This is a genomic window from Paenibacillus sp. FSL K6-2441, assembly GCF_037964765.1.
Taxonomy (GTDB): domain Bacteria; phylum Bacillota; class Bacilli; order Paenibacillales; family Paenibacillaceae; genus Fontibacillus; species Fontibacillus phoenicis.
Genome location: NZ_CP150174.1, coordinates 3,990,001 through 4,045,195, shown reverse-complemented (window position 1 = coordinate 4,045,195; position 55,195 = coordinate 3,990,001). Strand labels below are relative to the sequence as shown.

The following is a 55,195-nucleotide window of genomic DNA, read 5'->3' as shown; positions in this document are numbered from 1 at the left end:
GGATATCGCGTGTTGAATAAAATTCCCCGTTTGCCCAATGTCATTATTCACAATCTGGTCGAACGGTTTGGCCGCTTACCAAATGTGATGATGGCCAGCATCGAGGAGCTGGATGAAGTCGACGGGATCGGCGAGGTGCGGGCACGCTCCATCAAAGAGGGGCTCAAACGCTTGCAGGAACAGGTGTTCATTGACAGACAAATCTAAATCACCTATCATCAATGAATGGTTCAGGAATATCTACTCGAGGTGAAGAGATGATTACAAAATCCCTTCCGAACCTTTTTACATTAGGTAATTTGGTTCTCGGAATGCTGGCGATTTTGCTGGCAATGGAAGGCCGATTTAGCTTGGCCGCCATTATGGTAATTGTCGCTATGCTGCTCGATGGTTTAGACGGACGGGTCGCCCGTGCGCTGAACGCTCAAAGCGAGTTCGGCAAAGAGCTCGATTCTTTATCGGATCTGATATCATTTGGTTTGGCTCCAGCACTGATTATGTACATGATTTCTTTTCACAGCCTTCCTTCCGGCGTCGCTTGGGCAGTCACGATCATCTTCCCGATGTGCGGGGCGTTGCGGCTGGCCCGGTTTAACGTTCAGAAGGGGGCTCCGGGCTATTTCATCGGGTTGCCGATTCCGGCTGCAGGCGGGGTTCTGGCAACACTGTCGCTGTTTTACCGGGAAATTTCGGCACCATACTTTGTGGTATCCATGATTCTGTTATCGTATTTGATGATTAGCACGGTAAGATATCCGAATTTCAAAAAGATCGGCTTACCAAAGAGAACCATCGTGTATACGCCGCTGGTTGTAATTTTTGCGGTGGTGATCGCCGTCGTATTTCCGGATCAGACAGCCAAGTTGATTTTTATCCCATTGGTCATTTACGCGGCATACGGTCTTCGGCAGAACATCAACCGGCTGCTTCGCCGCAAACATCAGGACGATGAAGACAATGATGCTCAAGAAGCGTATCGTCCCAAACGATGAGAATAACCAAACAACCCCACCAATAAGAAAAAAGGCATGGATCTCCCGCGGGCGGAAAGGATCGATGCCTTTTTGATTTCCTCTTACGATGCATTTTCCCCATTACCTAAGTACAAGATACGCTTACGATAAGTTAAAAAAACCCAGCGTGGCGCATTTTTGCGATTCGCGCTCCACGATCTCTTCCATGTTAATATCCAGCAAATTGCAAAGGGCGGACATATAGAAAAGGTTGCGTCCAAGCTCATTAGTAATGACATCCCGGCAATTTTCGCACAGCTCACCATGGACGTGCTTGGCGATTGTTTCTTTGGCTTGCTGCAAATTCATGCCTGGCTCGAAGTCTTGTTTGGTGGCGTGCAGCTCGATGCAACCACATTCGGTTACGGATTTGGTCACGGAACGGACGGCAGCGGCGTTGGTTTGTCCCATCTTCGACAAGACATCCAACAGGCTGCGGTGACGGAGCAACAGTTCAGAAACTTGGTCTTGAAAAGACTGTAGGCTTGGTGCGCTCATTTTCCATCCACCTCAATATTATGAATTGAATTCATTATATTCCACCTTTTCCTTCAAGATCAACCTGAAATCCCATCGTTATGGGGTGCATTTGGATTTTCGTTGGTACTTTTTTGGAAAAAAGTGAGGGTCCAGGATTAGGTGCTCTGAAATTGGTTCATACTGGCTAAAGAAGATACTTATTCAGGAGGTGAAGAGAGACGTGCTGAAAAAATACTCGATGATTCTAGCTGGTTTATGCGGGGCCTGGTTCGGTTATACGACCGGCGGCTTGTCCGGTGTGTTACCGGGGGCTGCGAGCGACTGGTTTCGCGAAATGAACCCGATCGCAGCTAATTTGATCTGGGCTGCGGCTGGTGCGCTACTGTTCTTGTTCCTGTTCTCTATGGCTGCAGACGTCGTTTCTTCCAAAGTAAAAACATGGATTGCCGCTTTAACGCGGATCCCGATGAATGAAATGGCTGCCGGTGCGGCCGGTTTGACTGCGGGACTTCTTCTTTCCTTAATGGTCTACCCCCTGCTGTCCTGGCTCGGCACGCTGGAGAGCATGGCGCAATTCGCGGTATCGGCGCTGTTTGGCTACATTGGGCTCTACGTTGGGCTGGCGAAGAAGGAAGAGCTGTCCTCGCTTTGGAAGTCCGGTAAATGGGGGGCTCCCGCTCCGGAAGAGGAGCGCTGGGCAGAGGAACACAAAATTTTGGATACGAGCGTGATTATCGACGGACGAATTGCCGACATCTGTAAAACCGGCTTTATCGAAGGAACGATTGTCATTCCGGAGTTCGTACTGGAGGAGCTTCAGCATATCGCCGATTCCTCGGACTTGCTCAAGCGAAACCGCGGGCGGCGGGGGCTGGATATCCTGAACAAAATCCAGAAAGAGCTGGATGTTAAGGTTATGATTTATGAAGGGGATTTCGAGGAAATCTCCGAGGTGGACAGCAAGCTCGTCAAACTGGCCAAGGTCCTGCAGGGGAAGGTCGTGACGAACGATTTTAACTTGAACAAGGTGTGCGAGCTGCAGGGCGTATCTGTGCTGAACATCAACGATTTGGCCAATGCGGTCAAACCGGTCGTGCTGCCTGGTGAAGAAATTATGGTTCAGGTGATCAAGGACGGCAAGGAGCATGGACAAGGGGTCGCTTACTTGGATGACGGGACGATGATCGTCGTCGAAGGCGGACGCGACTACATTGGCACCATTACGGAGGTGCTGGTGACCAGTGTGCTGCAGACCTCGGCGGGACGAATGATTTTTGCCAAACCAAAACTGTTGGAAAAAGCCCAGTAATTCGGTATGATGGAATTAACTGCGCTGCACTAGCTGCGGTGCGGTTGAATTCAGTTAAAGGTGAGGCAGATCATGATAGGGTTGCAAGCAAGCGGCGATACGGGAGTCATCGTGGTGGCGGCAGGCCGCGGCACACGGATGGGGACGGTGGAAAGCAAGCAGTATCTTCTGCTGGACGGGAAACCGATCTTTATTCATACGCTGGAGGTGTTTCGGCGTCATCCGTTGATCTCGCAAATCGTGCTTGTCACCGGGAAGCAGGATGTGGACCGGTGCCGGTCATGGATTGCCGAATATGGCATAGGCGAACAAATACAAATTATTCCGGGCGGGGCTGAGCGTCAAGACTCGGTGCGCCAAGGCTTGCTGCATCTCAGCACGCCTTGGGTACTGGTGCATGACGGCGTCCGCCCTTTTGTCACGAGTGAGCAGATAACGGCTTGCTGCGAAGCCGTAAGAACGCATGGCGCGGCCGTCCTTGCCGTACCGGTGAAGGATACGATCAAGCAGGCGGACGCGCAGGGCTTTGTCGCAGCGACCCCGGACCGGCGCAGCCTGTGGGCGATACAGACACCGCAGGCTTTTCGGCGTACCGACCTGCTGGCGGCCCATGATCGGGCCGTGGAGGAAGGCTTCGTCGGCACCGATGACGCGATGCTGGTCGAACGGCTGGGCATCCCCGTCAAGCTGGTGGAAGGGGCCTATGACAATATTAAAATCACGACGCCCGAGGACCTGGATTACGCGGAGTTTATCCGGAGGAAGAGGCAGGGGTAAAGTTCATCGCGGAGCGACTGAGTGAATTCAAGATTCAATGTCGAGTTCACCTCCTCGAGCTGCTTCGTGATTAAAAGATGACTGGGAGAGGGTAGAGGATGTTTAGAGTAGGACAAGGCTTTGACGTGCATCAGCTCGTGGAGGGCAGGCCGTGTATTATCGGTGGGGTGCATATCCCATATGAGAAAGGCTTGCTGGGGCACTCGGACGCCGACGTGTTGTTGCATGCGATCAGCGACGCCATTTTGGGGGCGCTGGGGTTAGGTGATATCGGCCGCCATTTCCCGGATACCGATCCGGCGTTTAAAGATGCGGATAGCGTGGTATTGTTGCAGCGAGTATGGGATATGGCTATTGAGAAAGGGTACCGCATCGGCAACCTGGACGCAACGATTATTGCACAAAAACCGAAGATGGCCCCGCACATCCCGCAAATGGTGGAGGTTATTGCCCGCACCCTGGGCGCCGAGCCGGAGCTCATTAACGTAAAGGCTACGACCACCGAGCAGCTCGGGTTTGCTGGACGCGGTGAAGGCATTGCGGCGCAATGCGTTGTCTGTCTGGTTCAGAATGTGTTATCATCATAAACTTGTGAGGTAGTATTTTCGCTAAAGGATAGAGCCTTGACGGCAACGTCTTAAAACTAGGGAGGGGATTGGAATGGCTGAAGTACGCGTGCGCTATGCGCCGAGTCCAACGGGTCATTTACATATCGGGAACGCCAGAACGGCGTTATTTAATTATTTGTTTGCCAGACATCACGGGGGGAAATTCATCATCCGCATCGAAGATACGGACGTGAAGCGCAACGTGGCCGGCGGTGAGGAGAACCAGCTGACCTACCTCAAGTGGTTGGGCATGGATTGGGACGAAAGCGTAGATGTCGGCGGGAATTACGGACCGTACCGGCAAACGGAGCGTCTGGATTTGTATCGCCCGCTGGTGCAGGATTTGCTGGACCGGGGGCTTGCTTATCGTTGCTACTGTACGGAAGAAGAGCTCGAGAAGGAACGCGAGGAGCAGATGGCTCGCGGCGAGACTCCGCGATACTCCGGGAAATGCCGTCACCTGACGCCGGAGCAACTGGCTGCATACGACGCGGAAGGCCGCCAATACAGCATCCGATTCCGTGTACCGGAAGGCCGTACGTTTACGTTCGACGATTTGGTGAAAGGGCCGATTTCGTTTGAATCCGACGTCAGCGGGGATTTTGTCATTGTGAAAAAAGACGGCATCCCAACCTACAACTTCGCCGTAGTGCTGGACGATCATCTGATGAACATCACGCACGTGCTGCGCGGAGAGGACCACGTGTCCAATACGCCTCGTCAGTTAATGATCTATGATGCGTTTGGTTGGGAACCGCCGGTATTTGGGCACATGACGCTGATCGTCGGGGAGAACCACAAAAAGCTAAGCAAACGCGACGAATCGGTCATTCAATTTATCGAGCAGTACGATCAGCTCGGTTATTTGCCGGAAGCGATGTTTAACTTTATCGCCCTGCTTGGCTGGTCGCCGGAAGGGGAAGAGGAGATTTTCAGCAAGGATGAGCTGATTTCGATCTTCGATGCGAACCGTTTATCGCGCAGCCCGGCGGTGTTTGATACGAACAAGCTGGCGCACCTGAACAATCATTACATCAAGAACGCCGATCCGAAGCGGATCGCTTCGCTGGCTATCCCGCATCTGCAACGGGCTGGACGGCTACCGGCCGAGCTGTCGCCGGAGCAGCAAGCATGGGCCGAGGCGCTTGTTGCGTTGTATCAAGAGCAAATGACGGCTGCTTCAGATATCGTGGAGCTGTCGGAGTTGTTCTTCCGCAGCGAGCTGTCGGTGGACGAAGAAGCAGCTGCCGTGCTGGCCGAGCCGCAAGTGCCAAGCGTGCTGTCGACGTTCTTGGCTAAGGTTGAAGGCCTTGCCGACTTCAGCGTGGAGAACATCGGCGCCGCCATCAAAGAGGTGCAGAAAGAGACCGGCAGCAAAGGGAAAGGCCTGTTCATGCCGATCCGCGTGGCGTTGACCGGCCAAATGCATGGCCGTGACTTGAACCAGACGATTTTCCTGCTGGGCCGGGACAAGGTCGTTGATCGGTTGAAGGCGCGGATCGCCGCTTTGTAGGGCGCCGGGCGGCTAGGTCAAAGCTGACTTGGGAGAAGAGTTCACACGGTGCATATCGATATTGCGCTAACGCTTGCCACAGCACTTATTTAGGCGAAACGAACGAGTTTTCTGTTCTAACGCTTGTCAGTGTGCTTATTGTGGCAAATTATGCTCATTTCCTTGCTGAAATCAAGGAATAAGGTTTCTGGCAAGCGTTAGCGCTGAATGTGCCCCTTTTTTGCTCGATTAGCGTCTGTGATCAGCGTTAGAGAGGGAGAAATTTTTTCGGCTGCCATTGTCAGTAGGACGTCCATTAGGTAATATTAATGCAGATAGACCTTACAACTAGAGGAATGGCGGCAGACCGCCGCCTTGAGAGCCAAACGGCATAGATCGGGAGAAGTACGCGATCAGCCGTATCGACCAGAGAGGATAACCGGGACCCTTCAGAGCGGACCACGCAAAGAAGATACCAGGCTGGAAGTTATCCGGATACGTGCTGGCGGAAATGCACCCGGGAGCCGCGAATGCGAACACGCCTTGAATGAGGCGAAGGTAGCTTTCGCCGTTTTGTCCGCGTTAAGGACCTTAAGAGGGAGGAGTCGGCTTAAGACAAAGGCTTGATTGAACCTGTGATGGGCATCAACCGGCCCCTGAGGCTAACTCATCCAAAGCAGAGTGGAACCGCGTCGTCAGGCGTCTCTGCAGCGTAAGCTGCAGGGGCGTTTTTTTTTAGATATCAGCGTACTATGTCAAGTAGAATTTTTAGGTTTCTGGGTAACCCAAACACACCTAACCACCCAGATTTTCAAAAAAGTTAGCAACTGACAGAGAAGCGATGCTTGAAACCGGCCTTTCTCGGACTTGAAAGGAAATAGCCTCGTTTTTTCAATCCTGCGATGCAATCTGGCTGAGTGCAGAGTATACGCTAACGTACAATTCGCATTCACAGGGCGAGGTGGATAAAGCTGACATACGAGATCCAAGGTCTCCAAGAAAGTGATCCGATCTTCCCTCAGTCCCAGAAAGACCGGTTCCAAGATCTTGCTTAGTTAGGCCACCGCTAGTGTCGGCATAACGCAATTGAAGTTCAACTTCTTATTGACCTCATCAAGGATGTGATAATCAGAGCACTGCGATTGAAACGGTAAACGGTCTCGCAGCATGGCGAAAGCGACTTTGAGCATCTTATTACCCATTGCAACAAAGATGGCTCGTTCATGTTTTCCTTTTTCCTTCAGACGATCATAGAAAGGCTTAAGGTCCTTATTATGCATGCAGAGACTCTTACCTGCTAGATATACCGCATAACGAAGGTGATCGTTTCCCTGTTTGGAAATCTTGCGGTAGGAGCCTTTGCCGCCACCTGTTTGCTTAACAATGGGGTTTGTGCCAGCTTTCTTAATTAACTGGTTTGCGTTCGAGTACTGAGATACATCGCCGATTTCAGCATAAAGCTCAGCCGCGGTAGTCACTCCTAAGCCCGGGACGGTAAGAAGCAGTCGTCCGTCTGTCTGAAGGAGAAGGTTCTCGATCTCTTGTTCCAAAACATTAATTTTGGCATCAAATGTTCGTAAGTCACGTAGCTTCATTTTCAGTAACATAAGCTCAGGCCGAAGTTCCTGTAAGTTTCTCGATAACGCTTGTTCAGCGACGTGCAAGAGCTTCTGGATGGTGGTGTTTCGCAATTTGAGATTATGCTGAATCGAGAGCTTCCGTAGCCCGGTCTCCCCTAGTTTCAGGACAGCAGCGGGGTGTGGATAATGCTCCATGAAGAAGAGCGAGGCTTTCCCCCAGAAGTCACTGAATACTTTGATTTTTCGAGCTCTACCGGCTGAATAATCTGCATATCCTTGGTACTCGCGCCAGATGAGGTCCATAAGTGCTCGAATCTCTGTACGCAAGGAAGCACGCTTCCGTGTCTCAGAGCGCCGTGCTCGAGTCAAGACATGGAGCTGACGCTGCACGCCATTCAAAAGCTGGTTTTCAGTGGCTTTGTTGCTTTTGATGGCATGGGCGATGGCCACAAGATCAAGATCATCTGTTTTGCACCAATTCAGTGCGCCGGCGCGTTCCTCGAAGGTGGTATACGGATTCAAGATCTGAACGTGGTACCCTCGTTTCGCCATCTCGCGGACGATGTCTTCATAGTAATGGCCTGTTGCCTCAATACCCAGGAACAAGCGAACAGCCTCTGTGGCTGTAACCGCTTGATTAATCTTCTTGCAAAGCAGCTCCATACCAGAATTATTCGCTGAGAAAAAGAAGGGTTTTTCAATGATGTCGCCGAAATAATTGCATATTAAGGCTTTTTGGTGGAGCTTGGCCGCATCGATTGCAACGATGAGGACTTGCTCCAGGTTAACGCCCCTTAGCTGTTGACTGAACTTAGTTCCCTTACGGCCTTGAATGTGCGAGGATTTCCCCATGCGACTTTAACCTCCTGTGGTTGGTAGGTAAGATTGAAGCTTCCCTGTCAGGTGCTTCTTTCTTCGATAGTCGCTGGGGATTTCCTCTTTATATTTTGATTATATTACACGCCAGAAAGTATAAACTTCGGGGGATTGGCATCCTGATATCGCAAGAAAAACTTCCGCTAAACGCGGTCTGTCTACTTTGAATGTACGTCGATAGACGTTTTTCTTATTAGGTATCTGTTTGCGATAGGAAAAGAAGGTGGGGAAGACTATGTTCAAGAGAATCCGATCCGATATCCAGGCGGTGTTCGACAACGACCCGGCGGCACGCAGCTGGTTCGAAGTGATCTTTACCTATTCCGGTCTGCATGCGATTTGGAGCCACCGGATTGCGCACTTTTTCTATCGTCACCGCTGGTATACGACGGCACGCATCATTTCGCAGGTCAGTCGCTTTTTTACCGGCATTGAAATCCATCCTGGAGCGCGAATTGGCAATCGGCTGTTCATTGACCATGGCATGGGCGTCGTCATTGGGGAAACTTGCGAAATCGGGGACGATGTGGTTATCTATCAGGGAGTCACGCTGGGCGGCAGCGGGAAGGAAAAAGGCAAACGGCATCCAACCGTCGGCAACAATGTTGTGATCGGTTCCGGGGCGAAGGTGCTTGGTTCGTTTAAGATCGGAGATCAGGCGAACATTGGAGCGAACTCGGTTGTCCTGAAGGAGGTACCTGCCGGCAGCACCGTGGTTGGCATCCCGGGGAAAGTGGTTCGCCAGGACGGAAAACGTCTGGACCGGCTCAGCCATCAACTGCCGGACCCGGTGGTCGACGCGATGCGCGAAATGCAGCGTGAGATTGAGCAATTGCGCAGCGAAGTTCGAGAGCTCAAGCAACAGCTGCGCGAGAAGCAGCCGACGGAGATGTGAACGGGTGCTGGCGGTCGAGCTTCCCGCATCTAGCGGACTCTAGAGACGTTAATGTACTGGAATACGGGCTGTCTCAAACCTAACGGACAGAGATGACGTTATTTGCCCAAGATTGCTCGCTCTGTATGGGATTTTGGCGGAATAAGGCCGCTGGAGTCCGTTAAACCGGGAAATCCCCGGGAAATGAGACAATAAGGTCTCTGAGGTCCGTTAGCGATGGGGACCGATTCGACGCCGAGCCCACCCTTTGAGATACATCGTGATGGGAAGCCGATTGGAAAACTACCACAAGAAATCAACCTTACAGGGAAGGAAAGTGTAGTATGGGATTGCAGATCTATAACACCCTCACCCGGGCGAAGGAAGAGTTCGTCAGCCTGACGCCGGGGAAAGTGAAGATGTATGTTTGCGGACCTACCGTATACGGTTATATTCATATTGGAAATGCGCGGCCGATGATCTTTTTTGATGTGGTGCGCAGCTACCTGGAGAATCAGCGATACGACGTGAACTACGTCGTGAACTTTACGGATGTAGATGACAAGCTGATTCGCAAAGCAGAAGAGATGAACCTCACCGTGCCGGAAGTCGCCGAGATGTTCATTAAAGCCTATTACGAGGATCTGGACGGGCTGGGGATTCCGCGCGCCACAGCAAATCCGCGGGTTACGGAGAACATGGATGTGATCATCAACTTTATCCGCGACCTGGAGCAAAAAGGATTTGCCTATGAAAGCGGCGGGGACGTATTTTTCCGTACGCACAAATTCCCGGAATACGGCAAGCTGTCCGGTCAAAATATCGGCGAGCTGCAGTTCGGCATCCGCATCGACGTGGACGAACGCAAGGAACATCCGGAGGATTTCGTGCTCTGGAAAGCGGCCAAGCCCGGCGAAATCCATTGGAGCAGCCCATGGGGCGAAGGCCGTCCCGGCTGGCATATCGAATGCTCGGCGATGTCCCGGCAGCTGCTAGGGGACACGCTGGATATTCACGGCGGGGGCCAGGACCTGCAGTTCCCTCACCATGAATGCGAAGTCGCGCAGTCGGAAGCCGCCACTGGCAAGCCGTTGGCCAGATACTGGATGCATAACGGATATATCAATATCGACGGGGAAAAAATGTCCAAATCCCTGGGCAACGGCGTACTTGTCAAGGACTTGCGCGCACAATATAAACGGGAAGCGATCCGTTACTTCATGCTGTCGACCCACTATCGCAATCCGCTGAATTTCTCGGAAGAGACGATGCAGCAAGCTGAGCGCAGCGTGGAACGGATCAGCAACGCCGCGAACAACCTTCGTCATCGGCTGAATACGGCACCGCAGGGCGGCGAAACGAAGGTTACGCCGGAGTGGGCAGAGAAGCTGGAAACGATCCGCAATTTGTTCCATGCCAAAATGCAGGACGACTTCAACACCCCGGACGCGATTACGGCGGTGTTTGAGTGGGTGAGCGAGGTGAATGCGCTGCTGCAGCAGCCGGTGACGGTACGCGGCGATCTGGAAGCGGCGCTGCAGTTGTTCGAGGAGATGAACGGCGTGCTGCGCATCGCTTTGCCGCCGGAGACCGAACTGCCCGGGGAAGAGATCGAGGCGCTGATCGCGGAGCGGGCCGAAGCGCGGAAGGCCAAAAACTGGGCGCGCGCGGACGAAATCCGCGACCTGTTGGATGCCCGCGGCATCGTGCTCGAAGATACGCCGCAGGGCATGAGATGGCGGCGCAAATGAGCGGGCCGCATGAGCCAAGGGCCGGCGCAGGCGACCGGCATGGCCTAGGCACAGACGTCTGGCCGGGCCAAGACGCCGCCGCAGCGGCGCGGCCAGACCTAGCGGCTGAGGCGCCCAGCGCCGCCGCGCAATCCGCGGCTCCCGAGCCGCCGCGCGCCCCAGAGGGCGGTCCTGCGGCCCCCGAGCTCGGCGCACCCGCCGCGCTCTGGTTCCCGGATCCGCCCGCCAAGCCGGCTCGGCTGCTGCCGCCGCTCGCCCTCGCCTACATCGGCGACGCCGTCTACGAGGTCGCCGTCCGCCAGCACGTGATGGCCCGCCCGAACTTGCGGCCCCATCACCTGCATGGCCAATCGACGAAGTACGTCTCGGCCAAGGCCCAGGCGCGGCTGCTGGAGCGAATCGAGCCGCTGCTCACAGAAGAAGAGAAAGACGTTGTCCGCCAAGGGCGCAACGCCAAATCCGGCACGGTGCCGAAGAACGCCAACGTGCAGGATTACCGCCTTGCCACCGCTTTTGAGAGCTTGGTCGGTTATCTGTATTACACCGGAGCGCATGACCGCCTCCGCGAGTTGATCGCCCACGGGTTTGCCGATTTGGAGGACAATCGGGACCGTGACTAACAACGCGTTACCATTGCATAGGAGGATTCCGATGGAGGAACAAGAATGGATTGGCGGCAAGCATTCGCTGCTTGAAGCGCTGCATGCTGGCCGCACAATCAATAAAATATGGGTAGCCGAAGGCGCCCAGAAGCATCTCACCCAGCCGATCGTGGCTGAAGCGAAAAAACACGGCATTGTCGTGCAATTTGTGGACAAGCGCAAGCTGGACCAAATGGCGCCGGGCTTGCAGCATCAGGGCGTGGTCGCTCAAGTTGCCCCTTACGCCTACGCGGAAGTGGACGATTTGCTAGCCCGTGCGCAGGAACGCGGGGAACCGCCTTTCTTGCTGATTCTGGACGAGATCGAAGACCCGCATAATCTGGGCTCGATTCTCCGGACGGCAGAGTGTACCGGGGTGCATGGAGTGATCATTCCTAAACGCCGCTCGGCGGCGGTGACTGCCACCGTATCGAAAACCTCGGCCGGAGCGGTGGAGTACGTTCCCGTGGCACGAGTAACGAATTTGGTTCAGACCATGGAGCAATTGAAGGAAGCAGGCGTATGGATCGTTGGTACAGACGTAGGCGCAAAAGAAGAGATGTACCGCAGCGGCAACGTGCTGACTGGGCCGGTGGCGATCGTCATCGGCAATGAGAACAAAGGTATGGGACGCCTCGTTCGGGAAACGTGCGACGTCCTGGTCAAGCTCCCGATGAACGGACGGCTCAATTCCCTGAACGCCTCGGTTGCCGCCGGGGTCATTATGTACGAAGTGCTGCGCAGACGACGCGCTGAAGGATAAAGGCATGCGCGATGTGCGCGATGTGCTATTGGTTGACGGATACAATATGATCGGCGGCTGGCCCGAGCTGGCGGAACTGTCCAAGCGGGATCTGCAAGCCGCAAGGGACAGGCTGCTTGAGCGGCTCGCCGATTATCAAGCTTTTTCCGGGAGAAAGGTGATCGTCGTCTTTGATGCTTATCGGGTTCCGGGGCTGGGAAAGTCCTATACCCAAAACAAGGTGGAGCTGGTATTCACCAAGGAGAAGGAAACGGCGGACGAATGCATTGAACGGCTGGTCGGCGAGCTGAGCCACCGTCGCCGGCAAATCTATGTTGCCACGAGCGATATGGTGGAGCAGCATGTGATTTTTGGACAGGGCGCACTGCGGATTTCGGCCAGGGAACTCTTGATCCAGGTGGAGCAAAGCGAGAAGGAAATCCAGGCCAAAATCGCTGAGCGCAGCGCCAATTCCAGCCGCAATACGCTGGATGCCAAGCTAAGTCCGGAGCTGAGACAGTTGTTTGAACGATGGCGTAGGGAATGAAAGGGCATTCTCGAGTTCTACTACCATATACCCTTGACAAAGTTCGACTTTACATCTTTTGGTACTTTTGCGGTTGACGCTAGTATGCACCTTCATATATACTGTTCGTATTACTTGAATGAGTGACGGGGAACCGTGCGTTGCGGCCGGAGGGATTTGTGGTGAGTGTCAAACTCGATACATGGGTAAGGTTTGACTATGAGATCCAAAGTGACGAAGACATTGTCGAGGCGGTTCGGGAAGGCGACAGTGAAGCGTTGGAATACTTGATCAACAAGTATCGGAGCTTCGTGCGTGCTAAGGCTAGGTCTTATTTTCTCATCGGTGCCGACCGCGAAGATATCATACAGGAAGGCATGATCGGACTCTACAAATCGATCCGGGACTTTCGGGGGGATAAGCTTGCTTCGTTCAAAGCGTTCGCGGAGCTGTGCATTACGCGCCAGATCATTACCGCGATCAAGACGGCAACGAGGCAGAAGCATATTCCGCTGAATTCGTACGTTTCCTTGGACAAGCCGATCTACGATGAGGAATCGGACCGAACGTTGCTCGACGTCATTTGCGGCTCTCAGGTGAGCGATCCGGAAGAATTGATCATCAACCAGGAAGAGTTTACCGGCCTGGAGGACAAGATGTCCGAGATCCTCAGCGATTTGGAGCGCAAAGTGCTTATGCTGTATTTGGACGGAAAGTCCTATCAGGAGATCGCGGTGGATTTGAATCGCCACGTCAAATCGATCGACAACGCCCTGCAGCGCGTCAAGCGCAAGCTGGAGCGTTATCTGGAAGTTCGCGACGGCGGTATCTGAACTTATTCTTTTCATCATAACGCTACATACCATTCAATAAGCAGACCCAAGGGTGACCTGGTTGCAGGGAACCCTTTTTTTACCACGACGACACGGTTCTTTACTTCCCCCACCGGAGGCGAAGCCGCACGGATTCGCTTGATACATATGCTTTTTCTCCTTCACTTTGCTGAAGGGTTGTCCCCATCGATTTCTCTCCCCAGGGTTTATCTTCCAAAATCGTGAGCTATACTGTAAATAATCGTAGAGCATTAGCAGGATGCCTCGTTGACACGGGTTGTGCCATATGATAAAGTGTTTTAGGTAGGCCTAATTTTGTGTTTCCCTTTTTTAGGTGGCGAACATTCGATTTTAGGTCAATATAGAGACAGCTCATTAAAGAATGTCTTCGGGAGGTGCACATCATGCGGGTAATAATTACGTTGGCTTGTACGAATTGCAAACAAAGAAACTACACGACAACGAAAAACAAGCGTAACCACCCCGACCGCATGGAGATGAAGAAATATTGCAAGTTCTGCAACGAGCAAGTTCCTCATCGCGAAACCAGATAGTCCTTGGAGGTGTAGTCGCGCATGAAACGTAGTTTCAAGTCGTTGTTTTCTTTTTTCTCTGAGAGCTGGGCTGAGCTTAAAAAGGTTCGCTGGCCTAATCGTAAAGAGCTGACTAATTATACGCTGATTGTGCTCGGTACAATTACCGTTGTCGCGATTTATTTTTGGGTTCTGGACATCGGCATTTCTGCTGTGATCGAAGCGATAATTTAAGAAGGGTCCCTAGGTGGCTTGATATGGAAAAAAGATGGTACGTCGTTCATACCTATTCCGGGTATGAGAACAAAGTCAAAGCCAATTTGGAAAAACGCGTCGAGTCCATGGGCATGGAAGACAAGATATTCCGCGTTCTTGTTCCAATGGAAGAAGAAGTGGTGAACAAAGACGGTAAGAAGAAGACTGTCATGCGTAAAGTTTACCCCGGTTACGTCTTGGTGGAAATGATCCAAACCGACGATTCTTGGTATGTTGTTCGCAACACGCCGGGAGTCACCGGGTTCGTCGGCTCTACGGGTTCCGGTTCCAAGCCAACGCCGTTGCTCCCTGAAGAAGTGGATCAGATTCTGGCGCATATGGGCATGGAGGAACCAAAGCCGGTCATCGAATTTGAGCTCAAGGAAAATGTGCGCATCAAAGTTGGTCCATTTGCCAATTTTGTAGGCTCAATTGAGGAAATTCTGACCGACAAGAGCAAGGTTAAGGTTCACGTCAACATGTTTGGACGAGAAACCCCGCTTGAGCTGGATTACTCTCAGGTGGAGAAGATATAATTTTGCAGCTTCTAAAGGTTTCTTAGGGTTTCAAAGTGGGAGGGGCCGCAAGGCTTCCGTTTACCACTATTAGGGCAAGGAGGTGTTTTACATGGCGAAAAAAGTTATCAAAGTGGTAAAACTGCAAATTCCTGCGGGGAAAGCGAACCCTGCACCTCCGGTAGGTCCGGCGCTGGGTCAAGCAGGTGTCAACATCATGGCATTCTGTAAGGAATTCAACGCGCGTACTGCCGATCAAGCAGGTTTGATCATTCCGGTTGAAATTTCGGTGTTTGAAGACCGCTCTTTTACATTCATCACCAAAACTCCACCGGCGGCCGTTCTGCTTCGTGTTGCAGCGAAGATCGAGAAAGGTTCTGGCGAACCGAACAAGAAGAAAGTGGCTACCGTGAAACGCGACACCGTTCGTCAAATCGCGGAGCAAAAAATGCCTGATCTTAACGCAGCATCCGTTGAAGCGGCTATGCGTATGGTTGAAGGTACTGCCCGCAGCATGGGCATCGCGATCCAAGACTAATCTTGGTCGAATGGATGAAATTTCTTAATCTGAATTCACGTGATTAAATTTCATCCTCGGATGGAGTTTTATAGATGAGCGAAGCTTGTTTATATGACCCATCAACAGTGGGAGGAATTTCCGCTAATACCACATAGGAGGACGAATTCATGGCTAAACACGGTAAGAAATACCTGGAAGCCGCTAAGCTGATTGACAGCGAAGCGACGTATGAGCCTTTGGAAGCCGTTGAACTGGTGAAGAAGGCAGCGACTGCAAAATTCGACGAAACCGTTGAAGCTGCAGTTCGTTTGGGCGTAGACCCTCGTAAACAAGACCAAGCCGTTCGTGGTGTCGTTGTTCTGCCGCATGGCACGGGCAAAACCCAACGCGTATTGGTATTCGCCAAAGGCGACAAAGCGAAGGAAGCAGAAGCAGCCGGAGCAGATTTCGTCGGCGATCAAGACATGATCAACAAAATCCAACAAGGCTGGTTCGAGTTCGATGTCTGCGTAGCTACACCGGACATGATGAGCGAAGTTGGTAAACTCGGCCGTCTGCTCGGTGGTAAAGGCCTTATGCCTAACCCGAAAGCAGGCACAGTTACGTTTGACGTAGCGAAAGCCGTTCAAGAAATCAAAGCCGGTAAAATCGAGTACCGTCTGGACAAAGCGGGTCAAATTCATGCGCCAATCGGTAAAGTATCCTTTACTGCCGAACAATTGAATGAGAACCTCAAGGCTCTCATCGACGCATTGAACCGGGCTAAACCGGCCGCTGCGAAGGGCGTTTACTTGAAGAATATCGCGATTTCTTCGACCATGGGCCCAAGCGCTCGCGTAAATACAGCTGCTTACAGATAATACCTTTCGTTCTTGACGGAACGGGGATTGACACCACGGTGTCGCCTTGGTATACTGAAACAGTTGTTTTGAAGTGAGACTTAAATATGAATATGCTTACCGTAGACAGTAGGTGCCGTGAGGCTTAATTTCCTACCGAGGTGTTGTGATAGAACGTCGCTGTACACAGCTGGGCTGTGTGCGGATGATCCATCAAAGCCTTCGTGATTCTGCGGAGGCTTTTTTCAATGCCTTGCGGAAGTAGCAAGAGGCTCATGAATCTAATAGGAGGTGTGCAGTTTGGCAAACGCAAAAGTCATTCAAGCAAAACAAGAAGCCGTTGAAGCTGTAACGTCCAAATTGCGCGAAAGCGCAACGACCGTCGTTGCGGATTATCGCGGATTGAATGTTGCTCAAGTTACCGAACTCCGCAAACAGCTTCGTGAAGCTGGCGTGGAATTCCAAGTGCTGAAGAACACGCTCATTCGCCGCGCTACGGCTGCTGCAGAATTGACCGAGCTGGACGAAGTGTTGACCGGTCCTACGGCCATCGCGTTCAGTAAGGAAGATGCAGTAGCTCCAGCGAAAATCTTGAGCGAATTCGCCAAGAAGAACGATGCTCTGAAAGTTAAAGGTGGCGTGGTTGAAGGCCGTGTTGTTGGCGTCGACCAAATCAAAGCGCTCGCGGATCTTCCTTCCCGCGAAGGTCTGCTTTCGATGCTCCTCAGCGTACTTCAAGCACCTGTTCGCAACTTCGCACTGGCTGTCAAAGCCGTTGCCGAGAAAGAAGAAGCAAGCGCGTAAGTTAGCCTTGCGGATGCAAGTTATCTGATTCGCAACAAACAAACTATTATATAATGGAGGTTCTACCATGAGTAAAGAAGCAATCTTGGAAGCAATCAAAGGTATGACCGTTCTTGAACTGAACGATCTCGTTAAAGCAATCGAAGAAGAATTCGGCGTAACTGCAGCAGCTCCGGTTGTTGTAGCTGGCGGCGGTGCAGCTGGCGGCGGCGCAGCTGAAGAACAATCCGAATTCGACGTAATCCTGACTAACGCTGGTGCTTCCAAAATCAACGTTATCAAAGTGGTTCGCGAAATCACTGGCCTCGGCTTGAAAGAAGCCAAAGACCTGGTTGACAACGCTCCAAAACCGCTGAAAGAAAAAGTAGGCAAAGAAGAAGCAGACAGCATCAAAGCAAAACTGGAAGAAGCAGGCGCAACTGTAGAACTGAAGTAGTAGCTTGTTTCTCGATCACAAACCCCTTGAATTTGATTCAAGGGGTTTGTTGCCTTTCTCCCCTTACATGAATATGTGGAAATGGATATAATAGGGGACGAGTACAGATAGATGACTAGATGCTAATGGAGGGAAACAAGAAAACATGGCGGATCACTACTACGCAAGCCAACCGAATGCGGCGCATGATCGGAAAACCTGGGATACAGTGTTGCGGGGGCAAAGCTACCGCTTCGTCAGCGATGCCGGCGTTTTTGCTAAGGGAGGCGTTGACTTCGGCAGTCGTACCTTAATTGAAGCCATGGATATTCCAGAGGATGCGGAGGTACTGGATGTAGGCTGCGGATATGGACCGATCGGACTGGCAGCGGCGAGGCTGGCGACCAAGGGTCATGTGACGATGATCGATGTGAACTCCCGGGCTGTTGAATTAGCGAAAGAGAATGCTGCTGCGAACGGTGTGAACAACGTCACCGTGTTGGAAAGCGATTTGTTCTCGGCGATAGAGAATCGGAAGTTCGACGTGGTGTTGACCAATCCGCCGATTCGGGCTGGTAAAGCTACGGTGCATGCCATTTTTGAAGGTGCCTATGAACGGTTGCGTTCTGGAGGATCGTTATGGGTGGTTATTCAGAAGAAACAAGGGGCGCCGTCGGCGAAGGAGAAGTTGGAGTCGCTGTTTTCCCGAGTGGTGGAAGTGACCAAGGACAAGGGGTACCGCATTTATCGGGCGGTTAAAGACGAAGGTTGACTTGACAAATCCGATATGTTATTATTATAAAATGTCAGCATTAGGATGCCCTCTGTGGCTTTAGTTTGCTGAAATGTCAATAGTTTTACGGGAACAATGCATAAAAATGTGTCGTTCTACGTATAATATGCACATTTTGGATAAACTAATGATTATGAGGACATCAGAGCAGAAACAGACACGGATAAATGATGCTCTTTTTTCGAAAGCATTCGATAAGGGCTTTTCTTTATTTGTGGATGAATCCGTATGGGTCTATTATAAGGGCACAAACACGGGTTCGCAATGTATTTTTAAGTGAGTAGACATGAGGGGTGAGTTTAAGTTGGCAGGACATCTTGTTCAATATGGTCGACGCACTCGGCGTAGTTATGCGCGAATTAACGAGATACTCGAAGTACCGAACCTGATCGAAATCCAACAGAAATCCTATGAGTGGTTCTTGGAAGAAGGTCTTCGGGAAATGTTCCAAGATATCTCGCCAATTCAGGATTTCACCGGAAATCTGGTGTTGGAGTTTATCGATTACAGCCTGGGCGAACCGAAGTATACGGTGGATGACGCGAAAGAACGCGACGTTACCTATGCGGCGCCGCTTCGGGTAAAAGTCCGGCTCATTAATAAGGAAACCGGCGAAGTCAAAGAGCAGGAAGTGTTCATGGGAGATTTCCCGCTGATGACCGAAACCGGTACGTTTATTATTAACGGTGCGGAACGGGTTATTGTCAGCCAGTTGGTTCGCTCTCCTAGCGTCTATTTCAGTACGAAAGTGGATAAGAACGGTAAGAAAATGTACACCGCAACCGTTATCCCTAACCGCGGCGCTTGGCTCGAGTTGGAGACGGATGCGAAAGATATTATCTACGTGCGGATCGACCGCACCCGCAAAATTCCGGTAACCGTGTTGCTGCGTGCGCTTGGCTTCGGAACCGATGCGGAAATTTTGGATTTGCTCGGCAACGACGAGTATATCCGCAATACGCTGGATAAAGACAATACGGATTCGACAGAGAAAGCCTTGATCGAGATCTATGAACGTTTGCGTCCGGGTGAACCGCCGACGCTTGAGAATGCGAAGAGCTTGCTGGTAGCGCGCTTCTTCGATCCAAAACGTTACGATCTGGCGAATGTCGGTCGTTATAAAATCAATAAAAAGCTGCACATCAAGAATCGCTTATTCAACCAACGTCTTGCTGAGACGCTGATTGATACGACGACGGGTGAAATTATCGCCGAAGCCGGTCAAATGGTTGACCGCCGCTTGCTGGATGAAATTTTACCGTACCTTGAGAACGGCGTTGGCTTCAAGAACTACCATGTTGCCGGCGGCGTCCTTGACGTAGATGATGTGCCGCTGCAAACTATCGACGTATTCTCCCCGATTGAAGACGGTAAAGTGGTTAAGGTGATTGCCAACCGTAATATCGATAAATCGGTGAAACATATTACACCTGCTGATATTATTTCTTCGATCAGCTATTTTATCAATTTGCTGCACGGCATCGGCAGCACGGACGATATTGACCATTTGGGTAACCGTCGTCTGCGCTCCGTGGGTGAGCTTCTGCAGAACCAGTTCCGCATCGGCTTGTCCCGGATGGAACGTGTCGTGCGCGAAAGAATGTCGATTCAGGATGCGAACGTGATTACGCCGCAGGCGCTCATAAATATCCGTCCTGTCATCGCATCGATCAAAGAGTTCTTCGGCAGCTCGCAGCTGTCTCAGTTTATGGACCAAACGAACCCGCTCGCTGAACTGACGCACAAACGCCGTTTGTCTGCGCTCGGTCCAGGCGGTTTGACTCGGGAACGTGCCGGCATGGAAGTGCGTGACGTTCACCCGTCCCACTATGGCCGGATGTGTCCGATCGAAACGCCGGAAGGTCCGAACATCGGTTTGATCAACTCCCTGTCTACTTATGCGCGAATCAATGAGTATGGCTTCATCGAAGCGCCGTATCGATGGGTTGATCCGAAGACGGGAACCGTTACGGATCAAGTGACCTACCTGACGGCCGACGAAGAAGACAACTATGTCATTGCGCAAGCGAACGCGAAGCTGACGCCAGACAACAAGTTCGAAGACGAGTTCGTCATCGTTCGTTACAACAAGCAATCGGATAACATCTTGACGATGCCAAGCAGCCGCGTAGACTACATGGATATTTCGCCGAAACAGGTTGTATCCGTCGCTACAGCGCTGATTCCATTCTTGGAGAACGACGACTCTAACCGTGCGCTCATGGGTTCGAACATGCAGCGTCAAGCGGTGCCGTTGCTTGTTCCTAAAGCTCCGCTTGTTGGTACGGGGATGGAACACAAGGCTGCGAAAGACTCCGGCGTCTGCATCGTGTCGAAATATGACGGGATCATCGAACGGTCGGAAGCGAACCAAATTTGGCTTCGCCGTATCGAAGTCGTAGACGGGAAAGAAGTCAAAGGCGACCTTGTGAAATATAAGTTGCACAAATTTATGCGTTCTAACCAAGGAACCTGTATTAACCAACGTCCGATCGTCAAACGGGGCGACATTGTTAAGAAGGGTGACATCCTGGCGGACGGTCCATCGACGGAACTGGGCGAATTGGCACTGGGCCGCAACGTGGTCGTTGCCTTTATGACTTGGGAAGGTTACAACTACGAGGATGCGATCCTGCTGAGCGAGAAGCTGGTGAAGGAAGACGTATATACTTCGATCCATATCGAGGAATACGAATCCGAAGCCCGCGACACGAAGCTGGGACCGGAAGAAATTACTCGCGACATCCCGAACGTCGGCGAAGAAGCGCTGCGTAATCTGGATGAACGCGGTATTATCCGCGTTGGTGCGGAAATTGCTGCCGGCGACATCCTGGTTGGTAAAGTAACGCCTAAGGGCGTAACGGAACTGACGGCAGAAGAGCGCTTGCTGCACGCCATCTTTGGTGAGAAAGCTCGCGAAGTTCGTGATACTTCCCTGCGTGTACCTCACGGTACCGACGGGATTGTTGTTGACGTGAAGGTGTTTACCCGCGAGAACGGCGACGAATTGCCGCCAGGCGTTAATCAGCTCGTTCGGGTGTACATTGCGCAGAAACGGAAAATCTCCGAAGGCGACAAGATGGCCGGACGCCATGGTAACAAAGGGGTCGTGGCTCGGATTTTGCCGGAAGAAGATATGCCATTTATGCCAGACGGAACGCCGGTACAGGTTGTCCTGAATCCGCTGGGCGTACCTTCGCGGATGAACATCGGGCAGGTGCTGGAGATTCACTTGGGTATGGCCGCCCTGCAGATGGGGATTCACGTGGCAACGCCAGTATTCGACGGCGCCAATGAAGAAGACGTATTCGATACGATGGAAGAAGCCGGCATGCAGCGGAACGGTAAAACGATCCTGTACGATGGCCGCACAGGTGAACCGTTTGAACGTGAAGTTACCGTTGGTGTCATGCACATGATCAAGCTGGCGCACATGGTTGACGATAAGATCCATGCTCGCTCGACAGGTCCTTACTCGCTCGTTACGCAGCAGCCGCTGGGTGGTAAAGCTCAGTTCGGTGGTCAGCGTTTCGGGGAGATGGAAGTATGGGCGCTCGAAGCTTACGGTGCTGCTTATACGCTGCAAGAGATTCTTACCGTCAAATCGGATGACGTGGTGGGTCGGGTGAAAACCTACGAATCCATCGTTAAAGGGGAAAACGTGCCTGAACCGGGCGTGCCTGAATCGTTTAAGGTCTTGATCAAAGAGCTGCAAAGCTTGGGTATGGACGTCAAGATCTTGACCGAAAACGAAGAAGAGATCGAGATGAAAGAAATCGACGACGAGGACGATGCGTCGGGCGACAAGCTCAGTCTCAATCTGGAAGGCGCAGAAGTCGGCGTAGAATAGAGCGTTATACAGTCAAATCAGGACTTGGTTAAGGAGGGATGCTCCTTGTTGGACGTCAACAACTTCGAGTTTATGAAAATTGGGCTTGCTTCCCCAGATAAAATTCGTTCTTGGTCCCGCGGAGAAGTAAAGAAACCGGAAACGATCAACTACCGCACGTTGAAGCCAGAGAAGGAAGGGCTGTTCTGCGAAAAGATTTTTGGCCCGACCAAAGACTGGGAATGTCATTGCGGTAAATATAAACGCGTTCGCTACAAAGGCGTTGTCTGCGATCGCTGCGGCGTTGAGGTCACTCGCGCGAAAGTACGCCGCGAACGGATGGGGCATATCGAGTTGGCTGCTCCGGTATCCCACATTTGGTATTTCAAAGGGATTCCGAGCCGGATGGGTCTTGCGCTCGACATGTCGCCGCGTTCCCTGGAAGAGATTATTTATTTTGCATCTTATGTCGTAACCGATCCAGGCGAAACGCCGCTGGAGAAAAAGCAGCTTTTGTCCGAGAAAGAATATCGCAGCTACCGTGAGAAATACGGATACGGATTCCAAGCCGGTATGGGTGCGGAAGCCGTGAAGAAGCTGCTTCAGGATCTCGATATCGACAAAGAGCTGGAATTCCTGAAAGAAGAATTGCGCACGGCTCAAGGTCAACGCCGCAACCGTGCAATCAAACGTTTGGAAGTCATCGAAGCGTTCAAAAGCTCCGGCAACCAGCCGGAGTGGATGATCCTCGACGTGCTTCCGGTTATTCCGCCGGAATTGCGTCCGATGGTTCAACTCGATGGCGGCCGTTTCGCGACGTCCGACTTGAACGATCTGTACCGCCGCGTCATCAACCGGAACAACCGGTTGAAACGTCTGCTTGACCTTGGCGCGCCGGACATCATCGTACAGAACGAGAAACGGATGCTTCAGGAAGCCGTTGACGCCTTGATCGACAACGGTCGCCGCGGTCGTCCCGTAACAGGTCCGGGTAACCGTCCGCTGAAATCTTTGAGCCACATGCTCAAAGGGAAACAAGGTCGTTTCCGGCAGAACCTGCTCGGTAAACGGGTTGACTACTCCGGTCGTTCCGTTATCGTCGTAGGTCCATATTTGAAAATGTACCAATGCGGTTTGCCAAAAGAAATGGCGCTGGAACTGTTCAAGCCTTTCGTTATGAAAGAACTGGTTAACAAAGGTCTGGCCCATAACATTAAGAGTGCAAAACGCAAAGTAGAACGTGTAAGCCCAGAAGTTTGGGATGTTCTTGAGGAAGTTATTAAAGAGCATCCGGTTCTGTTGAACCGTGCTCCTACGCTTCACCGTCTCGGGATTCAGGCGTTCGAACCAATTCTTGTGGAAGGTCGCGCTATCCGTCTGCATCCACTCGTATGTACGGCGTACAACGCTGACTTCGACGGTGACCAGATGGCCGTGCACGTACCGTTGTCCGCGGAAGCTCAGGCGGAAGCCCGCATCCTGATGCTGGCGTCCGGTAACATCCTGAACCCGAAAGACGGTAAACCGGTCGTTACGCCTTCGCAGGATATGGTCCTCGGCTCCTACTATCTGACCATGGATAACAAGGAAGCCAAAGGTACCGGTATGATCCTGTCTTCGGTTAATGAAGCCGTATCGGCTTATCAACGCGGCACCGCTTCGTTGCATGCACGGGTAGCCATTCCGGCGAAAGCGCTGGGCAAAACCAGCTTTACGGAAGCACAGCAAAACGCTTTGCTGATTACGACCGTTGGTAAAATTATTTTCAACGAGATTTTCCCGGCCAGCTTCCCATATATTAATGAACCAACACGTGCGAACCTGTTCCAAGGCACTCCGGATCATTACTTTATTTATGAGAAGGGCGCCAATGTTGTGGAACGGATCATGGCTGCACCGCAACCAGGCGGTGTGGGCAAAGAATACCTCGGCGAAATCATCGGCCGCTGCTTCGAAATCTACCAAACGACGGAAACCTCCGTTATTCTGGACAGAATCAAGCAAACCGGCTTTACTTACTCCACGCGTGCCGGCGTAAGTATTGCGGTGGCGGACGTTATTGTTCCGAAGGAAAAGCAAGAAATCCTTCGGGAATCCGAGGAGAAGGTACGGGTTGTTACCAACCAATACCGCCGCGGTCTGATCACCAACGAAGAGCGTTACGACCGCGTTATCGATATCTGGTCCAAGTGTAAGGATCAAATTACCGACATCCTGATGAAGTCGATGGATCGCTACAATTCCATCATGATGATGGTCGACTCTAAAGCGCGGGGTAACAAATCGCAGATCACCCAGCTGGGCGGTATGCGCGGCCTGATGGCGAACCCGGCGGGCCGGATCATCGAATTGCCGATCAAATCGAACTTCCGCGAAGGCCTCACGGTCTTGGAATACTTTATTTCGACGCACGGTGCCCGGAAAGGTCTGGCGGATACCGCGTTGCGGACTGCGGACTCCGGTTACTTGACCCGTCGTCTCGTCGACGTGGCCCAAGACGTCATCGTACGCGAAGAGGATTGCGGTACGGATAAAGGCTTTACCGTTGGCGTTATCCAAGACGGTAAAGAAGTGATCGAAAATCTGTACGACCGGATTGAAGGCCGTTACTCGTTCGAAACGGTGCGCCATCCGGAAACCGGCGAGATCATCATTCACCGGAACGAGCTGATCGATTCCGACAAAGCGCATGAAATCGTCAACGCAGGAATTACGAAGCTGCAAATCCGCTCCGTGCTCAGCTGCCGCGCCCGTCATGGCGTGTGCAAGAAGTGCTACGGACGCAACCTGGCTACGGGTAAACACGTGGAGATTGGGGAAGCTGTCGGTATCATCGCAGCTCAATCGATCGGTGAACCAGGGACCCAGCTCACCATGCGTACGTTCCATACCGGGGGCGTTGCGGGTGACGATATTACCCAAGGTCTTCCGCGGATTCAGGAGCTCTTCGAAGCTCGGAATCCGAAAGGTCAAGCAACGATCAGTGAGATTGACGGCGTAATCAAAGAAATCCGCGAAGCGAAGGACCGTCGCGAAATCGAGGTTCAAGGCGAAGCGGAAACGAAAGTATACTCCGTCACTTACGGTTCTCGTCTGCGCGTTAGCGAAGGCGACGAGATCGAGGCCGGCGATGAACTGACGGATGGTTCCATCGACCCGAAAGAAATTTTGCGCATCAAAGGGATTCGCGGTGTACAGAACTACATTCTGCAGGAAGTACAACGCGTATACCGGAACCAAGGCGTAGAAATCAACGACAAGCACGTTGAGGTCATGATTCGCCAGATGCTGCGCAAGATTCGGATCGTGGATGCCGGCGATACACCACTTCTGCCAGGATCATTCGTTGACCTGCATGAGTATGAAACGGCCAACAAAGAAGCGATTCTGTCTGGCAAAGAGCCGGCAGTGGCTAAACCAGTCCTGCTCGGGATTACGAAAGCGTCGCTGGAAACCGACTCCTTCTTGTCCGCGGCTTCCTTCCAGGAAACTACGCGGGTGCTTACCGACGCTGCCATCAAAGGCAAAGTCGACAAGCTGCTCGGCTTGAAAGAGAATGTCATTATCGGTAAGTTGATTCCGGCCGGTACCGGCATGAGTCGCTACCGCAACATTCAATTCGAAGAGCCGGAACAAGATGAAGTTACGGAAGAAAGCTTGGAACCTGTTTCGGTCGAATAACGACGAAGGTAAAGATAAGCCGGCGCGCCCCTGAAGCGAGTTTGATCCGGGGTGCGCCGGGTTTATTTTTCTATGAAAATTCCGCTGAATATTTCGCTTGACACCAACTATAGCGGAGTGATACTATATCATAGTGCGTGAGTACGGATAACCCTGTGCTTTGGAGGACGTTATGATGTCTAATGATAAAGGACTACGGGACGCACCGATTAAAGTCGGCACCAAGCAGACTATGCGAATGGTTGAACTTGGACGGGCCGAGGAAGTTTATGTTGCTGAGAATGCAGATCCACGCCTTACGTCAAGGATCGTCGCCTTATGCAACCAACATGCCGTGAAAGTCACCTTTGTAGATACAATGGCGAATCTCGGCAAGGCTTGTGGGATTGAAGTAGGAGCGGCGATGGCTGTGATCGTAAAGTCATAGTTGATCGAAAATGTTTTTGCTAATGAGGGGAACTCTTTGGCAAAAACATTTCCTTTGTTCTTTTATGAGCCGCCTGGGTCTGTGGGCTTAAACAAGTGGTTTGTAAATGGAATTTTGAACTCTGAGGAAGGGGGTGGCAACAACATGCCAACAATTAACCAATTAGTACGTAAAGGACGCCAAGATAAGGTGTACAAATCCAAATCGCCAGCGTTGCAAAGAGGGTTTAACGCTCTGAAACGTGAAGCTACGGATTTGAGCTCTCCGCAAAAACGCGGCGTCTGCACTCGTGTAGGTACGATGACTCCGAAGAAACCGAACTCCGCGCTTCGTAAATATGCCCGTGTTCGCTTGACGAACCGTGTAGAGGTGACGGCTTACATTCCGGGTATCGGACACAACCTGCAAGAGCACAGCGTTGTACTGATTCGCGGCGGCCGGGTCAAAGACCTTCCGGGTGTCCGTTATCATATCGTGCGCGGTGCCTTGGATACGGCTGGGGTTAACAACCGTATGCAAGCTCGTTCCAAATACGGCGCGAAACGTCCGAAAGCGAAGAAATAAGATCGCTTGGAATTTTAAATGGGAGTTCAAAAATCGGGTTTTCAGCACCGAGGAGGTTGGATGAAGCTAGGGACTGAGTAGCGGAGCGTAGACAGTTCTACGTGAGCAACGGAAGGTCCGGCTGAATTCAAGATTCGAAGTCGAACCAGCATCATGATGTGCATGGTGATCAAAAGACGGTTTTTGAACAACTACTACTAGGATTGAATTTTTACTGAAAGGGGGATAACAAACTATGCCACGCAAAGGTCCAGTTGCTAAGAGAGATGTGTTGCCAGATCCAGTGTATAACAGCAAATTGGTTACTCGCTTGATCAACCGCATCATGCTCGACGGTAAACGCGGCGTTGCTCAAAGCATCCTTTACAATGCGTTCGACATCATCCGTGAACGTACGGGGAATGACCCGATGGAAGTATTTGAAGCAGCGATCAAAAATATTATGCCTGTACTGGAAGTTAAAGCTCGTCGTGTCGGCGGTGCAAACTACCAAGTTCCGATCGAGGTTAAACCAGAGAGACGTACATCCTTGGGATTACGTTGGCTCGTAAACTATTCCCGCACTCGCGGTGAGAAGACAATGGAAGAACGTTTGGCTGCCGAGATCATCGACGCATCCAACAACACAGGCGCTTCCGTTAAGAAACGTGAAGATACGCATAAAATGGCGGAAGCGAACAAAGCGTTCGCGCACTACCGTTGGTAGGATAACGCCCGTATTTCAAAATTTATATTTTGAAGGGAGACAGATTCATGGCAAGAGAGTTCTCCTTGAAAAATACACGTAATATCGGGATCATGGCGCATATTGACGCCGGTAAGACAACCACGACGGAACGGATCTTGTTCTACACAGGTCGTACGCACAAAATCGGGGAAGTTCACGAAGGTGCGGCAACGATGGACTGGATGGAACAAGAACAAGAGCGCGGAATCACGATTACATCCGCTGCGACGACCGCTCAATGGAAAGGTCACCGCGTAAATATCATCGATACCCCGGGACACGTCGACTTCACTGTTGAAGTCGAACGTTCCCTGCGTGTATTGGACGGGGCTGTAGGCGTGTTTAGTGCGAAGGAAGGCGTTGAGCCGCAGTCTGAAACCGTATGGAGACAGGCTGACCGCTATGGTGTCCCTCGGATCGCCTACGTCAACAAAATGGATATCATCGGTGCAGACTTCCTGAACGTCGTTAAGGATATGCGCGATCGTCTGCAAGCGAATGCAGTTGCTATCCAACTGCCAATCGGTGCAGAAAATGATTTTGTCGGGATCATCGACATTGTCGCTCAAAAAGCGTATATGTACAGAGACGATCTGGGACAACAAATCGATGAAGTAGAAATCCCTGCTGAATACGCTGCACAAGTTGAAGAGCTTCGTGCGGAATTGGTAGAGAAAGTTGCTGAACTGGACGAAGAATTGACGATGAAATACCTCGAAGGCGAGGAAATCACCGTTGAAGAACTTAAAGCAGCGCTTCGTAAGGGCGTATGTGAAGTTAAAATCTTCCCAGTTATCTGCGGTTCTTCCTACCGTAATAAAGGGGTTCAGCTGATGCTGGATGCCGTCATCGATTACTTGCCATCCCCAGTTGATGTACCAAGCATCAAAGGTCATCTGGAAGATGGTACAGAAGTTGAACGTCACTCTTCTGATGAAGAGCCGTTCGCGGCATTGGCATTTAAAATCATGACCGACCCTTACGTGGGTAAACTGACGTTCTTCCGCGTATACTCCGGTATTCTGCAATCCGGTTCCTACGTGCTGAATGCAACGAAAGGTAAACGCGAACGGATCGGCCGGATCCTGCAAATGCACGCAAACCACCGTCAAGAAATCAACGAAGTTTACGCCGGTGACATTGCTGCAGCTGTAGGTTTGAAAGACACCGGGACAGGTGATACACTGTGTGATGAGAAGGCACCGGTTATTCTTGAATCGATGAACTTCCCAGAACCAGTTATCGAAATCGCGGTTGAACCGAAGACAAAAGCCGACCAAGACAAAATGGGCGTTGCACTTGCGAAGCTGACGGAAGAAGACCCAACGCTTCGTGCACATACAGATGAAGAAACGGGACAAACGATCCTTGCAGGTATGGGTGAGCTTCACCTGGATATCATCATCGATCGGATGCGTCGTGAATTCAAAGTAGAAACGAACGTAGGTAAACCTCAGGTTGCTTATCGTGAAACGTTCCGTGTTCCGGCTCGCGTTGAAGGTAAGTTCGTACGTCAGTCCGGTGGTCGTGGTCAATACGGTCACGTCTGGGTTGAATTTGAACCGCTCGAACCAGGTACAGGTAACCAATTCGACAGCAGAATCGTCGGCGGTGCTGTTCCTAAAGAATACATCGGACCTGCTCAACAAGGTATCGAAGAAGCAATGCAGAACGGTGTTCTTGCTGGCTTCCCGGTTGTTGACGTAAAAGCGACGATCGTCGATGGTTCCTACCATGACGTCGACTCCAGTGAAATGGCGTTTAAGATCGCTGGTTCGATGGCTCTGAAAGCAGCTAAAGACAAATGTCAACCTGTTCTGCTTGAGCCAATCATGAAAGTTGAAGTAACGGTACCTGAGGAGTACATGGGTGACGTTATGGGTATGCTGAACTCTCGCCGTGGCCGTATCGAAGGTATGGATTCCCGTGGTGGTGCGCAAATTATCCGTGCGAAAGTGCCTCTCTCCGAAATGTTCGGTTACTCGACGACCCTTCGCTCCGGTACACAAGGACGCGGCGTGTTCTCGATGGAACTCTCCCACTATGAAGAAGTTCCGAAGAACATCGCTGAAGAAATCGTGTCCAAGCATAAAGGGGCCGAATAATTTAATGTATTTGCCGATCGAAGGGCATACTCCTTTGATCGGTCACACATAACAATCCATATTTTAAGGAGGAACTGTTTAAAATGGCAAAGGCTAAATACGAACGTACAAAACCGCACGTTAATATCGGTACGATTGGTCACGTCGACCATGGTAAAACAACTCTGACTGCGGCCATCACGACTGTATTGTCCAAAAAATACGGCGGTGCAGCCGTAGCTTTCGACCAAATCGACAAAGCTCCAGAAGAACGCGAACGCGGTATCACAATCTCGACGGCACACGTTGAGTACGAAACGAACAACCGCCACTACGCACACGTTGACTGCCCAGGGCACGCCGACTATGTTAAAAACATGATCACCGGTGCTGCTCAAATGGACGGCGCTATCCTGGTTGTATCCGCAGCTGACGGCCCAATGCCGCAAACTCGCGAACACATCCTGCTGTCCCGTAACGTAGGTGTTCCTTACATCGTTGTATTCTTGAACAAATGCGACATGGTTGAAGACGAAGAGTTGCTTGAACTGGTTGAAATGGAAGTTCGCGACCTGCTGAACGAATACGAGTTCCCAGGCGACGACACTCCAATCATCCGCGGTTCCGCTCGTGAAGCTCTGCAAAACCCAGAAGGCGAATGGGCTCAAAAGATCATCGAAATGTTCGAAGTGATCGACGAGTACATTCCGCTGCCTGAGCGCCCAATCGACAAACCGTTCCTGATGCCTGTCGAGGACGTATTCTCGATCACTGGCCGCGGTACAGTTGCTACTGGCCGTGTAGAACGCGGTACGGTTAAAGTCGGCGACGAAGTTGAAATCGTGGGTATCGTTGAAGAAACGAAAAAATCCGTCGTTACCGGCGTTGAAATGTTCCGTAAGTTGCTCGACTCCGCTCAAGCGGGCGACAACATCGGTGCTCTGCTTCGCGGTATTGACCGTAAAGAAATCGAACGCGGTCAAGTATTGGCTAAACCAGCTACCGTTAACCCGCATACTGAGTTCACCGCTCAAGTATACGTATTGACGAAAGAAGAAGGCGGACGCCATAAGCCGTTCTTCTCCGGCTACCGTCCTCAGTTCTACTTCCGTACAACGGACGTAACTGGCATCATCAACCTGCCAGAAGGAACTGAAATGGTTATGCCTGGCGACAACATCGAAGTTACCGTTCAACTGATCTCCCCGATCGCGATCGAAGAAGGAACTCGCTTCTCCATCCGTGAAGGCGGCCGTACAGTTGGATCCGGTGCCGTTGTTTCCATCAACAAATAAGAAGGCTTAACCGCCTGATAGAAGGAGCTGCTCTCCGATTTCGGAGTGCAGCTCTTTTACTTTATTTAGGGAATGAAAATTTGCGAATTATACTTGCATTCCGCCTACCTTTTCTATATAATAGTGAATGTTGTTCTGTGACGTTGCGATGATGTGGGAGGTTACTGACACACCCGGCCCCTTTGCCATGGGAGGGTGGCCAGAAAATTTCCACGGAGTATGTCCGATACTAAATTGGGCGATAGAAGGAGGGACTAAAATGGCAAAGCAAAAAATTCGTATTCGTTTGAAAGCTTACGACCACAGAATTCTTGATCAATCCGCAGAGAAAATCGTTGAAACGGCAAAACGTTCGGGTGCAGGCGTATCCGGGCCGATCCCGTTGCCAACTGAGAAACAAGTGATTACTATTCTCCGTGCGGTGCACAAGTACAAGGATTCCCGGGAACAATTCGAACAACGTACGCATAAGCGTCTGATCGACATTGTGAACCCGACTCCACAAACTGTGGATGCCTTGATGCGCTTGGACCTGCCGTCCGGTGTAGATATCGAAATTAAATTGTAATACCTACTATTGTAAGGTAACCAGGAAAGGAAAAGAGGTGTCAACATGAAAGGTATCTTAGGGAAGAAACTTGGTATGACTCAAGTGTTTACTCCGGAAGGGAATGTCATTCCTGTAACGGTGATTGAGGCTAGCTCTAACGTAGTTCTGCAGAAGAAAGACCTGGAGAACGACGGTTACGAAGCGATTCAGCTTGGCTACTCCGATAAGAAGGAAGCTAGAGCTAACAAGCCAGAAGTTGGGCATGCAAAGAAAGCAGGCACAACGCCTAAGCGCTACGTTCGCGAAATTCGCGGTGTTGATTTGGCAGGATACGAGGTTGGCCAAGAGGTCAAAGTCGATATTTTTGCTGAAGGCGAATTTGTTGACGTAACAGGTATTTCGAAAGGTAAAGGGTTCCAAGGCGTAATCAAACGCTGGGGACAAAGCCGCGGCCCGATGGCTCACGGTTCCCGTTACCATCGTAGACCTGGTTCCATGGGTTCCATCGCAGCAAACCGCGTATTTAAAGGTAAAAACCTGCCTGGACATATGGGGCATGAAACTGTAACGATTCAAAACCTTGAAGTTGTTAAAGTCGATGCAGAACGCAATGTCTTGCTCGTGAAAGGTTCCATTCCTGGACCGAAAAACAGCTTCGTTAAAGTAAAACAAACTACTAAGAAATAATTAACCCTCAGGAAAGGAGGAACAACAAATGCCAAAAGTAGCACTTTTCAATATTAGCGGTAGCCAAGTGGGCGAAGTAGAATTGAACGATGCCGTATTCGGAATTGAGCCGAATACTCATGTTCTTCATGAAGCTGTAGTGATGCAACGTGCTTCCCTGCGTTTCGGTACGCACAAAGTTAAAGGACGCTCCGAAGTTCGTGGCGGCGGCCGTAAACCTTGGAAACAAAAAGGTACAGGTCGTGCACGCCAAGGTTCGATCCGCGCTCCTCAATGGAAAGGCGGCGGTACGGTATTCGGACCAACTCCGCGCAGCTATTCCTATAAACTGCCTAAGAAAGTTCGTCGTTTGGCGATCAAATCGGCGCTTTCGTCGAAAGTGATCGATCAGGACATCATCGTATTGGATGCCCTTGCGATGAATGCTCCAAAAACGAAAGAATTTGCAGCGATCTTGAATAACCTGAAAGTGGAACGTAAAGCTCTGGTTGTAGCTCCTAACTATGACGACAACATTGCGCTTTCCGCTCGTAACATTCCAGGCGTGAAGTTCGTGGCAGCAGACGGCATTAATGTTCTTGACGTGCTGACGCACGACAAACTGATCATTACGAAAGAAGCGGTTCAGAAGGTAGAGGAGGTGCTCGCGTAATGAAGGATCCTCGCGATATTATCAAACGCCCGGTGATTACGGAACGTTCCACGGAATATATGAACGACCTGAAATATGTCTTTGAAGTAGACATTCGCGCGAACAAAACGGAAATCAAACAAGCAGTTGAGTCGATTTTCGGCGTGAAGGTGAAGAACGTAAACACCCTGCGTGTTCCCGGGAAGTTGAAACGTTACGGACGCTACTCCGGATACACTCCAGAATGGAAAAAAGCGTTTGTTACATTAACACCTGAAAGCAAGCCGCTCCAATTTTTTGAATCGGTATAAAATCGCTTAAAGTAAGGAGGGAAATCTCGTGCCAATTAAAAAGTACAAACCGACTTCCCCGGCTAGACGTGCGATGAGCGTGTCGACCTTCGAAGAAATTACGACGGATCAGCCGGAGAAATCTTTGCTTGCGCCGCTGAGCAAAACGGCCGGCCGCAACAACCAAGGTAAAATCACTGTTCGTCACCATGGCGGCGGACATAAACGTAAATATCGGATCATCGACTTCAAGCGGAACAAAGATGGAATTCCAGGCCGCGTTGCTACGATCGAATACGATCCAAACCGGACTTCGAACATCGCTTTGATCCATTATGCCGATGGTGAGAAACGCTATATCATCGCTCCTAAAGGTTTGAAAGTGGGCGATGTGATCGAATCTGGCGCAGGTTCCGACATCAAAATCGGTAACGCATTGCCGCTGGAGAATATCCCGGTAGGTACCGTGATCCACAACATCGAGCTGAAACCAGGCAAAGGCGGACAACTTGTTCGTGCAGCTGGTACAGAAGCTCAATTGCTCGGTAAAGAGGACAAATACGTAACGATCCGCCTGTCTTCTGGCGAAGTTCGTAAAGTTCTGAAAGTTTGCCGCGCAACCATCGGTTCCGTAGGTAACGGTGACCACGAGCTCGTGAAAATCGGTAAAGCCGGACGCAGCCGCTGGCTGGGCAAACGTCCAGAAGTCCGCGGTGTCGTCATGAACCCGAACGATCACCCACACGGTGGTGGTGAAGGTCGCGCTCCGATCGGCCGTAAATCTCCGTTGTCTCCTTGGGGCAAACCGACCCTTGGTTACAAAACGCGTAAAAAAGGCAAAGCTTCTGATAAATATATCGTTCGCCGTCGCACGAAGTAATCCGCATCTTGCGGATCACTTCGCGGCATGAACGAAGCGTAACTTGCAGCGCATTGTGAAGGGAGGATAAATGAATGAGTCGCAGTCTGAAAAAGGGGCCTTTTGTCGACGGGTACCTGCTTAAGAAAGTGGAAGAAGCGAGCGCTTCGAACAAGAAGGTCGTGATCAAAACTTGGTCCCGTCGCTCCACGATCTATCCGCAATTCATTGGTCATACGTTTGGTGTCTATGACGGCCGCAAGCACGTACCGGTGTACGTAACCGAGGATATGGTCGGACATAAACTGGGCGAATTTGCTCCAACCCGGACCTACAAAGGTCATACGGATGACGATAAGAAAACGAGACGTTAATAACGATAAGTTCTTCGTTTGAGAGGAGGTAATACTACATGGAAGCTAAAGCACATGCAAGATCGATTCGTATTGCTCCCCGCAAAGCTCAACTCGTGGTTGATCTGATCCGCGGTAAGCAAGTTGGCGACGCGATTGCAATTCTGCGCCATACGCCAAAAGCAGCATCCCCGATCGTGGAGAAGCTGTTGAACTCGGCGATTGCCAATGCTGAACATAACTATTCTATGGATGTAAATAAATTGGTGATTACGCAAGCCTACGTTAACCAAGGCCCGACGATGAAACGTTTCCGTCCGCGGGCAATGGGACGTGCTAGCCGGATCAACAAACGCACCAGCCACATTACTTTGGTGGTATCCGAAAAATAAGGAGGGAAAACGTGTGGGCCAAAAGGTAAATCCGGTCGGATTACGAGTAGGGATTATCCGTGATTGGGAATCCAAATGGTACGCAGGCAAAGATTTCGGTGATCTTTTGCTGGAAGACGTAAAAATTCGTGAACACCTGAAAAATAAACTGAAAGACTCCGCGGTATCTCGGATTGAGATCGAGAGAGCGGCAAATCGTGTGAACGTTACGATCCACACTGCTAAACCGGGCATGGTTATCGGTAAAGGCGGTTCGGAAGTTGAAAACCTGCGCGGTGAAATTACGAAAATTGCAGGCGGCAAAAAGGTTCACATCAACATTTCTGAAATCAAACACCCTGATCTTGACGCAATCTTGGTTGCTGAAAGCATCGCACAACAATTGGAACGTCGCGTTTCTTTCCGTCGTGCGCTGAAACAAGCAATTCAAAGAACAATGCGTTCGGGAGCGAAAGGGATTAAAACGGCAGTCAGCGGTCGTCTCGGCGGTGCTGAAATTGCTCGTACGGAAGGCTACAGTGAAGGAACTGTTCCACTTCATACGCTCCGCGCCGACATCGATTACGGTACGGCAGAAGCGCATACGACTTATGGCCGCATCGGCGTAAAAGTATGGATTTATCGTGGAGAGGTTCTTCCTACGGCTAAGAAACAACAAGCTGCTCAGGAAGGAGGCAACTAATCATGTTGGTACCAAAACGCGTAAAACACCGCAAGCAACAACGCGGGAATATGAGAGGCCAAGCAAAAGGCGGCACCGAACTGAACTTCGGTGAATACGGCCTGCAGGCTCTGGAGCCGTCTTGGATCACAAACCGTCAAATCGAAGCAGCGCGTATCGCGATGACTCGTTACATCAAACGTGGCGGTAAAGTATGGATTAAGATTTTCCCTGACAAGCCGATTACTCAGAAGCCTCTTGAAGTCCGGATGGGTAGCGGTAAAGGTAACGTCGAAAAATGGGTCGCAGTTGTGAAGCCGGGCAAAATCATGTTTGAGCTTGCCGGGGTATCGGAGGAAGTTGCACGCGAAGCTATGCGTCTTGCTGCCCACAAACTGCCGATCAAAACGAAGTTTGTGAAACGTGAAGAATTGGGTGGTGAAGCAAATGAAAGCTAATGAACTTCGCAACTTAACCACTGCAGAAATCGAACAAAAAATCGCAGGTTTTAAAGAAGAACTCTTTAACCTCCGTTTTCAGTTGGCTACCGGCCAACTCGATAATCCGACTCGGATCCGCGATGTGCGTAAGGAAATAGCTCGTGCTAAAACCGTTATCCGTGAAAGAGAACTTGGGATTACTAGTTAAGAAGCGCTGAGCGAATCTAGCAAAGCGCCTAAGTCCAGGAAGGAGGCAAACCATGAGCGAACGTAACAGCCGTAAAGTGCAAATTGGTAAAGTTGTCAGCGACAAGATGGACAAAACGATCGTTGTAGCTGTTGAAACTTACAAGAAGCATGACTTGTACCATAAGCGCATTAAATACACGAAGAAATTTAAAGCGCATGATGAGAACAACACCGCGAAAATCGGTGACATCGTTAAAATCGCCGAAACTCGCCCGCTGTCCAAAGACAAACGCTGGAGACTCGTTGAAGTCGTTGAAGAAGCGGTTATCATTTAATAGCACGGTAGCTTAGACCGAAAGGAGGAAATATCCATGATTCAACCATTTACACGTTTGCAGGTTGCTGACAACTCCGGCGCGAAGGAACTGATGTGTATCCGCGTTTTGGGTGGTACGGGTCGTCGTACGGCACAAATCGGAGATCTGATCGTTTGCTCCGTCAAACAAGCAACACCAGGCGGCGTTGTCAAAAAAGGTGATGTAGTTAGAGCGGTAGTCGTTCGTACGAAACGTTCGGTTCGTCGTAAAGACGGTTCCTACATCGCATTCGACGAAAACGCAGCAGTTGTTGTTAAAGAAGATAAGAGCCCACGCGGAACGCGTATCTTCGGACCTGTTGCCCGTGAACTTCGCGACAAGGACTTTATGAAGATCGTTTCCTTGGCTCCGGAAGTTATCTAAGAACACCCCATAAGCCAACGGGGAGCCCGATTTAACAGGAGGTGTAAACCAAGTGCCTAGACTGAAGAAGATTCTTGAATCTCATAACAATAAGCTGCACGTCAAAAAGGACGACACGGTTATCGTGATTTCCGGTAAAGACAAAGGCAAAAAAGGCCGCGTCATCGCCGCATATCCTCGTGAAAACCGCGTGCTTGTGGAAGGCGTGAACATGGTTAAGAAACATCAAAAACCAAACCAACTGAACCCACAAGGCGGCATCATCGAGAAGGAAGCTCCGATTCACGTTTCGAACGTTATGCACGTTGATCCGAAGAGCGGAAAAGTAACCCGTATCGGTTACAAAGTATTGGACAACGGCAAAAAAGTTCGCGTAGCGAAGAGATCCGGAGAAGTAATCGACTAATCGAGAAACGTTAAGAAAGGAGGTCCATGATTCATGGCAGCAAGATTGAAAGAACGCTTTTTGAACGAAGTAACACCTGCTTTGATTCAAAAATTCAACTATACAACCGTAATGCAAGTGCCGAAGATCGAGAAAGTGGTTATCAACATGGGTGTTGGTGACGCTGTAGCGAACTCGAAGGTACTTGATTCCGCAGTAAACGATATGCAGCTGATCGCTGGTCAAAAGCCGGTTATCACCCGCGCAAAGAAATCTATCGCTGGTTTCAAACTGCGTGAGAACATGCCGATCGGTGTGAAGGTAACTCTTCGCGGAGACCGCATGTATCATTTCCTTGACAAACTGTTTAACGTAACGCTTCCGCGTGTCCGTGACTTCCACGGTGTATCGACGAAAGCATTTGACGGTCGCGGTAACTATACGCTGGGCCTGAAAGAGCAACTGATCTTCCCTGAGATCGAATACGATCAAGTGGATAAAGTACGCGGTATGGATATCGTCATCGTAACGACGGCGAAAACCGACGAAGAATCCCGCGAGCTCTTGAGCGGGCTCGGCATGCCGTTTGCTAAGTAATCCGTCCATTTTCTCCGAAACTATTTAGGAGGTGTCAGGCTAAGTGGCTAAAACTTCGATGAAAGTTAAACAACAACGTACACCTAAATTCAAAGTTCGGGCTTACACCCGGTGTGAACGTTGTGGTCGCCCACATTCGGTATTGCAAAAGTACAAAATTTGCAGAATTTGCTTCCGTGAATTAGCTTATAAAGGCCAGATTCCTGGCGTGAAAAAAGCAAGCTGGTAATTAATCAACAACGGGAAGGAGGTTTACACGTATGACTATGTCAGATCCAATTGCAGATATGCTTACTCGTATTCGTAACGCCAACACGGTGCGTCACGAGACGGTTGAACTGCCTGCGTCCACGATCAAGAAACAAATCGCTGAGATCCTGAAGCGTGAAGGTTTCATCCGTGACGCTGAATATATCGATGATAACAAACAAGGGATCATCCGTATTTTCCTGAAATACGGCCCGAACAACGAACGCGTTATCTCTGGACTTAAGAGAATCAGTAAACCAGGCCTTCGCGTGTACACGAAAAGCAATGAAATTCCTCGTGTCCTCGGCGGCTTGGGTATCGCGATTATCTCCACTTCCAAAGGTGTCATGACTGACAAGGAAGCTCGTCAGTCCAAAGCCGGCGGCGAAGTCCTCTGCTACGTTTGGTAATTTACGTCTTATAACAAGGAGGTGCAATACATGTCTCGTATTGGTCGCAAACCAATCACAGTACCAAGTGGTGTGGATGTCACACTTGATAATAGCGTCATTACAGTTAAAGGTCCGAAAGGTACTTTGACTCGTGAGCTTCACAAGGACATCAAGGTAACGGTTGAAGGTAACGTCATTACCGTTGAACGTCCTTCTGACAATAAATTACATCGTTCCCTGCATGGCACGACCCGTTCCGTTGTCAGCAACATGGTCAGCGGGGTAACGGAAGGTTTCTCCAAATCGCTCGAGCTGGTTGGTGTCGGTTACCGCGCAAGCTTGTCCGGCAAAAAACTGGTTCTGAACGTTGGTTACTCCCATCCGGTAGAAATTACGCCGGAAGAGGGCATCGAATTCGAAGTACCTTCGAATACGAAGATCATCGTTAAAGGGATCAATAAAGAACGCGTAGGCGAATATGCCGCTAAAATTCGTTCTGTCCGTGAGCCTGAGCCATATAAAGGCAAAGGGATCAAGTATGAAGGCGAACGCATTATTCGCAAGGAAGGTAAAGCCGGTAAGAAGAAATAAGTTTCTTCTTAACGTGCCTAGCCTTCTGGCGTCTTGAAACGAAATGTCCGATAGCGGTAAACCGAAGGGAGTGAAATGGAAGTCATGATTACAAAAGCTGATAAGAACAAAGCACGTCTGAAAAGACATCTGCGTGTACGTAAGAAAGTCCAAGGAACGGCAGCTCGTCCAAGACTGAACGTATACCGTTCTTCCAAACATATCTACGCTCAACTGATCGACGACGTAGCAGGCGTAACGGTGGCTAGCGCATCGACGGTCGATAAAGAACTGAGCGGTTCGATCGGTAACGGCGGCAACGTGGAATCCGCTCGTAAAGTGGGCGAATTGATCGCAAAACGCGCACAAGCGAAAGGATACAAGAGCGTTGTTTTTGACCGTGGAGGATATCTGTACCATGGACGGATTCAGGCGCTGGCTGACGCAGCCCGCGAAGCAGGCCTGGAATTCTAAAAATCATCACTAAAAGGAGGTTAACGACTTGCGTGTAGATCCGAACACTTTAGAACTGACAGAAAGAGTTGTAAACATTAACCGCGTAGCTAAAGTAGTTAAAGGCGGACGCCGTTTCAGCTTCAGTGCACTCGTGGTTGTCGGCGACGGCAAAGGCTGGGTTGGCGCTGGGATCGGTAAGGCAGGCGAAGTACCTGACGCGATCCGTAAAGGCATTGAAGATGCGAAGAAAAATCTTGTGCATGTTCCGCTCGTAGGTACTACGATCCCTCACCAAGTAATCGGGCATTTCGGAGCTGGCCGCGTTCTGTTGAAACCGGCATCCGAAGGTACCGGGGTTATCGCCGGCGGTCCAGTTCGTGCGGTTCTTGAACTGGCTGGCGTAGGCGACATTTTGACTAAATCTTTGGGTTCTTCGAATTCCATCAACATGGTCAACGCGACTTTGGAGGGCTTGTCCCGTCTGAAACGTGCTGAGGATGTTGCGAAATTGCGCGGTAAAACCGTCGAAGAACTTCTCGGTTAAGGAGGGAATCTCATGGCTAAACTGCAAATTACCCTCGTGCGTAGTTTGATCGGTCGTCCGGAGAACCAACGTACTACCGTGAAAACCTTGGGTCTTCGCAAAATTAACCAATCTGTTGTTCACAACGATAACCCAGCCATTCGCGGCATGGTGAATCAAGTGAGCCACCTGGTTTCGGTTAAAGAAATCGAAGGCTAAGGATAGCGTAAGCTTATTAATTGCCAACAATAAATAAGGAGGTGCAACGAACGATGAAGTTACATGAGCTTTCCCCAGCTCCTGGTTCCCGCCACACGCGCAAACGTGTCGGCCGCGGTACAGGCAGCGGTATGGGTAAAACATCTACTCGCGGTCACAAAGGTCAAAACGCTCGTTCCGGCGGTGGTGTGCGTCCGGGCTTCGAAGGCGGTCAAAACCCGCTGTATCGTCGCTTGCCAAAACGCGGGTTCATCAATCCGACGCGGAAAGAGTATGCGATTGTGAACATCGAAGATTTGAACAACTTTGCGGCGGATACGGAAGTAACTCCTGAGCTGTTGTTTGAACAAGGAATCGTGAAAGACGCGAAGAGCGGCATCAAGATTCTCGGCAACGGTGAAGTTACTGTCAAACTGACAGTTAAAGCGAATAAGTTCTCCCAATCTGCGGTAGAGAAAATCGAGGCTGCCGGCGGTAAAACCGAGGTGATCTAATGTTTAAAACCATTAAGAACATATGGCATGTTCAAGACCTTCGCAACCGCATCTTGTTTACGTTGTTTATCTTCCTCATTTACCGGATCGGTTCCTTCGTTCCGGTTCCGGGCGTTAATAAAGAGGTCTTTGAGGCGACAAACAACGCAGCAGGAAACAACTTGTTAGGGCTCTTGAACACCTTCTCGGGCGGCGCCCTGAAGAACTTCTCGATCTTTGCCCTCGGGATCATGCCTTATATCACGGCTTCCATCATCGTACAGCTCTTGTCGATGGACGTCATTCCGAAATTTGCGGAATGGGCTAAGCAAGGGGAACACGGTAAGAAGAAAATGGCCCAAGTGACCCGTTACGGAACGGTCATTTTGGCCCTCATTCAGGCGTTTGCTACGTCGATTGGTTTTAACCGTTTGTACGGAACGGAAATGGTGCCGAACGCAACCTTTGGCGACTATCTCGTGATCGCCATCGTGTTGACAGCCGGTACTTCTTTCCTGATGTGGTTAGGTGAGCAGATTACCGAAAGAGGGATTGGTAACGGGATCTCGCTGATTATCTTTGCCGGGATCGTTGCCTCCATCCCTACGCACATTACGACGATTGCGCAATCGGATTTTATCATTGAAGGCCAGCCTTTCATCAATGTGGTGAAATCCATCGCGATTTTCTTGGTGTGCATCTTGATCGTCATCGGTGTTATCTACGTACAACAAGCGATCCGGAAAATCCCGGTCCAATACGCAAAGCGTGTGGTAGGTAACAAAATGTATGGCGGGCAGAATACGCATATTCCGCTCAAGATCAACGCTGCCGGCGTGATTCCGGTCATTTTTGCAGTTTCCTTGCTGCAATTCCCGGTCGTGATCGCCAGCTTCTGGTCGACGCACGCTTGGGCGCAGTGGATTACGACCCATTTGTCTACCAACCGTCCGCTTGGGATGGTGCTTTATGTGATCATGATCATCGGCTTTACGTTCTTCTATACGTTCGTGCAGATGAACCCGCAGCAGATGGCTGAGAACATGAAGAAAAACGGCGGCTACATTCCAGGGATCCGTCCTGGTAAAGCGACGGAAACCTATTTGACTCGGGTGTTAACCCGTTTGACGATGACCGGTGCGCTTTTCCTTGCTGCCATCTCCATTCTCCCTATGGGATTGGGGGCTATCGCAGGGTTGCCAAGCACGGTCTTGATCGGCGGTACATCGATCCTCATCGTGATCGGCGTTGCGCTGGATACGATGAAGACGATTGAAGGCCAATTGATCAAACGTCACTATAAAGGTTTTATCAATAAATAGTCGGTAGGTACCAGGAACAGAGGACGTGCAAACGTCCTTGCCTGGCACCTAACTGAGCTATTTCTTGTTGTAGAGAAGTGTTGGAGGGAGTGAGAAACATGAACCTACTATTCATGGGGCCTCCCGGAGCAGGAAAAGGAACACAAGCCGAGACAATCGTTAACGAATTCGGTATTCCTCATATCTCTACCGGCGACGCATTTCGCCTGGCAATCAAACAGGGAACACCTGTGGGGATGAAAGCGAAGGAATATATGGATCAGGGACTGCTCGTGCCTGATGATGTGACAGTGGGGATCGTTCGCGAACGCTTGCAGCAGCCCGATTGCGAAAAAGGTTTCTTATTGGACGGTTTTCCAAGAACCCTTTCGCAAGCGGAATCGCTGGATGAGCTGCTTGATAGCATGGGTCGCAAGCTGGACCACGTCATCAACCTGAAAGTGGACCGGAACAAGCTGCTGGCGCGGCTGACGGGACGCCGGATTTGCAAATCCTGCGGCGCCACTTATCATGTGATCTTTAATCCTCCGGGGCAGGAAGGTGTTTGTGATAAATGCGGCGGCGAGTTATACCAACGCTCGGATGATAACGAAGAGAGCGTAGGAACTCGTTTGGACGAATATATCAACAAAACCGCACCGCTTCTGAAGTTCTATGAAGATAAAGGCCTGTTGCGTCAGGTAGATGGTGAACAGGAAATCGATGCGGTTTCGAAGGAAATCGTGTCACTACTGCGAGGTTAGGTGTAATGATCATTTGTAAATCCGAAACGGAACTAGGCTTTATGCGAGAAGCTGGGCGGATCGTCGCGGAAACGCACAGGCTCATGGCCCAAGCGATTGAGCCTGGAATTACGACGGGAGAACTCGATCAACTCGCCGATAAATACATTCGCAGTCAGGGCGCCGTGCCGTCCTTTAAAGGTTACAACGGTTTTCCTTACAGCATTTGCGCTTCGGTCAACGAAGAATTGGTACACGGATTTCCCGGCAAACGCAAATTGAACGAAGGCGATATCATTACATTGGATATCGGCGCGGAGTACCGTGGTTTCCATGGGGACTCGGCGTGGACGTATCCGGTAGGTAAAATTTCGGAGGAAGCCAAGCGACTCTTGGAGGTCACCGAAGGTTCCTTGTATGCGGGCCTTGCGCTCGTTAAACCGGATGTTCGATTGTACACGATCTCGCATGCAATTCAGCAATTCATCGAAGCTGCCGGTTTTTCCGTCGTTCGGGAATATGTGGGTCATGGCATTGGCGCGAGCTTACATGAAGAACCGCAAATTCCGAATTATGGTTTGCCCGACCGGGGCCCGCGGCTTAAGCCGGGGATGGTCCTGGCGATCGAACCGATGGTTAACATGGGGAAGCGATATGTTAAAACGCTGGAAGACAACTGGACAGTGGTTACGGTGGATGGCTCGTTGTGCGCTCACTTTGAGCATACGGTAGCTGTTACACCGGACGGGATGGAAATTTTCACGAAGCTGGATGCGTAGGTGATGAACGTGAAAGAGCGCTCAGCGCCGCAAATCGGTCAGTTGGTGAAAGTTCTCAAAGGCAGGGATGCCGGTGCGATTTATGTGATTGTCGGGATTCTGGACGACAAATTCGTCTGGATCGCGGACGGAAACAAACGGAAGTTTGATGGACCCAAACGTAAAAATGCCCAGCATCTTGAACTACTGCCCATAGTTAGCAGCGAGGTTGTTCATAGTTTGCAGGAAAGCGGACGGGTGACGAACGGGAAACTGCGGCATGCAGTTCTTGCTTATCAGAAGTCCGCCAATTCTATGGCTGAAGAGAAAGGAGACTGACTGTGGCTAAAGAAGATGTCATTGAAGTCGAAGGTACGGTCATTGAACCGTTGCCGAATGCAACCTTTAGAGTAGAGTTGGAGAATGGTCATCAAATTCTCGCTCACGTTTCCGGTAAGTTGCGGATGCACTTTATCCGCATTTTGACGGGAGACAAAGTGGTCGTTCAGCTTTCGCCATATGATTTGACGAAAGGCCGGATCACTTACCGCAAATAGACTATACCCATTACGGTAAAGTTGTGGTACAATATTCAGGTTGAGTTGTTTCAGAGAGTAGTTTATGATTAGAATGCGTGCGATTGGATTTTTGCTTTCGCAAAATAAGAACGTATGCTTTCGATCCCAGTTTTACTTCTGTAAAACTTTTAGGAGGTAATCAGCATGAAGGTAAGACCTTCTGTAAAGCCGATTTGCGAAAAATGCAAAGTCATTCGTCGCAAAGGCAATGTCATGGTGATTTGCGAAAATCCGAAACACAAACAAAAACAAGGTTAATTGAAGGGGGTGTAGCGTAAAATGGCACGTATTGCTGGTGTGGATTTGCCACGTGATAAACGCGTTGAGATCGCCTTAACTTACATTTTCGGAATCGGTAAAACGACTTCCCAGAAAATCCTGAAAACAACAGGCATCAATCCGGACACTCGTGTTCGTGATTTGACGGAAGATGAGGTTAGCAAACTACGCGAAACGATCGACAAAACGGTCAAGGTTGAAGGTGACCTGCGTCGTGAAATTTCCTTAAATATTAAACGTTTGATCGAAATTGGCTGCTACCGCGGAGTGCGTCATCGTCGCGGCTTGCCGGTTCGCGGACAACGTACGAAAACGAATGCCCGTACTCGTAAGGGTCCTCGTCGTACTGTAGCGAACAAGAAGAAATAAGAAGGGGGGATAACAGACAATGGCTAAACCAAAGAAAGTCGTACGTACGAAACGTCGTGACCGGAAAAATATTGAATCTGGTGTGGCTCATATCCGCTCCACGTTCAATAACACGATCGTCACCATTACGGATCCACACGGTAACGCGATTTCCTGGGCGAGCTCCGGCGGTCTTGGATTCAAAGGTTCCCGTAAGTCGACTCCGTTTGCTGCGCAAATGGCTGCTGAATCTGCTGCCAAAGCTGCGATGGAACATGGCATGAAAACCGTTGAGGTTATGGTTAAAGGCCCTGGTGCCGGCCGTGAGGCCGCTATCCGCTCCTTGCAAGCGGCAGGCCTTGAAGTCAACATGATCAAAGACGTTACTCCAATTCCTCATAACGGCTGCCGTCCTCCAAAACGCCGCCGCGTTTAATGAAGCCGCGCTGAAGCCGTGGTATAACACCAGCGTCAATTGGGAACAATGGATGTTTAGGCATACTACGTTACGAACTTCAGCACCTTAGGCAGATTGAAAGGAACGACGTTTTGAAGGAGGGGTACTTTCGTGATAGAAATCGAAAAGCCAAAAATCGAGACCGTAGAAGTTAACGATGAAGGCACCTATGGGAAATTTGTAGTAGAACCACTTGAACGTGGGTATGGCACCACACTGGGCAACTCGCTTCGCCGGATTTTGCTCTCTTCTCTGCCGGGTGCTGCGGTAACCTCGGTCCAAATCGATGGAGTTCTGCATGAATTCGCGACCGTACCGGGCGTTATGGAGGACGTTACGGAGATCATCCTGAACCTGAAAGCACTCTCGCTGAAAATTCATTCGGATGAGGAGAAGATCCTCGAAATCGATGCAGAAGGCGAAGGCGTTGTTACGGCAGGAGATATCCGTGCGGACAGCGATGTGGAAATTTTGAATACGGATCTGCATATTGCTACGCTTGAACCGGGTTCGAGACTTCACATGCGCATCTACGCAGGCCGCGGACGTGGTTACGTTCAGGCAGATCGAAATAAACGAGATGATCAACCGATCGGTGTCATTCCCGTCGATTCGATCTATACCCCGATTACTCGGGTCAATTACGTGGTAGAGAATACCCGGGTTGGCCAAGTGACCAACTACGACAAGCTTACGCTTGAAGTGTGGACCGATGGCAGTATCAGACCTGAAGAAGCGGTAAGCCTCGGCGCGAAAATTTTGACCGAGCATCTCTTCTTGTTCGTAGGCCTTACGGACGAAGCGAAAGACGCGGAAATCATGGTCGAGAAGGAAGAAGACAAGAAAGAAAAAGTGCTTGAAATGACGATTGAAGAGCTTGATCTCTCCGTTCGTTCCTATAACTGCCTCAAACGTGCCGGTATCAATACGGTACAAGAGCTTACGACGAAAACCGAAGAAGATATGATGAAGGTACGTAACCTTGGTCGCAAATCTTTGGAGGAAGTTCAAGAGAAGCTCCAAGAGTTAGGTTTGGGATTGCGCACTGAAGAATAAGTTGACTTGAATCGTTCTAGCGAAGGAGGGAAAACTCATGGCATACCAAAAGTTGGGCCGCGATTCCAGCGCACGTAAAGCATTGTTCCGTGACCTGGTAACCGACCTGTTCTTATACGAACGCATCCAAACGACGGAAGCGAAGGCGAAAGAAGTTCGTTCGATCGCTGAGAAGCTGATCACCAAGGCAAAACGTGGTGACCTGCATGCCCGTCGTCAAGTGGCAGCTTACGTTCGTCGCGAATCGATCGATGGCGAGCAGGATGCAATCCAAAAGCTGTTCACCGAACTGGCAACTCGTTATTCCAGCCGTCCAGGCGGATACACTCGTATCCTGAAGCTGGGACCTCGCCGCGGCGACGCTGCTCCTATGGTTTATCTGGAACTGGTAGATCGCGCGTAATTCGGGGATTCCCCAATCTAGCGTGTAAAACTCTCTGTCGGCTCGCCTTACGGCTAAGCTTTCGGAGAGTTTTTTTATTGAGAAAATGTGTAGCCTTGAGAAAGGAAGGGACCGATGCGCAACTTGCTGATGACCGTCAGCTATGACGGAACCAACTATTTCGGCTTTCAGACCCAACCGGGCGGAAATACGGTTCAGGATCATATTGAGGGAGCCATCCGCCAATTAACGGGAGAAACGGTGAAAATCCATGGCTCTGGACGAACCGACGCCGGAGTGCATGCCAGGCAGCAGCCATTTCACTTTCACACCGATTCGCGAATTCCCGTGGAACGTTGGTGTTTGGCGCTTAATGCGCGTCTTCCTTCCGATATCCGCGTATTGACGGCTCGGGAGGTCCCTCTGACCTTCCATTCACGGCATTCGGCCAAGCGGAAAACCTACCGCTACACCATTAATACCAACCGATTCCCGGATGTGTTCCAACGGAACTATCAGTTTCATCATCCCGGACAACTCAATGTTGATGCTATGCAGGCAAGTCTGCCGTATTTGGTTGGTACCCACGACTTCACTTCGTTCGCCTCGCGTCAGTCCACGAAGCTAAGCCATGTTCGTACGATATATGATGCCCGGATCGTGGTGGATTCATTAGCAAAAATACCTGGAACAACGGGCCAGGGGATTGTCCATTTTTATGTCACGGGGAGCGGATTCCTGCAGCATATGGTCCGAATCATCGTTGGCACCTTAATCGAGATCGGTGAAGGCAAACGTACGCCTGAATCGATCCAGGCGATTTTGGAGGCGAAAGACCGGACTGCCGCAGGCCCAACGGCCGAGAGCAAAGGGCTGATGCTCTGGAGTGTGGAATACGAAGAAGAAGATTTGTGTGATTGAAGCGGTTGCGGCTGGAAGCTTGATTTTTTCGGGATAACCTTTGAAAAAGGCTTGCGTATTAACTTGGCTTCCTGTAAAATAAAAGTTGTGTTTTCTTGATGGCTATCCCACAGCCCCCAGTCAAGAAAGCCGCTTAAACAAGAATTTTATGCTTGCTAAACATGAATGAAACGATCGAAGATAAATCTGCTGACTTTGGTCAAGCGACCCGAAGAGCATGATCGTGTTCAGCAGGATGAACCATTTCGGACGAATTTGAAGGAGGATCTTTACATGCGTACCACTTATATGGCGAAGCCAGGCGAAGTAGAGCGCAAATGGCACATCATCGATGCCGAAGGCAAAACGCTGGGCCGCTTGGCTAGCGAAGCTGCAGCTCTTATCCGCGGTAAACACAAACCACAATTTACTCCACATGTTGACTGCGGCGACTTTGTGATCGTCATCAACGCGGAGAAAATCGCCCTGACCGGCAAAAAGCTCGATAACAAAAAATATTATCGTCATTCCCTTCATCCGGGCGGTTTGAAAGTGACTGTTGCCAAGGATTTGCTGAGAACGAAACCTGAACGTGTAATTGAGTCCGCCGTTCACGGCATGCTGCCTAAAACTCGCCTTGGCGAGAAAATGAAGCTGAGACTGAAAGCTTACGCGGGCACTGAGCATCCACATGCGGCACAAAAACCTGAAGTTTACGAACTTCGCGGATAATTAAAAGGGAGGACAGTTTCATGGCACAAGTACAATACTATGGGACAGGTCGTCGTAAACATTCGGTAGCTCGTGTTCGCCTTGTACCGGGTGAAGGACGCATTGTCATCAATAAACGCGACATCAACGATTATTTTGGTCTGGAAACGCTGAAGCTGATCGTAAAACAACCGCTGACTTTGACGGAAACGCTGGGTAACTACGACGTTATCGTCATCGCTCATGGCGGCGGTATCTCCGGTCAAGCTGGCGCAATCCGCCACGGGATTTCCCGTGCACTGCTCAAAGCAGATCCGGAACTCCGTCCTGCATTGAAGAAAGCAGGCTTCTTGACGCGTGACCCACGGATGAAAGAACGGAAGAAATACGGCCTCAAAGCAGCTCGCCGTGCTCCTCAGTTCTCGAAACGTTAATCTTTATATTGCATACGAAAGTCCCTTTCCGTTTTGGAAAGGGGCTTTTTTGCGTTTATATTGAAGGTTTCTTCGGACTTTTTTTCATTTTGGATTTTTTAGTATTGACTTCTAGGGGGAATGCCATATACTTTTAAATATAATTCAAATCTGATTAGTTGGAATAATCGTATGCCTTGTTTAACCTGATGCGGGAGGTCTGAAGAAAAGTGAATTTATTGGAAAAAGAGCAGTTAATTGCGGCCAGGGCCGAGGAATTTGAGTCGTTATCCCCCCAAGAAATCCTCGCCTGGGCGGTAGAGACGTTTCCGAATATCGCCTTTGCCTGCAGCTTTGGGGCTGAGGATGTCGTTTTGGTCGATATGCTGCAGCAAATCAGCCCGTCTACCGACATTTTTTACTTAGACACGGATTTTCATTTTAAAGAGACTTATGAGACGCGGGACGCGATTGCGGCCAAATACGGACTGGAATTTGTACGGGTATCCCCTACGTTAACGCCGGAGGAACAGGCGCAGAAGTATGGGGAGGAACTGTGGAAGTCGGATCCTAACGCTTGCTGCAACCTGCGTAAGGTTGAGCCGCTGACGCGGGTGTTGGGCCGCTACGAGGCATGGATCACAGGGATTCGCCGCGACCAGGCGCCAACCCGGGCAAATGCGAAGAAAATTGAATACGACACTAAGTTTGGTCTGGTGAAGTTTAATCCTATCGCCAACTGGACCTCGGACGATGTATGGAACTACATTCGCGAGCATCAGCTCATTTATAATCCTTTGCACGACCGCAATTATCCTAGCATTGGCTGCGAACATTGTACCCGTCCGGTAATGCCAGGAGAAGATCCACGCGCAGGACGCTGGTCTGGAACGGAAAAGACGGAATGCGGACTACATCAATAAACGGTGAGGAGAAAAAAATCAGAAGTGGGGGAGATACGGGTGACGTCAATATTACCGCATGGTGGGAGCCTGATTAACCGGGTTGTGACCGGACCACAACGAGAAAGCCTCCTGGAACAGGCGAAGGGCCTTCCGGCCATTCTCATTAATAACTGGACGATTTCGGACCTGGACCTCATTGGGGTGGGGGCATTTTCGCCATTAACCGGGTTTATGAACGAAGACGATTATCGGTCGGTTGTCGATCGCATGAGGCTGGCTGACGGAACGGTATGGAGCATCCCGATTACCCTCTCCGTAGCCCGGGTACAAGCGGAAAGCCTGGAAATTGGAGAACAGGTCGCGTTGGTTGGTGAGCAGGACGGCGTTGTTTACGGTCTGCTTGAGATTGGCAGTATCTATTCCGTTGATCAGGCAGAGGAAGCACGCAAAGTGTTCAAAACCGATGATCCTGCACATCCCGGAGTGAAGAAGCTGCTGGAACGTTCGCCTTACTACGTTGGCGGTTCGATTCAGGTGTTGAACCGGCCCGAACCGGCGCGGTTTAAGGAGTTTTATTTTGATCCGGCGGAGACGCGGCGGATCTTTGCTGAGAAGGGTTGGAGAACGGTGGTCGGGTTCCAGACCCGCAATCCGGTTCACCGGGCACATGAATATATTCAGAAGAGTGCGATGGAAATCGTGGATGCGTTATTCCTGAATCCGCTGGTTGGCGAGACAAAATCGGACGACGTACCGGCAGATGTTCGGATGAAGAGCTATTTGACTCTGCTGAAACACTACTATCCCGCAAATCGCACGTTTCTAGGGGTGTTCCCGGCAGCCATGCGGTATGCCGGACCACGTGAAGCGATTTTCCATGCGATGGTTCGCAAAAATTACGGATGTACGCATTTTATCGTAGGCCGCGATCATGCGGGGGTTGGCGATTACTACGGCACGTATGAGGCCCAAGAAATTTTCTCGAACTTCACGCCCGAGGAGCTGGGCATCACGCCGCTGTTCTTTGAACACAGCTTCTTCTGTACGAAATGCGGGAATATGGCTTCCAGCAAGACCTGCCCGCATCCGAAAGAGGATCATCTGACCTTGTCCGGCACGAAGGTTCGCGGCTTGTTGCGCGATGGGATTTGTCCGCCGCCGGAATTTACCCGGCCGGAGGTTGCGGAGGTCCTGATCGAAGGTATGAAGCAACAGGTGCAACCCACTTAAATCACAGGTTAGCCTAATCCGATAAGAGTCATATTTGTCCACCTTGTCCCATATCATGAGTAATGTCATGAAGGGAGAAAGGTGGCTTTTTTTATGCGCGATCGAGATAAGGTGACGTTATGGATTACTCTGAACCACATCAAAATAGCGCTGATCGGCGTGGGTCTGGCTGCCGTGATCCTTGGGTTGGCCTTCTACCGAGTGCCGGCGCAGAAAGCCTGGAATTATTGGAGCCTCCCGCTGGCGGGTCAAGTGATCGCCCTGGATGCTGGCCATGGCGGACCGGATGGCGGAGCCAGCAGTAAGCAGGGGCTGATCGAGAAAGACATCAATCTCGCCGTCTCTTTGTACCTGCGCGATTATTTGCAGCAGGCGGGTGCGGTGGTTGTCATGACCCGCGAGGAGGACAAGGACCTGGCCGCGGCGGACACGAAGGGCTACAGCAAACGGAAGACCGAGGATTTAATGACACGGGTCCGCTTTATTGAGGAACAGCAGGCCGATCTGCTCGTGAGTATACACATGAACAGCATTCCTTCGCCGCGCTGGCGAGGCGCACAAACGTTCTATTATCCCAATCATGCAGATAACGCCAACTTGGCTGCGCTCGTACAGGAAGAGCTTCGACGGAATCTGGAGAACACCGACCGGGTAGCGAATCGTTCGGATAAGAAAGTGTATTTGCTTGAAGCGATGAAGATTCCGGCTGTCCTGGTGGAGGTCGGGTTCCTATCGAACCCAGAGGAAGCGGGGTTGCTTGGCACGGAATCGTACCAACGGAAAGTAGCTGCTTCCATTTATCAGGGGATCTTGCGATATTATTCTGGAGAAAAGGTACAAACCCCGGCAGAGGATGTCAGGTAATGATATAATAGAACTAACTATCTTAATAGACCTAACTATCTGATGAAGTCGAGGTGCTGTCAGTGATTACGAAAGAACAGCTTCAGGCAACATTACGCCCGGTTGCAGAACCAACCACAGGTCTCAGTCTAGTCGACCTCCAGTGGATTCGCGATATTATGATCAAGGAAGACCGCGTCTCATTAACCGTCGTTGGCTTTGAGAAAGGCAGTGCAGCACAAGTGGAAGCCGAGCGGGAGATCCGATTTCGTTTATCCGAAGCAGGGGTGAAGGATGTGCATCTTCGCTTCCGTGAAGCTTCGGAGCAGGAGCGTGAGGCCGCGTTTAGCGCGGCTCGTCAACCTTCGGACTCATCTCATGGCCAAAGCAACGAACTGAAGGGGCATGGAGCAGGGTTGGAGGGGCTGCCGATTCTTGATCCAAGATCTGGCGTGCAATTTATTGCTGTTGCCAGCGGTAAGGGGGGAGTAGGCAAATCCACCGTCACGGTGAATTTGGCGGTGGCCCTGGCGCGTCAAGGCAAGAAGGTGGGCTTAATTGACGCCGACATCTATGGCTTTAGCGTTCCCGATATGATGGGGATTGAAGAGGCTCCGGTGGTGGAGAACGGCCAAATCTTACCTGTAGAACGGTTTGGCGTCAAGGTGATGTCGATGGGCTTTTTTATCCAGGACAATAACCCGGTCATTTGGCGGGGCCCGATGCTGGGGAAAATGCTTCGGCAATTTTTCAGCGATGTTCAGTGGGGCGATTTGGATTATATGCTGCTTGATTTTCCGCCGGGTACAGGGGATATCGCCCTTGACGTGCACCAGATGATTCCGCAAAGCAAGGAGATCATCGTCACTACCCCGCATGCTACTGCTGCTTTTGTTGCTGCCCGAGCAGGGGCTATGGCGCTGCGCACGGAACATGAAGTGCTGGGCGTCGTCGAAAATATGGCTTACTACGAGTGCTCCAAATGCGGCGAGAAGGATTATATCTTCGGGCGCGGCGGCGGTGCTCGGTTGGCAGAGTCCTTACATACGGAATTGCTGGCACAATTCCCGCTGGGGGCGCCGGATAACCATCCCTCCGAGCCGGACTTTTCTCCGTCAGTGTACAAAGCAGAGACCCCGGTGGGTCAGCTGTATGACGAACTGGCGCAGCGCATCGTGTTGAAATGCAAAAAAGACTGACCCTTAACGGGTCGGTCTTTTTTTGGGGGGGGGATGAGCGTTAGCTTGCGGCTTAAGAAGATCCACCGCTGCCTTCGCCCTCTTTGCTTTGGCCGCCTTCATCGCCGCTGCCTTCGTTACCGCCGCCTTCGTCCTGCTTAGGCTCTTTTTCCACCTTCGGCTGCAGTTGCTCTTGAACGACGGTTTTCAACAGCTCAAGCACTTCCAATTTGAACAACGGACTTTGCATCGCTTCCTGCATGACCGTCATGGATTGCTTGCGGTAATCCGGCGTCTTGGTTAAATCGAGGAACATCTTCATGACTTCCGGCGATTTCAGGATTTCGCTGATCGATTTCTGATAAGTAGGGTCTTTGATCAGCTGCATATGGAGCTCTTTGCTTTGGGCGTTGATCGCCTTCGCAAAATCCCCGGCAAACTGCGGATCGGTCATGATCTTCTCGATTTCCTTCTTGTATTCCGGGGAAGTAATCGTCTCCTTGACAGCCATACGCACCTCATTGGAGGTTTGGGACGGGAGAATCATCTTCACCCCAAACGTTCCGCCTCCGCTGCTTCCTCCGGATCCGCCCGACCCGGAACCGGAATCAGAACCGGACTCCGAACCGGATTCTGAGCCGCTGCTTCCGCTTCCGCTTTCGCTGCTGCTTGGAGGATTGCTTAACGCCTCATATATAGCCTTTTTACCTTCGTCAGTCTTAAGAATATCGATAACCATCGATTTCGTTTCTTTATATCCCCCACCCTGGGAAGAGGAGGGGGAGCTTTGTTCAGAACCGCAGGCTGCAAGCGGAAGAGTGAATGTACATAAGAAGCATAAAATCCAACGGGTACCCCGCCATTTCATGGTTCCCTTCCTCCTTATCATCATTGCTGAAGTTAGTATGCGGCTTAAAAACGGAAATATCCCAACGAAAAGCTTAAAAACAATGGTTTTTTACCGGGATCGTTGGTAAAATATTTCGTTAGTGGAGGTGGAAGGGGCTTGAACTTAAAAAAGTGGCTTTACTTATTTGGGACAACCTTAGCCGTAGGGGCGGCGGGGTCGCTGATGGTCGGGCTGTTGCTGCAATGGACCGATACCCTGCAATATAAAGGCCTGACCGATATTTTGGTCAATGTCGGGATATTACTTGGCGTTGGCATTATGGTTAGCGTGTATTCCCAAATGGGCTTTTTCGCATATTTAATGATCAATTATATGGGGAACGGTGTCTTCTCCAGAAGAACGTGGCAATATATCCAGTTGGTCTTAACTGCTTTAGCGTTGCTGGAACTCATGTTCTTCCGCATTTTCGTAGGCGGGGAGAAGAACGGGTATTCTGACATAGTCCTTGGCATTGTCATTCTTATTGTGGCTGTGGGGACTGCGTTTTATAAGGCGAAATTGACGAATGCAACTGCCTGGATTCCCACGTTGTTCTTTATGATTGCGGTTACGATTGTAGAGACCGTTGGCGTATTGAAGATTGGGGTCAATTCCGCGACGGCCTGGATTGTTGCGCCATTAGTCGCATGTAATGCATATCAAATCTTAATTCTGCAGCGCGTTCTGAATTCAGGAAGTACAGAAATACCAAAAAGCCCAGCCTAAACTGGGCTTTTTTGCTACAGTTTACAATCCAATTGCGTACTCAAACTGCTTCTTCAGCCACGCTTGATCACGGACTTCGTTGCCTTGAACGCTGGCTTCCTGCAGCAGGTCCGTTACGGTCACAAACTCATAGCCTTTCTTGCGGAGCTCATCGATGATAATCGGCAACGCTTCATGCGTTTGCTTCACCGAATCGCTGGCGTGAAGGAGAACGATATCCCCGGGATGGGCTTTTTTAACGACGCGGTCAACGATGGTTTGAACTCCTTTGTTCATCCAATCCTGAGAGTCCGTATCCCATTGAATGACTTGGTAGCCCTGACTTGCAGCAATTCTAAGCACGCGCTTATCGAAGTCACCGTTTGGAAGCCGCAGCAGCTTAGGAGGTTGGCCTGTTACTTCGGTCAAAATCGTATGTGCGGTTGAAATCTGACGGGCAATTTCCTCGTCGCTCAGGCTGCTGTAATTCGTATGCTTATGCCCGTGGCTTCCAATTTCATAACCTTCCTTCTGAATTGCTTTGACGATGTCTGGATGGGTCTTGCTCCAAGGCGAAGACAGGAAGAAGGTGGCTTTCTGCACATTCTTCTCCTTCAGCACGTTGAGAATCGGCTCGGCCCGCGTATCGCCCCAACTGATATCGAAGGTAAGGGCTATGACTTTTTTGTTCGTGGACACGCTATAAATAGCCGACGGAGCGCTTTCCTCTGAGAATACCGTGACATGGCCCTGCTCCACGTAAATGACGCCGGCAGCAAAGAGGGCCGCAGCGAAGACAAAGAAAAAGCGTTTGATTTTCTTTCCGTTAAGGACATAGAAGAAGTTGTTCATGAACCTTTAAGCCCCTCTCGTTATCAGAATGAAATGATCTGAACTGATCCGCTTGTACAAATGTATGCTTGTTCCACAGCTTTATGACGCTTGGCCGATCATAATTTGAAGGAGATTGATGCAATGTTCTCGATTCGGAAGTTTATCCGCGACTTACGTAAATATAAGAAAGCCATGCTGCTATCGATTTTGATTTTTGCAGCGGGACTAGTTCTGGGGGCAGCAAAT

General features: G+C 50.6%; 70 protein-coding genes, 1 pseudogene and 1 other annotated feature (2 of these 72 running past the window's edge). Of the genes and pseudogenes, 67 read left to right on the top strand and 4 right to left on the bottom strand.

The genetic code is table 11. The annotated features are described in order from the left end of the window. Together disA and pssA are read left to right on the top strand one after the other, a co-directional pair. Positions 1-207, top strand: the 3' end of a protein-coding gene (disA, locus tag NSQ80_RS18790) for a DNA integrity scanning diadenylate cyclase DisA (protein ID WP_036646422.1). Its footprint begins 870 nt before the window's first position; only the last 207 of its 1,077 coding nucleotides appear in the window; the start codon falls outside the window, past its left edge; the stop codon is at positions 205-207. Positions 208-257: 50 nt separating this feature from the next. Then, the gene (gene pssA, locus NSQ80_RS18785; RefSeq protein ID WP_009226610.1) at positions 258-992 is read left to right on the top strand and encodes a CDP-diacylglycerol--serine O-phosphatidyltransferase; all 735 of its coding nucleotides are present in this window, start codon (positions 258-260) and stop codon (positions 990-992) included. A 123-nt stretch (positions 993-1,115) separates the two neighbouring features. Here the strand turns inward: pssA and NSQ80_RS18780 are convergent, their stop codons facing one another. Next, complete coding sequence (locus NSQ80_RS18780; protein WP_009226611.1) at positions 1,116-1,511, bottom strand: hypothetical protein; 396 nt, start codon at positions 1,509-1,511, stop codon at positions 1,116-1,118. Between the two features lie 202 nt (positions 1,512-1,713). On the opposite strand from NSQ80_RS18780, the gene NSQ80_RS18775 reads away from it, so the two are divergent. From NSQ80_RS18775 to gltX, 4 genes are all read left to right on the top strand, one after another. Beyond that, on the top strand, positions 1,714-2,802 hold the full coding sequence (locus NSQ80_RS18775) for a PIN/TRAM domain-containing protein (RefSeq protein WP_009226612.1): 1,089 nt from the start codon (positions 1,714-1,716) through the stop codon (positions 2,800-2,802). A 72-nt stretch (positions 2,803-2,874) separates the two neighbouring features. After that, positions 2,875-3,579, top strand: a complete 705-nt coding sequence (ispD, locus tag NSQ80_RS18770; RefSeq protein WP_323077867.1) for a 2-C-methyl-D-erythritol 4-phosphate cytidylyltransferase — start codon at positions 2,875-2,877, stop codon at positions 3,577-3,579. Positions 3,580-3,677: 98 nt separating this feature from the next. After that, positions 3,678-4,166 carry a 2-C-methyl-D-erythritol 2,4-cyclodiphosphate synthase gene (gene ispF, locus NSQ80_RS18765; protein WP_009226614.1) on the top strand — a complete coding sequence of 163 codons (489 nt, stop codon included), beginning with the start codon at positions 3,678-3,680 and terminating at the stop codon, positions 4,164-4,166. Between the two features lie 73 nt (positions 4,167-4,239). Beyond that, the gene (gene gltX / locus NSQ80_RS18760; RefSeq protein ID WP_009226615.1) at positions 4,240-5,700 is read left to right on the top strand and encodes a glutamate--tRNA ligase; all 1,461 of its coding nucleotides are present in this window, start codon (positions 4,240-4,242) and stop codon (positions 5,698-5,700) included. Between the two features lie 1,034 nt (positions 5,701-6,734). Here the strand turns inward: gltX and NSQ80_RS18755 are convergent. Beyond that, entirely contained in the window at positions 6,735-8,111 is a 1,377-nt protein-coding gene (locus NSQ80_RS18755) for an IS110 family transposase (protein ID WP_260072012.1), read from the bottom strand. Between the two features lie 259 nt (positions 8,112-8,370). On the opposite strand from NSQ80_RS18755, the gene cysE reads away from it, so the two are divergent. The 59 genes and pseudogenes from cysE (at position 8,371) to NSQ80_RS18460 (ending at position 52,542) form a co-directional block, all read left to right on the top strand. Further along, positions 8,371-9,030 carry a serine O-acetyltransferase gene (gene cysE, locus NSQ80_RS18750; protein ID WP_036646399.1) on the top strand — a complete coding sequence of 220 codons (660 nt, stop codon included), beginning with the start codon at positions 8,371-8,373 and terminating at the stop codon, positions 9,028-9,030. Positions 9,031-9,353: 323 nt separating this feature from the next. Then, a complete protein-coding gene (gene cysS / locus NSQ80_RS18745) occupies positions 9,354-10,760 on the top strand; it encodes a cysteine--tRNA ligase (protein ID WP_009226617.1) in 1,407 nt (468 codons plus the stop codon). 206 nt (positions 10,761-10,966) lie between these two features. Continuing rightward, a pseudogene (locus NSQ80_RS18740) lies at positions 10,967-11,380 on the top strand (Mini-ribonuclease 3); the annotation flags it as partial. A 31-nt stretch (positions 11,381-11,411) separates the two neighbouring features. Beyond that, positions 11,412-12,164, top strand: a complete 753-nt coding sequence (gene rlmB, locus NSQ80_RS18735) for a 23S rRNA (guanosine(2251)-2'-O)-methyltransferase RlmB (protein WP_009226619.1) — start codon at positions 11,412-11,414, stop codon at positions 12,162-12,164. Positions 12,165-12,168: 4 nt separating this feature from the next. Beyond that, positions 12,169-12,690 (top strand): NYN domain-containing protein, encoded by a 522-nt coding sequence (locus tag NSQ80_RS18730; RefSeq protein WP_016310701.1) that lies wholly within the window; start codon positions 12,169-12,171, stop codon positions 12,688-12,690. 158 nt (positions 12,691-12,848) lie between these two features. Continuing rightward, complete coding sequence (sigH, locus tag NSQ80_RS18725) at positions 12,849-13,502, top strand: RNA polymerase sporulation sigma factor SigH (RefSeq protein ID WP_339300323.1); 654 nt, start codon at positions 12,849-12,851, stop codon at positions 13,500-13,502. A 404-nt stretch (positions 13,503-13,906) separates the two neighbouring features. Next, on the top strand, positions 13,907-14,056 hold the full coding sequence (rpmG, locus tag NSQ80_RS18720) for a 50S ribosomal protein L33 (RefSeq protein ID WP_009226622.1): 150 nt from the start codon (positions 13,907-13,909) through the stop codon (positions 14,054-14,056). Positions 14,057-14,077: 21 nt separating this feature from the next. Continuing rightward, the gene (gene secE / locus NSQ80_RS18715; protein ID WP_009226623.1) at positions 14,078-14,269 is read left to right on the top strand and encodes a preprotein translocase subunit SecE; all 192 of its coding nucleotides are present in this window, start codon (positions 14,078-14,080) and stop codon (positions 14,267-14,269) included. Positions 14,270-14,292: 23 nt separating this feature from the next. Continuing rightward, the gene (gene nusG / locus NSQ80_RS18710; protein ID WP_009226624.1) at positions 14,293-14,826 is read left to right on the top strand and encodes a transcription termination/antitermination protein NusG; all 534 of its coding nucleotides are present in this window, start codon (positions 14,293-14,295) and stop codon (positions 14,824-14,826) included. Between the two features lie 91 nt (positions 14,827-14,917). Next, positions 14,918-15,343: a 50S ribosomal protein L11 gene (rplK, locus tag NSQ80_RS18705; protein ID WP_036646403.1), complete on the top strand. Its 426-nt coding sequence runs from the start codon at positions 14,918-14,920 to the stop codon at positions 15,341-15,343. Between the two features lie 149 nt (positions 15,344-15,492). Beyond that, positions 15,493-16,185 carry a 50S ribosomal protein L1 gene (rplA, locus tag NSQ80_RS18700; protein WP_009226626.1) on the top strand — a complete coding sequence of 231 codons (693 nt, stop codon included), beginning with the start codon at positions 15,493-15,495 and terminating at the stop codon, positions 16,183-16,185. Positions 16,186-16,266: 81 nt separating this feature from the next. Continuing rightward, positions 16,267-16,420: a sequence feature (ribosomal protein L10 leader region), on the top strand. Positions 16,421-16,464: 44 nt separating this feature from the next. Continuing rightward, positions 16,465-16,968, top strand: coding sequence for a 50S ribosomal protein L10 (rplJ, locus tag NSQ80_RS18695; RefSeq protein WP_016310706.1), 504 nt, complete (start codon positions 16,465-16,467; stop codon positions 16,966-16,968). 67 nt (positions 16,969-17,035) lie between these two features. Further along, positions 17,036-17,404, top strand: a complete 369-nt coding sequence (gene rplL, locus NSQ80_RS18690) for a 50S ribosomal protein L7/L12 (protein WP_009226628.1) — start codon at positions 17,036-17,038, stop codon at positions 17,402-17,404. A gap of 145 nt (positions 17,405-17,549) precedes the next feature. Beyond that, positions 17,550-18,155, top strand: coding sequence for a class I SAM-dependent methyltransferase (locus tag NSQ80_RS18685; RefSeq protein ID WP_260071421.1), 606 nt, complete (start codon positions 17,550-17,552; stop codon positions 18,153-18,155). 325 nt (positions 18,156-18,480) lie between these two features. Continuing rightward, positions 18,481-22,026 (top strand): DNA-directed RNA polymerase subunit beta, encoded by a 3,546-nt coding sequence (gene rpoB, locus NSQ80_RS18680; RefSeq protein ID WP_036646406.1) that lies wholly within the window; start codon positions 18,481-18,483, stop codon positions 22,024-22,026. 45 nt (positions 22,027-22,071) lie between these two features. Beyond that, positions 22,072-25,686, top strand: a complete 3,615-nt coding sequence (gene rpoC / locus NSQ80_RS18675) for a DNA-directed RNA polymerase subunit beta' (RefSeq protein WP_028539487.1) — start codon at positions 22,072-22,074, stop codon at positions 25,684-25,686. A 175-nt stretch (positions 25,687-25,861) separates the two neighbouring features. After that, entirely contained in the window at positions 25,862-26,113 is a 252-nt protein-coding gene (locus tag NSQ80_RS18670; protein ID WP_028539488.1) for a ribosomal L7Ae/L30e/S12e/Gadd45 family protein, read from the top strand. Positions 26,114-26,257: 144 nt separating this feature from the next. Then, positions 26,258-26,677 carry a 30S ribosomal protein S12 gene (rpsL, locus tag NSQ80_RS18665; RefSeq protein WP_009226633.1) on the top strand — a complete coding sequence of 140 codons (420 nt, stop codon included), beginning with the start codon at positions 26,258-26,260 and terminating at the stop codon, positions 26,675-26,677. 235 nt (positions 26,678-26,912) lie between these two features. After that, a complete protein-coding gene (gene rpsG, locus NSQ80_RS18660; RefSeq protein WP_009226634.1) occupies positions 26,913-27,383 on the top strand; it encodes a 30S ribosomal protein S7 in 471 nt (156 codons plus the stop codon). A 47-nt stretch (positions 27,384-27,430) separates the two neighbouring features. Further along, positions 27,431-29,509, top strand: a complete 2,079-nt coding sequence (gene fusA, locus NSQ80_RS18655; RefSeq protein WP_339300313.1) for an elongation factor G — start codon at positions 27,431-27,433, stop codon at positions 29,507-29,509. Between the two features lie 83 nt (positions 29,510-29,592). After that, positions 29,593-30,783 (top strand): elongation factor Tu, encoded by a 1,191-nt coding sequence (tuf, locus tag NSQ80_RS18650; protein WP_260071424.1) that lies wholly within the window; start codon positions 29,593-29,595, stop codon positions 30,781-30,783. Between the two features lie 259 nt (positions 30,784-31,042). Continuing rightward, positions 31,043-31,351 (top strand): 30S ribosomal protein S10, encoded by a 309-nt coding sequence (rpsJ, locus tag NSQ80_RS18645; RefSeq protein ID WP_009226637.1) that lies wholly within the window; start codon positions 31,043-31,045, stop codon positions 31,349-31,351. 45 nt (positions 31,352-31,396) lie between these two features. After that, positions 31,397-32,020 (top strand): 50S ribosomal protein L3, encoded by a 624-nt coding sequence (gene rplC, locus NSQ80_RS18640; RefSeq protein WP_009226638.1) that lies wholly within the window; start codon positions 31,397-31,399, stop codon positions 32,018-32,020. 28 nt (positions 32,021-32,048) lie between these two features. Beyond that, complete coding sequence (gene rplD, locus NSQ80_RS18635) at positions 32,049-32,672, top strand: 50S ribosomal protein L4 (RefSeq protein ID WP_260071425.1); 624 nt, start codon at positions 32,049-32,051, stop codon at positions 32,670-32,672. Beyond that, positions 32,672-32,962, top strand: coding sequence for a 50S ribosomal protein L23 (rplW, locus tag NSQ80_RS18630; protein WP_016310716.1), 291 nt, complete (start codon positions 32,672-32,674; stop codon positions 32,960-32,962). Before rplD ends, rplW begins: the two co-directional genes overlap by 1 nt. 28 nt (positions 32,963-32,990) lie before the next feature. Continuing rightward, positions 32,991-33,821: a 50S ribosomal protein L2 gene (rplB, locus tag NSQ80_RS18625; RefSeq protein WP_016310717.1), complete on the top strand. Its 831-nt coding sequence runs from the start codon at positions 32,991-32,993 to the stop codon at positions 33,819-33,821. A 74-nt stretch (positions 33,822-33,895) separates the two neighbouring features. Further along, a complete protein-coding gene (rpsS, locus tag NSQ80_RS18620; protein ID WP_009226642.1) occupies positions 33,896-34,174 on the top strand; it encodes a 30S ribosomal protein S19 in 279 nt (92 codons plus the stop codon). Positions 34,175-34,212: 38 nt separating this feature from the next. Beyond that, the gene (gene rplV, locus NSQ80_RS18615) at positions 34,213-34,545 is read left to right on the top strand and encodes a 50S ribosomal protein L22 (protein WP_009226643.1); all 333 of its coding nucleotides are present in this window, start codon (positions 34,213-34,215) and stop codon (positions 34,543-34,545) included. A gap of 13 nt (positions 34,546-34,558) precedes the next feature. After that, positions 34,559-35,227: a 30S ribosomal protein S3 gene (gene rpsC, locus NSQ80_RS18610; protein ID WP_009226644.1), complete on the top strand. Its 669-nt coding sequence runs from the start codon at positions 34,559-34,561 to the stop codon at positions 35,225-35,227. A 2-nt stretch (positions 35,228-35,229) separates the two neighbouring features. Then, positions 35,230-35,664, top strand: a complete 435-nt coding sequence (gene rplP, locus NSQ80_RS18605) for a 50S ribosomal protein L16 (protein WP_260071426.1) — start codon at positions 35,230-35,232, stop codon at positions 35,662-35,664. Next, positions 35,654-35,854, top strand: coding sequence for a 50S ribosomal protein L29 (rpmC, locus tag NSQ80_RS18600; RefSeq protein ID WP_009226646.1), 201 nt, complete (start codon positions 35,654-35,656; stop codon positions 35,852-35,854). The genes rplP and rpmC overlap by 11 nt, the downstream gene beginning before the upstream one ends. Positions 35,855-35,906: 52 nt before the next feature. Then, positions 35,907-36,170 (top strand): 30S ribosomal protein S17, encoded by a 264-nt coding sequence (gene rpsQ, locus NSQ80_RS18595; protein ID WP_009226647.1) that lies wholly within the window; start codon positions 35,907-35,909, stop codon positions 36,168-36,170. 36 nt (positions 36,171-36,206) lie between these two features. Further along, positions 36,207-36,575, top strand: coding sequence for a 50S ribosomal protein L14 (gene rplN, locus NSQ80_RS18590; RefSeq protein WP_009226648.1), 369 nt, complete (start codon positions 36,207-36,209; stop codon positions 36,573-36,575). Between the two features lie 52 nt (positions 36,576-36,627). Beyond that, positions 36,628-36,981 (top strand): 50S ribosomal protein L24, encoded by a 354-nt coding sequence (rplX, locus tag NSQ80_RS18585; protein ID WP_009226649.1) that lies wholly within the window; start codon positions 36,628-36,630, stop codon positions 36,979-36,981. Between the two features lie 33 nt (positions 36,982-37,014). After that, complete coding sequence (gene rplE, locus NSQ80_RS18580) at positions 37,015-37,557, top strand: 50S ribosomal protein L5 (protein ID WP_009226650.1); 543 nt, start codon at positions 37,015-37,017, stop codon at positions 37,555-37,557. A 43-nt stretch (positions 37,558-37,600) separates the two neighbouring features. Beyond that, positions 37,601-37,786: a type Z 30S ribosomal protein S14 gene (locus NSQ80_RS18575; protein ID WP_009226651.1), complete on the top strand. Its 186-nt coding sequence runs from the start codon at positions 37,601-37,603 to the stop codon at positions 37,784-37,786. Between the two features lie 31 nt (positions 37,787-37,817). After that, on the top strand, positions 37,818-38,216 hold the full coding sequence (gene rpsH / locus NSQ80_RS18570; RefSeq protein ID WP_009226652.1) for a 30S ribosomal protein S8: 399 nt from the start codon (positions 37,818-37,820) through the stop codon (positions 38,214-38,216). A gap of 30 nt (positions 38,217-38,246) precedes the next feature. Beyond that, a complete protein-coding gene (gene rplF / locus NSQ80_RS18565; RefSeq protein WP_009226653.1) occupies positions 38,247-38,789 on the top strand; it encodes a 50S ribosomal protein L6 in 543 nt (180 codons plus the stop codon). Positions 38,790-38,873: 84 nt separating this feature from the next. Beyond that, the gene (rplR, locus tag NSQ80_RS18560) at positions 38,874-39,242 is read left to right on the top strand and encodes a 50S ribosomal protein L18 (protein WP_028539490.1); all 369 of its coding nucleotides are present in this window, start codon (positions 38,874-38,876) and stop codon (positions 39,240-39,242) included. 28 nt (positions 39,243-39,270) lie between these two features. Beyond that, the gene (gene rpsE / locus NSQ80_RS18555; RefSeq protein ID WP_009226655.1) at positions 39,271-39,768 is read left to right on the top strand and encodes a 30S ribosomal protein S5; all 498 of its coding nucleotides are present in this window, start codon (positions 39,271-39,273) and stop codon (positions 39,766-39,768) included. A 12-nt stretch (positions 39,769-39,780) separates the two neighbouring features. Beyond that, positions 39,781-39,966, top strand: coding sequence for a 50S ribosomal protein L30 (gene rpmD, locus NSQ80_RS18550; RefSeq protein WP_009226656.1), 186 nt, complete (start codon positions 39,781-39,783; stop codon positions 39,964-39,966). Positions 39,967-40,019: 53 nt separating this feature from the next. Beyond that, positions 40,020-40,460: a 50S ribosomal protein L15 gene (gene rplO / locus NSQ80_RS18545; protein WP_009226657.1), complete on the top strand. Its 441-nt coding sequence runs from the start codon at positions 40,020-40,022 to the stop codon at positions 40,458-40,460. Continuing rightward, positions 40,460-41,761 (top strand): preprotein translocase subunit SecY, encoded by a 1,302-nt coding sequence (secY, locus tag NSQ80_RS18540; protein WP_339300301.1) that lies wholly within the window; start codon positions 40,460-40,462, stop codon positions 41,759-41,761. The genes rplO and secY overlap by 1 nt, the downstream gene beginning before the upstream one ends. Before the next feature lie 98 nt (positions 41,762-41,859). Continuing rightward, positions 41,860-42,504, top strand: coding sequence for an adenylate kinase (locus NSQ80_RS18535; protein ID WP_016310721.1), 645 nt, complete (start codon positions 41,860-41,862; stop codon positions 42,502-42,504). Positions 42,505-42,509: 5 nt separating this feature from the next. After that, positions 42,510-43,262, top strand: a complete 753-nt coding sequence (gene map / locus NSQ80_RS18530) for a type I methionyl aminopeptidase (RefSeq protein WP_009226660.1) — start codon at positions 42,510-42,512, stop codon at positions 43,260-43,262. 3 nt (positions 43,263-43,265) lie between these two features. Next, positions 43,266-43,580 (top strand): KOW domain-containing RNA-binding protein, encoded by a 315-nt coding sequence (locus NSQ80_RS18525; RefSeq protein ID WP_009226661.1) that lies wholly within the window; start codon positions 43,266-43,268, stop codon positions 43,578-43,580. Positions 43,581-43,582: 2 nt separating this feature from the next. Further along, positions 43,583-43,798, top strand: a complete 216-nt coding sequence (gene infA, locus NSQ80_RS18520; RefSeq protein ID WP_007132547.1) for a translation initiation factor IF-1 — start codon at positions 43,583-43,585, stop codon at positions 43,796-43,798. A gap of 165 nt (positions 43,799-43,963) precedes the next feature. After that, positions 43,964-44,077, top strand: a complete 114-nt coding sequence (rpmJ, locus tag NSQ80_RS18515; RefSeq protein WP_003333770.1) for a 50S ribosomal protein L36 — start codon at positions 43,964-43,966, stop codon at positions 44,075-44,077. A gap of 21 nt (positions 44,078-44,098) precedes the next feature. Next, on the top strand, positions 44,099-44,467 hold the full coding sequence (gene rpsM / locus NSQ80_RS18510) for a 30S ribosomal protein S13 (protein WP_009226662.1): 369 nt from the start codon (positions 44,099-44,101) through the stop codon (positions 44,465-44,467). A 19-nt stretch (positions 44,468-44,486) separates the two neighbouring features. Next, positions 44,487-44,882 carry a 30S ribosomal protein S11 gene (rpsK, locus tag NSQ80_RS18505; protein WP_009226663.1) on the top strand — a complete coding sequence of 132 codons (396 nt, stop codon included), beginning with the start codon at positions 44,487-44,489 and terminating at the stop codon, positions 44,880-44,882. 132 nt (positions 44,883-45,014) lie between these two features. Beyond that, positions 45,015-45,959, top strand: a complete 945-nt coding sequence (locus NSQ80_RS18500) for a DNA-directed RNA polymerase subunit alpha (protein ID WP_009226664.1) — start codon at positions 45,015-45,017, stop codon at positions 45,957-45,959. Between the two features lie 37 nt (positions 45,960-45,996). After that, positions 45,997-46,362: a 50S ribosomal protein L17 gene (gene rplQ / locus NSQ80_RS18495; protein WP_009226665.1), complete on the top strand. Its 366-nt coding sequence runs from the start codon at positions 45,997-45,999 to the stop codon at positions 46,360-46,362. Positions 46,363-46,476: 114 nt separating this feature from the next. Next, complete coding sequence (gene truA / locus NSQ80_RS18490) at positions 46,477-47,262, top strand: tRNA pseudouridine(38-40) synthase TruA (protein WP_009226666.1); 786 nt, start codon at positions 46,477-46,479, stop codon at positions 47,260-47,262. 273 nt (positions 47,263-47,535) lie between these two features. Beyond that, a complete protein-coding gene (gene rplM, locus NSQ80_RS18485; RefSeq protein ID WP_009226667.1) occupies positions 47,536-47,973 on the top strand; it encodes a 50S ribosomal protein L13 in 438 nt (145 codons plus the stop codon). A 20-nt stretch (positions 47,974-47,993) separates the two neighbouring features. Continuing rightward, the gene (gene rpsI, locus NSQ80_RS18480; RefSeq protein WP_009226668.1) at positions 47,994-48,386 is read left to right on the top strand and encodes a 30S ribosomal protein S9; all 393 of its coding nucleotides are present in this window, start codon (positions 47,994-47,996) and stop codon (positions 48,384-48,386) included. A gap of 209 nt (positions 48,387-48,595) precedes the next feature. Next, positions 48,596-49,288, top strand: coding sequence for a phosphoadenylyl-sulfate reductase (locus tag NSQ80_RS18475; RefSeq protein WP_009226669.1), 693 nt, complete (start codon positions 48,596-48,598; stop codon positions 49,286-49,288). 39 nt (positions 49,289-49,327) lie between these two features. Next, a complete protein-coding gene (gene sat, locus NSQ80_RS18470) occupies positions 49,328-50,500 on the top strand; it encodes a sulfate adenylyltransferase (RefSeq protein WP_323077808.1) in 1,173 nt (390 codons plus the stop codon). Positions 50,501-50,593: 93 nt separating this feature from the next. Next, positions 50,594-51,364 carry an N-acetylmuramoyl-L-alanine amidase CwlD gene (gene cwlD / locus NSQ80_RS18465; RefSeq protein WP_339300296.1) on the top strand — a complete coding sequence of 257 codons (771 nt, stop codon included), beginning with the start codon at positions 50,594-50,596 and terminating at the stop codon, positions 51,362-51,364. A 62-nt stretch (positions 51,365-51,426) separates the two neighbouring features. Continuing rightward, entirely contained in the window at positions 51,427-52,542 is a 1,116-nt protein-coding gene (locus tag NSQ80_RS18460) for an Mrp/NBP35 family ATP-binding protein (RefSeq protein WP_085279067.1), read from the top strand. 52 nt (positions 52,543-52,594) lie between these two features. Here NSQ80_RS18460 and gerD read toward each other — a convergent pair whose 3' ends face one another. Then, on the bottom strand, positions 52,595-53,389 hold the full coding sequence (gerD, locus tag NSQ80_RS18455) for a spore germination lipoprotein GerD (protein WP_339300294.1): 795 nt from the start codon (positions 53,387-53,389) through the stop codon (positions 52,595-52,597). Between the two features lie 138 nt (positions 53,390-53,527). Between gerD and NSQ80_RS18450 the strand changes: the two genes are divergently transcribed. Next, a complete protein-coding gene (locus tag NSQ80_RS18450; RefSeq protein WP_339300292.1) occupies positions 53,528-54,136 on the top strand; it encodes a KinB-signaling pathway activation protein in 609 nt (202 codons plus the stop codon). Between the two features lie 21 nt (positions 54,137-54,157). Here the strand turns inward: NSQ80_RS18450 and pdaB are convergent, their stop codons facing one another. Beyond that, positions 54,158-54,967 (bottom strand): polysaccharide deacetylase family sporulation protein PdaB, encoded by an 810-nt coding sequence (gene pdaB / locus NSQ80_RS18445; RefSeq protein ID WP_339300290.1) that lies wholly within the window; start codon positions 54,965-54,967, stop codon positions 54,158-54,160. A gap of 123 nt (positions 54,968-55,090) precedes the next feature. Here pdaB and NSQ80_RS18440 point away from each other — a divergent pair, with 123 nt between their 5' ends. Further along, positions 55,091-55,195, top strand: the start of a protein-coding gene (locus NSQ80_RS18440) for a stage II sporulation protein M (protein ID WP_085170594.1). Its footprint extends 510 nt past the window's final position; the window shows 105 of its 615 coding nt (coding positions 1-105); the start codon lies at positions 55,091-55,093; its stop codon lies beyond the right edge, outside the window.

What these genes read in the sequence shown, in the direction of transcription:
- pssA (WP_009226610.1), top strand. Translation starts at nt 258, where the DNA reads ATGATTACAAAATCCCTTCCGAACCTTTTTACATTAGGTAATTTGGTT.
- NSQ80_RS18780 (WP_009226611.1), bottom strand. Translation starts at nt 1,511, where the DNA reads ATGAGCGCACCAAGCCTACAGTCTTTTCAAGACCAAGTTTCTGAACTG.
- ispD (WP_323077867.1), top strand. Translation starts at nt 2,875, where the DNA reads ATGATAGGGTTGCAAGCAAGCGGCGATACGGGAGTCATCGTGGTGGCG.
- ispF (WP_009226614.1), top strand. Translation starts at nt 3,678, where the DNA reads ATGTTTAGAGTAGGACAAGGCTTTGACGTGCATCAGCTCGTGGAGGGC.
- gltX (WP_009226615.1), top strand. Translation starts at nt 4,240, where the DNA reads ATGGCTGAAGTACGCGTGCGCTATGCGCCGAGTCCAACGGGTCATTTA.
- NSQ80_RS18755 (WP_260072012.1), bottom strand. Translation starts at nt 8,111, where the DNA reads ATGGGGAAATCCTCGCACATTCAAGGCCGTAAGGGAACTAAGTTCAGT.
- cysE (WP_036646399.1), top strand. Translation starts at nt 8,371, where the DNA reads ATGTTCAAGAGAATCCGATCCGATATCCAGGCGGTGTTCGACAACGAC.
- cysS (WP_009226617.1), top strand. Translation starts at nt 9,354, where the DNA reads ATGGGATTGCAGATCTATAACACCCTCACCCGGGCGAAGGAAGAGTTC.
- rlmB (WP_009226619.1), top strand. Translation starts at nt 11,412, where the DNA reads ATGGAGGAACAAGAATGGATTGGCGGCAAGCATTCGCTGCTTGAAGCG.
- NSQ80_RS18730 (WP_016310701.1), top strand. Translation starts at nt 12,169, where the DNA reads ATGCGCGATGTGCGCGATGTGCTATTGGTTGACGGATACAATATGATC.
- rpmG (WP_009226622.1), top strand. Translation starts at nt 13,907, where the DNA reads ATGCGGGTAATAATTACGTTGGCTTGTACGAATTGCAAACAAAGAAAC.
- secE (WP_009226623.1), top strand. Translation starts at nt 14,078, where the DNA reads ATGAAACGTAGTTTCAAGTCGTTGTTTTCTTTTTTCTCTGAGAGCTGG.
- nusG (WP_009226624.1), top strand. Translation starts at nt 14,293, where the DNA reads ATGGAAAAAAGATGGTACGTCGTTCATACCTATTCCGGGTATGAGAAC.
- rplK (WP_036646403.1), top strand. Translation starts at nt 14,918, where the DNA reads ATGGCGAAAAAAGTTATCAAAGTGGTAAAACTGCAAATTCCTGCGGGG.
- rplA (WP_009226626.1), top strand. Translation starts at nt 15,493, where the DNA reads ATGGCTAAACACGGTAAGAAATACCTGGAAGCCGCTAAGCTGATTGAC.
- rplL (WP_009226628.1), top strand. Translation starts at nt 17,036, where the DNA reads ATGAGTAAAGAAGCAATCTTGGAAGCAATCAAAGGTATGACCGTTCTT.
- NSQ80_RS18685 (WP_260071421.1), top strand. Translation starts at nt 17,550, where the DNA reads ATGGCGGATCACTACTACGCAAGCCAACCGAATGCGGCGCATGATCGG.
- NSQ80_RS18670 (WP_028539488.1), top strand. Translation starts at nt 25,862, where the DNA reads ATGTCTAATGATAAAGGACTACGGGACGCACCGATTAAAGTCGGCACC.
- rpsL (WP_009226633.1), top strand. Translation starts at nt 26,258, where the DNA reads ATGCCAACAATTAACCAATTAGTACGTAAAGGACGCCAAGATAAGGTG.
- rpsG (WP_009226634.1), top strand. Translation starts at nt 26,913, where the DNA reads ATGCCACGCAAAGGTCCAGTTGCTAAGAGAGATGTGTTGCCAGATCCA.
- fusA (WP_339300313.1), top strand. Translation starts at nt 27,431, where the DNA reads ATGGCAAGAGAGTTCTCCTTGAAAAATACACGTAATATCGGGATCATG.
- tuf (WP_260071424.1), top strand. Translation starts at nt 29,593, where the DNA reads ATGGCAAAGGCTAAATACGAACGTACAAAACCGCACGTTAATATCGGT.
- rpsJ (WP_009226637.1), top strand. Translation starts at nt 31,043, where the DNA reads ATGGCAAAGCAAAAAATTCGTATTCGTTTGAAAGCTTACGACCACAGA.
- rplC (WP_009226638.1), top strand. Translation starts at nt 31,397, where the DNA reads ATGAAAGGTATCTTAGGGAAGAAACTTGGTATGACTCAAGTGTTTACT.
- rplD (WP_260071425.1), top strand. Translation starts at nt 32,049, where the DNA reads ATGCCAAAAGTAGCACTTTTCAATATTAGCGGTAGCCAAGTGGGCGAA.
- rplW (WP_016310716.1), top strand. Translation starts at nt 32,672, where the DNA reads ATGAAGGATCCTCGCGATATTATCAAACGCCCGGTGATTACGGAACGT.
- rpsS (WP_009226642.1), top strand. Translation starts at nt 33,896, where the DNA reads ATGAGTCGCAGTCTGAAAAAGGGGCCTTTTGTCGACGGGTACCTGCTT.
- rplV (WP_009226643.1), top strand. Translation starts at nt 34,213, where the DNA reads ATGGAAGCTAAAGCACATGCAAGATCGATTCGTATTGCTCCCCGCAAA.
- rplP (WP_260071426.1), top strand. Translation starts at nt 35,230, where the DNA reads ATGTTGGTACCAAAACGCGTAAAACACCGCAAGCAACAACGCGGGAAT.
- rpmC (WP_009226646.1), top strand. Translation starts at nt 35,654, where the DNA reads ATGAAAGCTAATGAACTTCGCAACTTAACCACTGCAGAAATCGAACAA.
- rpsQ (WP_009226647.1), top strand. Translation starts at nt 35,907, where the DNA reads ATGAGCGAACGTAACAGCCGTAAAGTGCAAATTGGTAAAGTTGTCAGC.
- rplN (WP_009226648.1), top strand. Translation starts at nt 36,207, where the DNA reads ATGATTCAACCATTTACACGTTTGCAGGTTGCTGACAACTCCGGCGCG.
- rplE (WP_009226650.1), top strand. Translation starts at nt 37,015, where the DNA reads ATGGCAGCAAGATTGAAAGAACGCTTTTTGAACGAAGTAACACCTGCT.
- rpsH (WP_009226652.1), top strand. Translation starts at nt 37,818, where the DNA reads ATGACTATGTCAGATCCAATTGCAGATATGCTTACTCGTATTCGTAAC.
- rplF (WP_009226653.1), top strand. Translation starts at nt 38,247, where the DNA reads ATGTCTCGTATTGGTCGCAAACCAATCACAGTACCAAGTGGTGTGGAT.
- rplR (WP_028539490.1), top strand. Translation starts at nt 38,874, where the DNA reads ATGATTACAAAAGCTGATAAGAACAAAGCACGTCTGAAAAGACATCTG.
- rpmD (WP_009226656.1), top strand. Translation starts at nt 39,781, where the DNA reads ATGGCTAAACTGCAAATTACCCTCGTGCGTAGTTTGATCGGTCGTCCG.
- rplO (WP_009226657.1), top strand. Translation starts at nt 40,020, where the DNA reads ATGAAGTTACATGAGCTTTCCCCAGCTCCTGGTTCCCGCCACACGCGC.
- secY (WP_339300301.1), top strand. Translation starts at nt 40,460, where the DNA reads ATGTTTAAAACCATTAAGAACATATGGCATGTTCAAGACCTTCGCAAC.
- NSQ80_RS18535 (WP_016310721.1), top strand. Translation starts at nt 41,860, where the DNA reads ATGAACCTACTATTCATGGGGCCTCCCGGAGCAGGAAAAGGAACACAA.
- map (WP_009226660.1), top strand. Translation starts at nt 42,510, where the DNA reads ATGATCATTTGTAAATCCGAAACGGAACTAGGCTTTATGCGAGAAGCT.
- NSQ80_RS18525 (WP_009226661.1), top strand. Translation starts at nt 43,266, where the DNA reads ATGAACGTGAAAGAGCGCTCAGCGCCGCAAATCGGTCAGTTGGTGAAA.
- rpmJ (WP_003333770.1), top strand. Translation starts at nt 43,964, where the DNA reads ATGAAGGTAAGACCTTCTGTAAAGCCGATTTGCGAAAAATGCAAAGTC.
- rpsM (WP_009226662.1), top strand. Translation starts at nt 44,099, where the DNA reads ATGGCACGTATTGCTGGTGTGGATTTGCCACGTGATAAACGCGTTGAG.
- rpsK (WP_009226663.1), top strand. Translation starts at nt 44,487, where the DNA reads ATGGCTAAACCAAAGAAAGTCGTACGTACGAAACGTCGTGACCGGAAA.
- rplQ (WP_009226665.1), top strand. Translation starts at nt 45,997, where the DNA reads ATGGCATACCAAAAGTTGGGCCGCGATTCCAGCGCACGTAAAGCATTG.
- truA (WP_009226666.1), top strand. Translation starts at nt 46,477, where the DNA reads ATGCGCAACTTGCTGATGACCGTCAGCTATGACGGAACCAACTATTTC.
- rplM (WP_009226667.1), top strand. Translation starts at nt 47,536, where the DNA reads ATGCGTACCACTTATATGGCGAAGCCAGGCGAAGTAGAGCGCAAATGG.
- rpsI (WP_009226668.1), top strand. Translation starts at nt 47,994, where the DNA reads ATGGCACAAGTACAATACTATGGGACAGGTCGTCGTAAACATTCGGTA.
- cwlD (WP_339300296.1), top strand. Translation starts at nt 50,594, where the DNA reads ATGCGCGATCGAGATAAGGTGACGTTATGGATTACTCTGAACCACATC.
- gerD (WP_339300294.1), bottom strand. Translation starts at nt 53,389, where the DNA reads ATGAAATGGCGGGGTACCCGTTGGATTTTATGCTTCTTATGTACATTC.
- pdaB (WP_339300290.1), bottom strand. Translation starts at nt 54,967, where the DNA reads ATGAACAACTTCTTCTATGTCCTTAACGGAAAGAAAATCAAACGCTTT.